This window comes from Actinoplanes sp. NPDC049598, from assembly GCF_040675435.1.
In the GTDB taxonomy this organism is placed as follows: Bacteria; Actinomycetota; Actinomycetes; order Mycobacteriales; family Micromonosporaceae; genus Actinoplanes.
Window position 1 is genome coordinate 165,730 of record NZ_JBFAOX010000009.1, and the last position, 57,321, is coordinate 223,050.

Genomic DNA, 57,321 nt, shown 5'->3' on the forward strand with positions numbered 1-57,321 from the left:
GGGACTTCATCGCCGCCCTGCCCGAACGGGTGCCGCACACGGTCCTCAAGCTCGCCCCCGGCATCGACCACGATCTGCTGCCGCCCGGTGCCGAGGCCGAGTGGGTGAGCGTCGACGGCGACCTGGTCGAGGCCGCTTTCTGGTGCGGCCCCCTGGCCGAAGTGCCCCGCCGAGCCACCCTTCTGCGTGAGGGCACGCGGTGGGAGCTGAGCGGGACGGGCGGTGAGAAGGCGCCGGTGGGCAGGCCGGGGGCGTTTCTCTACGACCCTGACCCGGCGGTGGTGCGGGCGCATCTGGTGGCTGAGCTGGCGGAGGTCGTTGGTGGGCGGTTGGGGGATCCCGAGATCGCCTATCTGTACACCGACGAGGCGGTCGATACGCCGTTTGCCCGGCGGCTGGAGGTGACCGATGTGGTGCCGTTCTCGCTCAAGCGGCTGCGGGCGCTGCTGCGCGAGCGCGGGGTCGGGCGGCTGGAGATTCGCAAGCGCGGGTCCGCGCTCGAGCCGGAGCAGCTTCGCAAGGATCTGCGGCTGGCCGGGCCGAACGGGGCCTCGCTCGTGCTGACCCGGGTCGCGGGGGCGCCGACTGCCCTCTTGTGCCGTCCGCTGTGACCCCATCGGGCACGAGTAGCGTTCGCGCCATGGCGAAGAAGGCCGCTGCCGGGACGCCGGCCACCGCGTTGCTCACCGCGCAGAAGGTCGAGCACACGCTGCATCCCTACGACGTTTCGCCGGATGCGCCCAACTATGGCGCGCTGGTCGCGCAGGCGCTGGGGATCGAGCCCGGGCGGGTCTTCAAGACGTTGATCGCCGAGGTGGACGGCGGCCTGGTGGTGGGGGTCGTGCCGGTCACCGGCGACCTCGATCTCAAGGCGCTCGCGCACGCCGCCGGCGGTAAGCGGGCCGTGCTGGCCGACCGGGCCGCGGCCGAGCGGAGCAGCGGTTACGTGCGCGGCGGGATCAGCCCGTTGGGGCAGCGTAAGAAGCTGCCGACCGTCGTTGACGACTCGGCGCCCGCGCTTGATCTGATGTTCATCTCCGCGGGCCGGCGGGGCCTGCAGGTGAGCCTCGCCCCGGGCGATCTCATTCGCCTCACCGACGCGATAACCGCCCATATCCGGACATAGCACGCACCATGCGCAGGCCGTTACGACAACGTTACGCGGCGGGTGGATCTTTCTCCCGAGAATGGTCCAGATCGGGCATCGTACTGACTTAGCGTCACGTGGTGAGCGTCGTAAGCGATCATGACGGATCGGCCCCCGGGGCTTCACCAGGGCCGAAATCCCTGTATCACCGCCGTGTTGCCGGATTGTTATGCCAGGTTACGAGATCGGCTGGCGTCACCGCTTGTGCTACCGGCCGCAACGGGAATACGTTGCCGGACACAACAAACTAGATCCTGATCACACGGCGTCTCGGGGAGCGACACTCCCGACAGCGCAGAACATCGAATCCGATCGAAGGCCCGGATTTACCCGAAAGGACACAAGGAATGCGTAAGGGACTGTTCGCCCTTGCCGCGGTTGGCCTGCTGGCCACCGGCAGCGTTGCCGCTTGCGGCGACGACAAAGGCAGCGACTCCGGTAGCGGCAGCGGCTCGAGCTCGGTGGGCAAGGTCGGCGTGATCCTGCCCGACACCAAGAGCTCGCAGCGGTGGTCCACGGACGACCCGAAGTACCTCAAGGCGGCGTTCGAGGCGGCCGGCGTTCAGGTGGACATCCAGAACGCGCAGAACGACAAGACCGCGTTCCAGACCATCGCCGACGGCATGATCTCCAGCGGTGTCAAGGTTCTGATGATCGCCAACCTCGACTCCGGCACCGGTGCGGCCGTTCTCGCGAAGGCCAAGAAGGCCGGTATCGCGACGATCGACTACGACCGCCTCACGCTGAAGGGCGGCGCGGACTACTACGTGTCGTTCGACAACGTCAAGGTCGGCGAGCTGCAGGGCCAGGGCCTGGTCGACTGCCTGACCGAGAAGAAGTACACCAAGCCGGTCGTCGCCGAGCTCAACGGCTCCCCGACCGACAACAACGCGACCCTGTTCGCCCAGGGTTACGACTCGGTCCTGAACCCGAAGTACGCGGACGGCACCTTCACCAAGGGCCCGAACCAGTCGGTTCCGGAGTGGGACAACGCCCAGGCCGGCACGATCTTCGAGCAGATGCTGACCTCGAACAAGCAGATCAAGGGCGTCCTCGCGGCGAACGACGGTCTCGGCAACGCGGCCATCGCGGTGCTGAAGAAGAACAAGCTCAACGGCCAGGTCCCGGTCACCGGCCAGGACGCCACCGTTCAGGGCCTGCAGAACATCCTCGCCGGCGACCAGTGCATGACGGTCTACAAGGCGATCAAGAAGGAGGCCGACGCGGCTTCCGAGCTGGCGATCGCCCTGGCCAAGGGCCAGAAGCCGACCACGGCCACCGGCACGACCAAGGACCCGGAGTCGGGCGCCTCGGTTCCGTCGGTGCTGCTGACCCCGCAGGCCATCACCAAGGCCAACGTCAAGGACGTCATCGCGGACGGCTTCGTCACCAAGGACCAGATCTGCACCGCGGCCTTCGCCAAGGCCTGCACCGACGCGGGCATCAGCTGACCCCAGCTTGATGTCGGGCTTTGCCCGAAATCCTGACGACGGCGCCGTTCGCTTCCGATAAAGGAAGCGGGCGGCGCCGGACTCAGGTGCCCCCACCCCTGCCGCCCCGGCCACCCCCGCCGTGGGCGGCAAACCGGTCACTCAGCGAAGGAGAAACACCGTGGCCGCGACACCCCTCTTGGAGCTCAGCGGGATCAACAAAGGCTTCGGTCCCGTTCAGGTCCTGCACGACGTCGGCCTGAGCGTCTACCCCGGCGAGGTCACCGCCCTCGTCGGCGACAACGGCGCCGGCAAGTCGACGCTCGTCAAATGCATCAGTGGCATCTACCAGATCGACTCCGGCACGGTGACCTTCGAAGGTAACCCGGTCTCGATCAGCGGCCCGAGCGACGCCTCGGGTCTCGGTATCGAGGTCGTCTACCAGGACCTCGCGCTCTGCGACAACCTGGACGTGGTCCAGAACATGTTCCTCGGCCGGGAGAAGAAGCGCGGCATCGTCCTCGACGAGCCCACCATGGAGCAGATGGCCGGCGACGCGCTCGCCAGTCTGTCGGTGCGCACCCTGAAGTCGCTGCGGCAGCTGGTCGCCAGCCTCTCCGGTGGGCAGCGGCAGACCGTGGCGATCGCCAAGGCCGTGCTCTGGAACTCCAAGGTCGTCATCCTGGACGAGCCGACCGCCGCTCTCGGCGTGGCGCAGACCGCCCAGGTGCTCGAACTGGTCCGCCGCCTGGCCGACAACGGCCTCGGCGTCGTGCTGATCTCGCACAACATGAACGACGTGTTCGCGGTCTCCGACCGGATCGCCGCCCTCTACCTCGGCCGCATGGCGGCCCAGGTCAAGACGACCGACGTGACGCACTCGCAGGTCGTCGAGCTGATCACTGCCGGTCGCAGTGGCAACATCGGACTGCCTCCCGAGAAGCCCGCGGACTTCAACGGCGACGCCGTCGACATCACGCCGGGAGGCGACAAGTGAGCACCACCACGACCACCACGGCCGGCGGCGTCAAGGTCGTCAAGCCGACCGTGAACAGCTTCGTCCGGGACTACTGGGGCCGCGTACGCGGCGGTGACCTGGGCGCCCTGCCGGCCATTCTCGGCCTGATCGTGTTGAGCCTGATCTTCGGCATCTCGACCGACACGTTCTTCAGCGGCCTGAACTTCGCGAACCTGTTCAACCAGAGCGCGCAGGTCGTCTTCATCGCCATGGGCCTGGTCTTCGTCCTGCTGCTGGGCGAGATCGACCTGTCGGCCGGTTTCGCCTCCGGCGTCTGCGGCGCGGTCGTCGCCATCCTGCTGACCAACCACGGCTGGGAGTGGTACACGGCCATCCCGGCCGCGCTGGTCACCGGTCTGGTGATCGGCTTCGTGCTCGGCTTCCTGGTCGCGAAGATCGGCATCCCGTCGTTCGTCGTCACGCTGGCCGCGTTCCTCGGCTTCCAGGGCCTGCTGCTCGTGCTCCTCGGTGGCGGCACCAACATCTCGACGAGCAACGAGTTCTTCAACTCCCTCAACAACGACAACCTGTCTGTTGCCTGGAGCTGGATCCTCACCGTCGTCGCGATCGTCGGCTACGCCGCGGTGCAGCTGCTCAACCTGCGCAGCCGGGCCAAGCGCGGCCTGGTCACCGACCCGATCGGCATCGTTGCGGCCCGCGTCGGCGGTCTGGCCGTCCTGCTGATCGTGGCGACCGCGATCCTCAGCCAGGAACGCGCGATCAACCCGGCGATCAACTCGCTCAAGGGCGTGCCGATCGTCGTCCCGATCCTGGGCGTCTTCCTGGTCCTGTGGACGTTCGTCCTGGGCCGTACGGCCTACGGCCGGCACGTCTACGCGGTCGGTGGCAACACCGAGGCCGCCCGCCGGGCCGGCATCAAGGTCGACCGGATCCGCATCTCGGTCTTCGTGATCGGTTCGTTCATGGCGTCCATCGGCGGCATCATGGCGGTCAGCCGGGCCAGCTCGGTCGACCCGAACACCGGTGGCAGCAACATCCTGCTCTACTCGGTGGGCGCGGCCGTCATCGGCGGCACCAGCCTCTTCGGCGGCAAGGGAAAGATCATCAACGCCGTCATCGGTGGTGCGGTGATCGCCGTGATCGACAACGGCATGGGCCTGCTGGGCTTCAGCTCGGGCACGAAGTACATCTTCACCGGTCTGATCCTGCTCGTCGCCGCCAGCGTCGACGCCCTCGCCCGGCGCAGAGCGGCCGCTACCGGCAACCGATGAGCCGGACCATCCTGGGTACGGGGACGGCACGCTGATGCGGGCCGGCCCCAGCCAGGAGGAGGTGCGCCGGCACAACCTCGGCACGCTGCTGCGGTACGTGCACGTGCACGGCGCGACATCCCGGGCGGAGCTCACGAGCCTGCTCGGCCTCAACCGGAGCACCATCGGGGCACTGACCGCCGAGCTGACCACCGCCGGGTTGGTCAGCGAGGCGGCACCACGCGAGACCGGCCGGGCCGGGCGACCGTCGCTGGTCGTCCGGCCCGAGTCGTCCAAGGTCTACGCGTACGCCCTCAGCATCGAGGTGGACCGGCTGCGCGCGGCCCGGGTCGGCCTCGGCGGCCGCATCCTGGACCGCCGTGAGACCGACCGGCCACGCGGCATGCAGGTGCTCGACGCGGTGCAGCCGCTCGCCGGTTTCGTCCACGACATGCGCAAGGACGTGCCCGGTGACGCCCGCTACGTGGGCACCGGGGTCGCGGTGGCCGGCATGGTCCGCCGCGCCGACGGCGTGGTCCGCCTGGCCCCGACCATCGGCTGGGTCGAGGAACCGGTCGGCGAGGCGCTCGGGGCCGAGCTCGGCGACGCCGGCAAGCTCACCGTGGGCAACCACGCCGACGTCTCGGCCCTGGTCGAGCACAGCCGCGGCGCCGCCGTGGGCTGTGACAACGTCATCTACCTGTACGGCGACGTCGGGGTCGGGGCCGGCATCATCGCCGACGGTCACCGGGTGGCCGGGCACGGTGGGTACGGCGGCGAGGTCGGCCACATGGTCGTCAACCCGTACGGCCGGGAGTGCAGTTGCGGCTCGCGCGGCTGCTGGGAGACTGAGATCGGCGAGTACGCGTTGCTCAAGCACGCCGGCCGGGGTGACCGGACGGGGCGCGAGGCGGTGCTGGGCGTGGTCGACGCGGCCATGCGCGGCGACAGCCAGGCGCAGTTCGCGGTCCGTCAGGTCGGCGACTGGATCGGCTTCGGCGTGGGCAACCTGGTCAACATCTTCAACCCCGAGGCCGTGATCTTCGGCGGCACCCTGCGCGACGTCTACCTGGTCGCCGCGGCCCAGATCCGCAGCCGCCTCACCTCGATCGCCCTGCCCGCCTGCCGCGAGCACATCCGGCTGCGCACCCCCGAGCTGGGCGACGACGCGGCCCTCATCGGCGCGGCCGAGCTCGCCTTCGAACACCTGCTCCGCGACCCGGTCGGATAGGCCCCGGCGGCCCTCCGGCCGGGTGCGTGGTGAAGATCAAAATCATCTATGCTGCGCGCCATGCCAGCCGATGTGCTGTTCGATGTGGCCTCCCACTACCCCGAGGCCGGCGTCGTCCGGACGGCCATGACCGCCCGCGACTGGAGCAAGGTCCGCACCACCGTCGACGCGGCGCCGCCGGCCGGCCGGTCGATGCTCCTCGGGGTCGCGGCCGACGTCCCGGGGGCCGAGGAGACCTTGCAGGAGGTCCTCGCCGCCGACCCGGGTGACAGCGCGGCCGCCGCCACGCTGGGGCAGCGGTGGACCGCGATCGGCTGGAAGATCCGGAGCGCGGCCCGGGCCGAGTACGTCACCGCCGAGCAGTTCGCCGCCTTTCACGAGCGGCTCCGCCGGGCCGAGGCCGTGCTGATCGAGGGCGTCGCCCGGAACCCGGGCGACCCGGCGCTGTGGGCGGCCCGGCTGACCTCCGGGCGCGGGCTCGAGGTGGGCCTGGCCGAGATCCGCCGCCGCTACGACAAGGCCATCGCCCTCGACCCGGGCCACCTGCCGGCGCAGTGGGCCTTCCTGCAGTCGCTCTGCCCGAAATGGAGCGGGAGCTGGGAGTTGCTGCACCCGTGGGCCCGGGAGACGGCGCTGGCCGCCCCGCCCGGATCTACGCAGGGCGCGCTGGTCGTCGACGCGCATCTCGAGCACTGGCTCGATCTGCCGGGCGGCGAAGGGGACCGCTATCTGACCTCGGCGCCGGTCCGGGACGAGATCTACGAGGCGGCCCGGCACAGCGTGCTGCACCCCGGCTTCGGCCGCGACTACGGCTGGGTGCACGCTGCGAGCAGCTTCGCCCTGGCTTTCAGCATGCTCGGGGACGAGGAGGCCGCCGGCGCGATGTTCAAGCAGCTCGGCGATCTCGCCGACGACTACCCGTGGAGCTACCTCGGTGACCCCGCGGCCCAGATCCGTACCCGTCGCGCGCGGGCCCTCGGGGGTGCCCGGTGATCGAACAGCTCGACGTCGACGGCGTACCGGCGCTGCTCACCCCGACCACCGGCCCGGCCCACGCCGGCCTCGCGTTCCGGGTCGGCTTCGCCGACGAGCCGCTGCCCCGCCGCGGCATCACCCACCTGGTCGAGCACCTGGCGCTGCACTCGACCGGCGTCGCCGACTACCACTACAACGGCGCCACCGGCGTCGAGTACACGTTCTTCCACATGCAGGGCTCCGAGCAGGACCTGGCCGCGTTCCTGACCGGGGTCTGCTCGTCGCTGCGCGACCTGCCCATGCATCGCCTCGCCGTCGAGAAGGACCTGCTCCAGGCCGAGGCCAACGGCCGCAGCCAGGGGGCCGCCGACAACATGTCGCTCTGGCGGCACGGCGCCCGCGACTACGGGATGCCGAGCTACCCCGAATGGGGCCTGCCCGCCATCGGCGAGGACGATCTGCGGGCCTGGGTGGCCCGCTACTTCACCAAAGAGAACGCGGTGTTGTGGCTGGCCGGCGACGGCGTGCCCGACGGACTGCGGCTCGATCTGCCCAGTGGCACCCGCCAGCCGGCGCCCACGCCGTCGTCGGCGTTGCCGGTGACGCCCGCGTACTTCCCGGCCGACTCGGGAGTCCTCGTCTGGGACGCCGAGGTGCCGCGAGCTGCCCGGTCGTCGGTCTTCGCCGGCGTGCTCGAACGGGCCATGCGGCGCGAGCTGCGCCAGGAGGCCGGTCTCTCGTACACCGCGCAGGCCGCCTACGAGCCCCTCGGCGCGGACCGGGCGCTGGTCACCGCCGTCGCCGACTCGCTGCCGGACAAGCAGGCCGCCCTTCTCGGCGGCTTCGTCGACGTGCTGGCCGCGCTGCGCGTCGGCCGCATCGACGAGGCCGACGTGGCGGCCGTGGTGAAACAGCGGGCCGAGGCTCTGCGGCACGCCGAGGAGCAGGGGGCCCGCCTTCCGGGGCAGGCCCTCAACCTGCTCGCCGGCCGCCCGGTGCAGAGCGCCGACGAGGCGATCGCCGAGATGCGGGCCGTCGGCCCGGCCGAGGTGGCCGAGGTGGCGGTCGCGGCCTCGGGCAACGGCCTGCTGATGGCCCCGCGGGCCCGGGCCGACTGGGCCGGCTTCACCGCGGCGCCCAACCATTCCGAGACGACGGTTCACGGCACCGCCTACGCGTCCCTGGAAGGCCCCGGCGAAAGCCTGATCATCGGCCCCGAGGGGGTCACTCTGGTCCGTGAGGGCACCCCGGCGACCGTACGCTTCGACGCCTGCGCCATCGTCCGGGCGTGGCCCGACGGCGCACGGTACTTCGTCGGCCACGACGGCATCGTGGTGGCGATCGAGCCGACACTGTGGTCGGGTGTCACCGGCGCGCTGCCCTGGCTCGACTCGCACATCCCGGCCGGGCTCCGCGTCGATCAGCCGCCCCGGGACCCGGCCCGTATCCCGCAGCCGGTCGCCCCCGAACAGCCCGCCCCGCTGCCGGTGGCGCCGCTGACCCGCCGGGCGCGCGCCCTCACCGTGGCCGGGCTGATCGGCACGGTCCTGGGCACGCTGTTCTTCGTCGCCGTCGCGCTCATCGGCCTCGTCCTGCTCACCGAGGACACCTCGGCCCTGTTCGGATCCATCGTGATCATCGGCTTCAGCATCCTGGTGGCCGTCCTCGGCGGCTTCGGCATCCATCACCTGCTCGGCCGGCTCTACCGCAGGTGACGTTCGCCCGCGGCCAGTGGCAATTCTTACGGGGTGCTGACGGACATCGCCGCCGGGGCTGACGGGGAGCAGGATGGTGGAGTGAATCTTTCAGTGCGCGCCGGCCTGTCCGGGGTGGCGGCGGCCGCGGTGGCGGTGGGGGCGGCCGAGATCGTCGCCGTGGCGACCGGGCCGCTGTCGGCGCCGCTGCTCGCGGTGGGCGGCGTGGTGGTGGACAACGTGCCGGGGCCGGTCAAGGACTTCGGCGTCCAGGTGTTCGGGGTGCACGACAAGACGGCGCTCATCGTGGGGACGGCGGTTCTGCTGGCGGCCTACGCGTACGGGCTCGGGCTGGTGGCGGCGCGGCGCTGGCGGGCCGGGGTGGCCGGGATCGCGCTGTTCGCGGTGATCGGCGTCGCGGCGGCCATGACCCGACACGACGCGGGGGTCTTCGCCTGGCTGCCGACGGTGGCGGGGGCGGGGCTGGCCGTGTGGGTGCTGCGGGCGCTGCTGGGGCTGGCCGGGGCGCCGTCGATCGCCACCGCCGGTGCGGCGCGACCCACCCGGGCCCGGGTCGGGGCCGGGGTGGGGGTGAGCGCGAGTGGGCAGGACAACCCGCAGCCGGCGGACGGCCTCGAGCCCGGCGGACCCGGCCCGGAGAAAGCGGGTTCTGGGGACGACGCGTACTTCAAAGGCCCGGAGAGGCTCACCGAGAGCGAGCGACGCCGGTTTTTGAAGATGCTCGGGCTGGCCGGTGGTCTTGCGGTCGTCGGCGGGGTGGCCGGGCGGCTGCTGACCGGACGGCAGGCGGTCCAGCAGGCGCGCAGTGAGGTTGTGCTGCCGCCGCCGCGGCAGACGCCGCCGACGGTGCCGGCCGGAGCGCAGGTGCCCGGCGTGACGCCGTATGTGTCGCCGAATGCGGATTTCTACCGGATCGACACGGCCCTCTATCCGCCGCAGGTGGATCCGTCGACGTGGCAGCTGCGGATTCACGGGATGGTGCGTAACCCGATCACGTTGACCTGGGAGCAGCTGCTGCAGCGGCCGATGATCGAGCGGTATGTGACGCTCGCCTGCGTGTCGAACGAGGTCGGCGGGGATTTGATCGGTAACGCGCTGTGGCTCGGCACGCCGATCAAGGAGCTGCTCGACGAGGCGGACCCGCTGCCGGAAGCCGATCAGGTGGTGCAGCGGTCGGTGGACGGGTGGACCTGCGGCACACCGACGGCCGTGCTCCGGGACGGGCGGGACGCGCTGCTCACGGTGGGGATGAACGGTGAGCCGCTGCCGGTCGACCACGGCTTTCCGGTGCGCATGGTCGTGCCGGGACTGTACGGATATGTCAGCGCCTGCAAGTGGATCACCGAGATCGAGTTGACCCGGTTCGCCGACTTCGACGCCTACTGGGTGCCGCGCGGCTGGTCGGCCCAGGGCCCGATCAAGACGGAGTCGCGGATCGACACGCCGCGGGACGGGGCCAAGCGGGCGCCGGGCACAGTGGTCGTGGGCGGGGTCGCCTGGGCCCAGCACACCGGCATCGCCAAGGTCGAGGTGCAGGTGGACGACGGGCCGTGGGCGGAGGCGACCCTCGCGGCGACGGTCTCGGCGGACACCTGGCGGCAGTGGAGTTACCAGTGGCAGGCCACGGAGGGTGAGCATCGGCTGCGGGTGCGGGCCACCGACCTCAAGGGGGAGACCCAGACGAGCACCCCGGCCCCGCCCGACCCGGACGGCGCGACCGGCTGGCACGCGGTGAAGGTCGCCATCAAATAAGGAAGGCACAGCAGCTGACGAGAACGCCGGTGTGCCACTTGCTTGAAGGCCGCACTAACGGTCCGTCTCGGAAAGGCAAGTCGCTCATACGGTGGGTTGCATGTCCACCGATGCGGTTGAACAAGAGCCGTCGAACAACGCGACCCGGCCCCCGGAAGGGGACCGGATCGTCATGGTCATGCCGGGTGTGGTTCAGCGTCAGGCCGCCGGCGCCTGCCGTTGTGCCGGCACCGCCGACTTGTGGGGCCGGCCCAGGCGGGCCTCGAGACGAGCAAGGTCGACACGTCCGTGATGGCGGTCGGCGGTGTCCTCCCAACCGACGGCGAGCAGCCGCAGCCGCTCCGCCTCGGTGAGGCCACCCCAGACCCCGTACGGCTCACGTACCGCGAGGGCGTGGGCGGCGCACTCGGCCCGAACCGGGCACGCGCCGCACATCGCCTTGGCTTTGGCCTCCCGGCGGTTGCGGGACGACCCGCGCTCACCGTCCGGGTGGAAGAACTGCGCACTGTCCCGGCCCCGGCAGAGCCCGAGGCGCTGCCAATCCCAGAGATCAGCGATGGGCCCGGGCAATCTGCGAACGTTCGACATGAAAAACCCTCCTCCCGCGTGGCCACGCGGAGTGTGGTCATGAGGGCCCTTGCTCAGGCCTGCCGCCGTGTTACCCCGGTGATCCCCGGCTCACACGCACCATGTCGATGTCTTCACCAGCCGTATGGCACCGGCCAAGCAACTCATACCGATCTTTCCCATTTTTTCCATCTAAAGCGCGTAATGCTGCGGCCCTCGCGTGATCTCCTCTGAGAGAGAAGGAGGATCACTGTGCGTACCGTCCTCGTGTGCGTCCGTACCCCGCTGGCGGCCCAGACCGTCGCGTCCACCGCGGCCCGGCTCGGCATGACCGGCGTCGTCCGGACCGCGGTCAGCGAGACCGAGGCCATGATCCGCCTGGCTGAACGGCCGGCTGAAGTGGTCCTGGCTGACACCGCTGTGACCCGTCCCGACAGCGTCGGCTTCACCCGGCGCGTCCTCGCCCGTGCCCCTCAGGCACAGGTCGTTCTCTTCGGTGCCGAGGACCCGCGCGTCGCCGCCGCGGCCGTGGCCGCCGGCGCCCGCGGAGTCATCCGCGGCGTGGAACACGATCTGGTCAGCGTGGTGGCCAAGGCGCTGCTGCTGCTCCTGCTGCCGGTACGCCCCCAGGGCATGCCGATCAACGGGGCGAACGCCCAGCCGGCCGCCGTCGCCGGTGGGGCCCGCAACAGCAACTCGACCGCGGCCCGGGCCGCCTATCAGAACGGTCTGGCGGTGGGCTCGCCCAACGCCGGGGCCGTGCCGGCCATGCTGCCCAACTCGCCGATGGTGCCGGCCCAGCGTGGCGATGCCCCGATCGATCCCGCCACCGGCCGGCCCATGGTGGCCTGGCCGGGCAACGAGGCCCAGGTCGGCGTGGCCGATCCGGCGCCGGCCGGGCGGCGGCTCACGCTCACCGAGCGCGAGCTGCAGGTGCTGCGGGGGATGGCCGACGGCAAGAGCAACGCCGAGATCGGGCGGGAGCTCTTCGTCTCGGAGGACACCGTCAAGACCCACGCGCGGCGGCTCTTCCGCAAATTAGGGGCTCGCGACCGAGCCCACGCGGTGGCCGCCGGCTTCCGAGCCGGATTAGTCGCTTAAATCGGACGTAAGGGGGGTCGCGCTCAGCGCGACTCCCCTTCTTCTGTGCCCTCGGTCAAAGTGTCGTGTACGCCGTCGGCGTAACCGCGGGCGTACTCCCACGTGACGTAGTGATCCGGATCCGGGTCGTAGGCCGGCTCGTGCACGCGCGGCTGCCCGCTGGTCAGCAGATGGCGCAGATTGCCGCGCAGCAGATCCCAGTCGAAGTAGTGCGGCTCGTGGCAGTCCTCACACTCGATGACCAGGCCCCGGATGCCCGTCGGGCTGAGCAGCGCCTGGTAGATCTCCAGGTCGGAGAGGTCCTCGAGCACGTCCTGCCGTTCGGCCTCGGTCAGCGGCTCGGACTCGGCGTCCTCGGTGAGGTCGTCGAGCTCGGCGGCCGGGTCGCTCGGGTCGCCGTTGAACGGGTCGATCGGCTCTTCTTGCACCCCCATACCGTACTCACCTTCGGTAGATGTGTGCTGGCCCGCACGGCCGGTCCGTCCGCCCGGGTGTCCCGAGGTGGATAGGTACGATGAACCATCCGACCTCTTGCAGTTAGGGATGCTCCGTGGAGACTGATTCCGCTCGTACGGTTCCGCTCGGTCTGACCTTCGACGACGTGCTGCTACAGCCCGGTGAGTCGGACATCGTGCCCAGCCGGGTCAATACGAGGACCCGCCTCACCCGGAACATCGAGTTGACCATCCCGCTGCTCTCGGCCGCGATGGACACGGTCACCGAGGCGCGCATGGCGATCGCGATGGCCCGCCAGGGCGGCATCGGCGTGCTGCACCGCAATCTCTCCGCCGAGGACCAGGCGGCCCAGGTCGACCTGGTCAAGCGGTCCGAGTCCGGCATGATCACCAACCCGGTCACCTGCAGCCCCGAGGCCACGCTGCGCGAGGTCGACCAGCTCTGCGGCCGCTACCGCATCTCCGGCGTGCCGGTCACCGACGCCGACGGCACCCTGGTCGGCATCGTCACCAACCGCGACATGCGCTTCGTCACGGACCAGGACGCGAAGGTCCGCGACGTGATGACCAAGCTGCCGCTGATCACGGCGCCGGTCGGCGTGAGCAAGGACGAGGCGCTCGGCCTGCTGCAGAAGCACAAGATCGAGAAGCTGCCGCTGGTCGACGGCGCCGGTCGCCTGCGCGGCCTGATCACGGTGAAGGACTTCACCAAGAGCGAGCAGTTCCCCGACGCGACCAAGGACGACCAGGGCCGCCTGCGGGTGGCCGCGGCCGTCGGGGTCGGCGACGACTCGTACAAGCGGGCCCGGGGCCTGATCGACGCCGGCGTCGACGTGATCATCGTGGACACCTCGCACGGTCACCAGCGCCAGGTGCTCGACATGATCGCCCGTCTCAAGCGCGACACCGCGACCGACATCGTCGGCGGCAACGTGGCGACCTTCGCCGGGGCCAAGGCGATGGCCGAGGCGGGGGCCGACGCGGTCAAGGTGGGCGTGGGCCCGGGCGCGATCTGCACCACGCGGATCGTCGCCGGTGTCGGCGTCCCGCAGATCACCGCCGTGATGGAGGCGGCCCGGGCCTGCCGTCCGGCCGGCGTCCCGGTGATCGCCGACGGCGGCATCCAGTACAGCGGCGACATCGCCAAGGCGCTGGTGGCCGGGGCCGAGACGGTCATGCTGGGTGGCCTGCTGGCCGGCTCCGAGGAGAGCCCGGGCGACCTGATCTTCGTGAACGGCAAGCAGTACAAGTCCTACCGGGGGATGGGCTCGCTGGGCGCCATGCAGTCGCGTGGCCAGGCCAAGTCGTACTCGAAGGACCGCTACTTCCAGCACGACGTGCCCGAGGAGAAGCTGGTTCCCGAGGGCGTCGAGGGCCAGGTGCCCTATCGTGGTCCTCTGTCGCGCGTCGTCGGTCAGCTCGTCGGCGGCGTTCGCCTGGCCATGGGCTACGCGGGCGCCGAGACGATCCCTGACCTTCAGGAGCGCGGCCAGCTCATCCGGATCACCGCCGCGGGTCTCAAGGAGAGCCACCCGCACGACATCCAGATGACGGTGGAAGCCCCTAACTACCACTCCCGGTAGCCCGTCCAACCACCCCACCACCACCCTTAAAAGGAATTGAAGGCATCTTGATATGCGCGACGTAGTGGAGATCGGACTGGGCAAGACCGCCCAGCGGGGGTATCACCTGGACGACATCGCGATCGTCCCGAGCCGGCGCACCCGCGACGTGGACGACGTGTCCACCGAGTGGCGCCTCGACGCGTACCCCTTCAAGATCCCCTGCGTCGCGCATCCGTCCGACGCCACCATGAGCCCGGAGTCCGCGGTCGCCCTGGGCCGCCTCGGCGGCCTGGGCGTGCTCAACGCCGAGGGCCTCTGGACCAGGTACGAGGACCCGACCAAGGTCCTGGAGGAGCTGGCCGCGCTCGACGAGGACGCCGACGCGACCAAGCGCCTGCAGGAGGTCTACTCCGAGCCGATCAAGCCGGAGCTGATCGCCGAGCGGGTGCGGGTCATGCGTGAGGGCGGCGTCACCGTCGCCGTGCGGGTGTCGCCGCAGCACACGCTGGCGCTGGCCCCGGTCGTGCTCGACGCCGGCGTCGACCTGCTGGTCATCCAGGGCACCCTGGTCAGCGCCGAGCACGTCTCGACCACGGACGAGCCGCTGAACCTCAAGGAGTTCATCGCCGACCTCGACCTGCCGGTGATCGTCGGCGGCTGTACGGACTACAAGACCGCCCTGCACCTGATGCGCACCGGCGCCGCCGGCGTCATCGTCGGGGTCGGCGCCGACGAGTGGTCCACGACCGACACCGTCCTCGGCATCCGGGTGCCGATGGCGTCCGCGATCGCCGACGCCGCGGCCGCCCGCCGCGACTACCTGGACGAGACCGGTGGCCGTTACGTTCACCTGATCGCGGACGGTGGCATCTCCACTTCGGGTGATATCGCCAAGGCGATCGGGTGCGGCGCCGACGCCGTGATGCTCGGCGAGCCCCTCTCGCTGGCCGAGGGCGCGCCCGCCGGCGGGGCCTGGTGGCACTCCTCGGCGAGCCACCCGCAGCTGCCCCGGGGTGGCTTCTGCATCGCCGGTGAGCCCGACGGCACCCTCGATGAGCTGCTGTTCGGCCCGGCCGACCGGGCCGATGGCCAGCTCAACCTCTTCGGTGGACTCAAGCGCGCGATGGCCAAGTGCGGCTACAGCGACGTCAAGGAGTTCCAAAAAGTCGCGTTGGTCCTCGACCGCTAACCTCTCGCCATGAGGCGTGCAGGGGTGGTGCTCGCGGTCGTGTTGCTGGCCGCGAGCGGGTGTTCGGGAGACGACGGCAAACCGGCGCCGGCGGCGAGTTCCTTCGCCGCCGGAGCCGACGGGGCCGGAGATCCGTATTTCCCGAAGTACGGCAACGGCGGGTACGACGTCGCCGGGTACGACCTGAAGGTGAAGTTCGACCCGAAGACGGACGAGCTCACCGGCACGGCCACGATCACCGCGACCGCCACCCAGGACCTGTCGGCCTTCAACCTGGACCTCTCGAAGCTCGCCGTGAGCGACGTGACGGTCGACGGGGAGAAGGCCACCTCGTCGGCCGCGGGCGCCGAGCTGACCATCAAGCCGGCCGACGGCATCGCCCGGGGCCGCGAGTTCACCACGGTCATCCGGTACGGCGGCAAGCCGTCCCGGCTCGCCAACGCCACTCTCGGCGACGGCGGGTGGCTGGAGACGCCCACCGGGGCCATCGCGCTGGGCCAGCCCGAGTCGGCCAGCACGTGGTATCCCGTGAACGACCACCCGTCGGACAAGGCGACGTGGCGCCTGGAGATGACCGTGCCGTCCGGTCTCGAGGCGATCAGCAACGGCGTCCAGGGCGCGACGAAGGACGCCGGCGGCTGGACCACCTGGACCTGGAGCGAGAGCTCGCCGATGGCCAGCTACCTGTCGTACGTGGTGATCGGCCAGTACCGGATCACCAAGGGCACGCACGGCGGCAAGCCGATGATCACCGCGATCGCCGACTCGCTGCCCGCGAACGGCCCGGCCGCCGAGTCGATCGCGAAGACCGGCGAGATCACCGACTTTCTGGCCACCAAGTTCGGGCCGTACCCGTTCGACGCCAACGGCGGCGTGGTCGTGGACGAGCAGCGCATCGGCTACGCCCTGGAAACGCAGACCCGCCCGGTCTACGGCCCGTCGTTCTTCGCCGGCGGCGAGAACGACACCGTCGTCGCCCACGAGCTGGCGCATCAGTGGTTCGGCGACAGCGTGGCCCTCGACCGCTGGCAGGACATCTGGCTCAACGAGGGCTTCGCCACGTACGCCGAGTGGCTGTGGGACGAGCACGAGCAGGTGCAGACCGTCGAGCAGGCCTTCGACGACACGTACGAGAACTACGGCTGGACCCAGACGCCGGAGACCACCGGCGACCCCGGGGCCAACCGGATCTTCGGCGACGCCGTCTACCAGCGCGGCGGCATGACCGTCTACGCGCTGCGCAAGACCATCGGCGACGCCGCCTTCGACAAATTGCTCAAGCAGTGGACCAGCCTGCACCGCGACGGCAACGCCACCACCGACGACATGATCGCCCTGGCCGAGCAGGTCTCCGGGAAGCAGCTCGACGATTTCTTCCAGAAGTGGCTCTTCGACAAGGCCAAGCCGGCCAAGCCTTAACCCTTGTCCACGAGCTTGGGGTGGCCGGCCAGGTAGCCGGCCGCCTTGCCCTGGGCGACCGCGGTGACGAAGCCCTTGCCCTCGGCGGTCAGCCGTTCGCCGAGGTAGCCGCCGCCGCCGAGGACGCTGTCGCCGGGCAGGCTGACCCGGGTGATGTTCTGCGGGGTGAGGTCGCGCAGGGCGTACGCGTACTCGATCGGCGTGCGCCCGCCCAGGTAGACGAGGGTGTCGCCGAGCGCCTTGAGCACGCCCTCCAGGGCGGCCGGGTCGTCGGCCAGGTTGCGGTCGAGCGCCTTGCCGAACAGGGCGGAGACGAGCTGCCGCTGGTGGCGCTGCCGGTCGTAGTCGCCGTTGGGCAGGCCGTAGCGCTGGCGGGCGTAGTCGATCGCCTGCCAGCCGGCCAGGTGACGCCGGCCGGCCTGGTAGACCGCCTGTGGCCCGACGTAGTCGCCGCCGACCAGCGGCCGCAGCGTGCCGTCGGGCTTGCGGTGCCGCGACTTCACCGTCTGGTCGATCACCAGGTCGACCCCGCCGAGCTGGGCGGTGAGCCGCTCCAGGCCGCCGAAGTTGAGGATCGCGCCGGCCTGGAACTGCTTGATCCCGGTGTACTGGCTGATCGTCCGGGAGAGCAGCTCGTAGCCCTTCTTGACGTCGCGCCGGTCGCCGGCGCCGCGGCTCATCGCCTCGGTGAGCTTGTGGGTGCCGCCGTCGTAGCTCACCCGCAGGTCGCGGGGCAGCGAGTAGAGGTACGCCTTCTTCAGGCCCCGCTCGACGTGCAGGAGCATGACGGCGTCGGCGTGCGGCTGCCAGTCGGGGATGCTGACCCGGGTGTCCACGCCGATGAGGAGAAGGTCGAGCGGGCCGGTGATGTCGGCCCCGGGCGACGGGGCGGGGGACGTCGTGGCCGGCGCCGGCGTCGTAGGCTCGGCCGAGACGGAGATCGACGGGGCCGGGGCCGCCGCGGGCTCGTCCGATCCGGAGCGGAGCGCCCAGGCGATCCCCCCGCCGGCCAGCAGCACCAGGACGATCGCCGCGCCGATCCAGAGACCAAGCCTGCTGTTCCGCATGGCGGAACACTAATTCACGGTGATCACCAGCTCAATGCCCCGTCATCCCGCCTTGTGAAACGGGTCATTGCTTTTCACGTTCGGGGCCGTACGCTGACCGCCGCTTATCAACGGGGGAGGCAAGCTTCGATGAAGCTCACCAAACGACGGGTCGCCGTCGGCTCGATCTCCACCGCCGTCGTCCTGGCGATGACGAGCGTGACCACCTGGGCCCTGGCCGACACCAAGCCGTCGACTCCGCAGTCGACGTCGCCGGTGCGCCTGATCGTCGGCTACAAGGACGGCGCGAACCGCACCGCGGCCGCCAACACTCTTTCCGCCGCGGGCGCGAACAAGCTCGACGCGGCCACCGACGCCAAGGCGCTCGAGGAGCTGCACGCCGCGGCGGTGCAGGTGCCGGGCGCGCGCAGCGCCGCGACGATCGCCGCCCTGCGCAGCGACCCCAACGTCGCCTACGTCGAGGTCGACCAGCAGCGCAAGGCGTCCCTGGTGCCCAACGACGAGGCCTACCGGCAGGGTGAGCAGCCCGAGATCGACGAGGTCCGGGCGCCGCAGGCGTGGGACTCGACGACCGGCGGCTCGTCGCCCATCAAGATCGCTGTCGTGGACACCGGCGTGAACGGCGTCGGCGACCTGTCCGGCGCGGTGCTGGGCGGCTACGACTTCGTCAACAAGGACACCTCCCCGGCCGACGACGCCGGTCACGGCACCGCGGTGGCCGCCCTGATCGCGGCCCGCGGCAACAACACCAACGGCATGGCCGGCCTCTGCTGGACCTGCCGGATCATCCCGGTCAAGGTCCTCGACAGCCAGGGCAGCGGCTGGGACAGCGACGTGGCGGCCGGCATCACCTACGCCGTCAAGCAGGGCGCGAAGATCATCAACCTGTCGCTCGGCGGCCCCGGCGCCTCCAAGGTGCTCTCCGACGCCGTGGCCTACGCCAACACGGCCGGGGTCCTGGTCGTCGCCGCGGCCGGCAACAAGTCGTACCCGACCGACCCGCTGACCACGAAGTCGTACCCGGCGGCCTACACCGACGTGGTGGCCGTGGCCGCCACCGCCCAGCGGTCCACGACCCTGGCGTCGTACTCGTACCGCAACAAGTCGGGCGACGGCTGGGTCGACCTGGCGGCGCCGGGCACCGTGACGAGCATGGACCGGTTCGGCAACTACGAGACCGGCCTCAACGGCACCTCGTTCGCGGCGCCGATCGTGTCCGGCATCGCCGGCCTGATCAAGGCGAAGAACCCGAACTTCACCGGCTGGTCGCTGATGCAGGCGCTGCAGCGCTCCGCGGCCAAGCACCCGCTGCCGGCCAAGGGCGTCGTCAACTACGGCAAGATCGACGCCAAGGACGCGCTGACCTTCGCCACCGACACCACCGCGGCCTCGCTGAGCACCATCAGCCCGCCGCAGAACGCCCTGGTCCGCGGCACGACCACGATCACCCCGGTCGGCATCGGCGACAACTGGTCGGGCATCCGCAACGTCAACCTGTACGTCAACGGCGTCGCCAAGGGCGTGGCCACCAAGGCCCCGTTCGGGGTGCCGTGGGCGACCAACGCCTACAACGGCGCCACCAAGGTCGAGCTGCGCATCTGGGACAAGGCCGGCAACCAGCGGATCGTCTCCGGCCGCGTCCTGATCGTGGACAACGTCAAGCCGGTCGTGAAGATCACCTCGGCCCCGAAGAGCGGCTCCAAGATCTCCGGGAACATCACGGTCAAGTTCGCCGTCTCCGACAACCGCGGCGTCAAGGTGACCCAGCTGCTGATCAACGGCAAGGTCTCCCAGCAGCGCTCCACCACCACGCCGTTCACGATCAAGGCGACCTCGGTGCCGAACAACGGGTCGGTGCAGCTGCGGACCTACGACAAGGCGGGCAACGTCCAGCTGTCGGCCAAGTACACGTACAAGAGGTAACAACCCGACCGCAACCGGCTTGGACCGGAACGGTCAGTGAGCGAACCGAAGTGAAGGGAGCCGGCCACTCTGGCCGGCTCCTTTTCGCTTTGGGGGTCTGCACGTGCTCGGTCGTGTCGGGAAGCTGTTCGCCGGTCTGCTCGCGGGTGCCGCGCTGTTCGTCGCGCCGGCCTCGGACGCCGCGGTGGCCTCGGCCGACGGCTGGTCGAAGCCGAACGACCCGGGCTTCTCGACCCAGTGGGGCCTCAAGCAGACCCGGGTCGACCAGGTCTGGAACACCGTCCGCGGCAACAACCGGGTGATCGTGGCGGTGCTCGACACCGGCGTGAACCCGCTGCCCGACCTGCGCACCCGCATGCTGCCCGGCTACGACTTCGTCAACGGCGACAGCAACCCGGCCGACGACAACGGCCACGGCACGATGGCCGCGGGCGTGGTCGCCGCGGGCGGCCAGAACCGCACCGGCATCGCCGGCATCTGCTGGAACTGCCGCATCCTGCCGGTCAAGGTGCTCAACGCCAAGGGCAGCGGCAGCTACACCGCCATCGCCGACGGCATCCGCTTCGCCGCCGACCGCGGCGCGAGCATCATCAGCCTGTCGCTGGGCGGCTCGGCCGACAGCAGCATCCTGCGCGACGCCGTCACCTACGCCGAGGCCAAGGGCGCCCTGATCGTCGCCGCGGCGGGCAACAAGGGCGTCTCGGCCCCGCACTACCCGGCGGCCATCCCGTCGGTGCTGGCCGTCGGCGGCGTCACCTCGACCGGCGCCCGCTACAGCTGGTCCAACTACGGCTCGTGGGTCGACGTGACCGCGCCCGGCTGCAACCCGGCCCAGGGCCCGTCCGGCGCGATCGGGCAGTACTGCGGCACCTCGTCGGCCGCCCCGTTCATCGCCGGCGTGGCCGGCCTGCTCGCCTCGTCGGCGAAGAAGCCGACCGCGGCCCAGATCCGCTCGGCCATCGTCGCCACCAGGACCGTGCCGTCGGGCCGGGTCGACGCTCTCCGGGCGCTCCAGGCGCTCTAGGTAAACTCTCGGGGTGAGTACACCCCGCCCCGTTCTCGTCGTCGATTTCGGCGCCCAGTACGCCCAGCTGATCGCCCGCCGCGTCCGCGAGGCGCGGGTCTACTCGGAGATCGTCCCGCATTCGATGCCGGTGGCCGAGATGCTGGCCAAGAACCCCGCCGCGATCATCCTGTCCGGCGGCCCGTCCAGCGTCTACGAGCCGGGCGCGCCCGTCCTCGACCCGGGCCTGTTCGACAACGACGTGCCCGTCTTCGGCATCTGCTACGGCTTCCAGGCCATGGCCCAGGCGCTGGGCGGCACGGTCGCGCACACCGGCTCCCGGGAGTACGGGCGCACCCTGCTCAGCGCGCAGGGCGGCACCCTGCTGCGCGAGCTCCCGGACGACCTGCCGGTGTGGATGAGCCACGGCGACAGCGTGGCCGTCGCGCCCCAGGGCTTCGCGGTCACCGCGTCGACCCCGGGGGCCCCGGTGGCCGCGTTCGAGGACCTGACGGCCAAGCGGGCCGGTGTGCAGTTCCACCCCGAGGTGGCGCACACCGAGCAGGGCCAGGAGATGCTCAAGCGCTTCCTGTACGACATCGCCGGCATCGAGCCGACCTGGACGTCGTCCAACATCATCGACGAGCAGGTGGCCGCGATCCGCGAGCAGGTGGGCGACAAGCAGGTGATCTGCGGCCTCTCCGGCGGTGTCGACTCGGCGGTCGCCGCCGCGCTCGTCCACAAGGCCATCGGTGACCAGCTGACCTGCATCTTCGTCGACCACGGCCTGCTGCGGGCGGGCGAGGCGGAGCAGGTCGAGAAGGACTACGTGGCCGCCACCGGCATCCGGCTCAAGGTGGTCGACGCGGCCGAGTCGTTCCTGGGCCACCTGGCCGGGGTCACCGACCCCGAGCAGAAGCGCAAGATCATCGGCCGCGAGTTCATCCGGACGTTCGAGGCCGCGGCCCGCGAGCTCGACGCCGAGCGGCACATCGAGTTCCTCGTGCAGGGCACCCTCTACCCCGACGTGGTCGAGTCGGGCGGCGGCACCGGCACGGCCAACATCAAGTCGCACCACAACGTGGGCGGCCTGCCCGACGACCTCCAGTTCGCGCTCATCGAGCCGCTGCGCACCCTGTTCAAGGATGAGGTGCGCGCGCTCGGCACCGAGCTCGGCCTGCCCGACGAGATGGTGCAGCGCCACCCGTTCCCCGGCCCGGGCCTGGCCATCCGCATCATCGGCGCGGTCGACCGGGAGCGGCTCGACCTGCTGCGCGCGGCCGACCTGATCGCCCGCGAGGAGCTGACCGCGGCCGGCCTCGACCGCGACGTCTGGCAGTTCCCGGTGGTGCTGCTGGCCGACGTGCGCAGCGTCGGCGTGCAGGGCGACGGCCGTACGTACGGTCACCCCGTGGTGCTGCGGCCGGTCTCCAGCGAGGACGCGATGACGGCCGACTGGTCGCGTCTGCCCTACGACGTGATCGCCAAGATCTCGACCCGGATCACGAACGAGGTTCGCGAGGTCAACCGGGTCGTGCTCGACGTGACCAGCAAGCCGCCGGGCACCATCGAGTGGGAGTGAGCCGTCACCACTCCTCGGGCATGAGGAACCACATCAGGGGATAGGCCAGCAGGGCCGCGCCCCAGGTGGCGGCGGCGAGCACGACGAAGGCGACCCGGACCAGCACCGGGTCGACGCCGAAGTAGCGGCCCAGGCCGCTGCAGACGCCGGCCCCGACGCGGTCGTCCGTGGGGCGGCGGAGAAGCTTGTAGGGTGCCTCGTTCATGCCCCAATAGTGGGGTCGGGCGAGGCCCTACGACCTCAGGTGTGGCCCGGATACGTACCCTGAAATGATGGTTACGGTTCGTGGTCGATCTAGTGCACGTTGTCCGGGGCAACGCTCTGATCAGGGATTACTCTGCGCGAGCACCCTGTCAGGAATCCGACAGATGTTTTCTGCAGTTCACATAATCCGGGCAGAATGCCGCCCGTGACCCCCGCACTCGAACCGCTCCGCCGGATCGCCGCCTACGCCGTCGCCCGCGACGACGAGGGCCGCGTCCTGCTGGTCCGGGCCTCCACCAGCTCCGGCACGCCCGGCGTCTGGTCCCTGCCCGGTGGCGCCGTCGACCACGGCGAAGATCCCAACCACACCGTCGTCCGCGAGACGGCAGCCGAGACCGGCCTCTCGGTCGCCGTCACCGGCCTCCGCGACGTCCTGGCCGACATGCGCGCGCTGCCGCACCGCGGCGTCACGATCCACACCGACCGCCTCATCTACTCGGTCTCCATCCGGGGCGGCACGCTGGTGGACCGCATCGGTCATCCCACCGACCTGGCCCGCTGGCACACGCTGGAGGAGGCCGAGCGCCTCAAACTCCGCCAGTTCACCGCGAACGCGCTCGGGCTGGGCAGCGCCTCGGCCGACCTGCGGCCCGAGCCGGCGCCCACCTTCCCGTCGTTCTACGCCTATCCCGGGCCGGACGGGCTGCACCGGGCGCAGCGCTTCGCGGCCTACGCGATCGCCACCGACCCGCAGGACACCAGCCTGCTGCTCACCCGCATCGCCCCCGGCTACCCGGGCGAGGGCCGCTGGCACCTGCCCGGCGGCGGCACCGACTACGGCGAGCAGCCCGGCACGGCCCTGATCCGCGAGCTGGTCGAGGAGACCGGCCAGGAGGGCCGGCTGGTCGAGCTGCTCGGCGTGGCCAGCCACCGCGACGCGGCGTCGCTCGGCCCCGAGGGCTACCCGATCGACTGGCACGGCGTGCGCGCCTTCTACCGCGTGGTCGTCGACGCGCCCTCGGAGGTCGCGGTCAAGGACGTCGGCGGCTCCACCTCCGAGGCCCGCTGGATGCCGGTCAAGCAGGTCGCCGACCTCGACGAGGACCAGCTGACCGAAGTGACGGCCGAGGCATTGAAGAAAGCGCGGCTAATCTGATCATGTGAGGATCAGACGCGTCGGAGCCTACGGAATCTGTCGCGACGATTCCGGGCGGGTGCTGCTCGCCCGGAACTCGCCGCTCAGCGAGTTCCCCGGCCTCTGGACCCTGCCCGGCGGCGGCGTCGAGCAGGGCGAGCACCCGGACGACGCGGTCGTGCGCGAGTTCGGCGAGGAGACCGGCCTGGCCGTACGCATCGACGGGCTCAACACCGTCACCGCGGACCTGGCCCGGCTGTCCGGCGGCGACCTCGAGCACACCGACCGGATCATCTACGACGTCTCGGTGACCGGCGGGACGCTGCGTAACGAGGCCGAGGGCACCACCGAGCTCGTCGAGTGGGTCGCCGACCCGGCCGCCCTCCCGCTGATGCCGTTCACCGCAGCGGCCCTCCTGCCCTCCGCCGGGGCGGCCTCGCCGCCTCCGCCCGGCGCCACCCCGTCCCCTCCGCCCGACGAGGAGTTGGCGCGGCCGGCCCGCGTCCAGCGGTTCGGGGCGTATGCGGCGGCGTCGGATCCGGAGGGACGCATCCTGCTTACTCGGATCGCCACGGGGTATCCAGGAGCCGGGCGCTGGCACGTTCCGGGCGGCGGGACCGATCACGGCGAGACGCCCGAAGCCGCCCTGGCCCGGGAGGTCTTCGAGGAGACCGGGCAGCACGGCCGGGTGACCGGTCTGGTGGAGATCTCACACCGTTACGACCCGGCCGCGGTCGGTCCGGAAGGCGTGCCGATCGACTGGCACGTCATCCGCGTCCTGTTCCGATTCGAGGTCGACACGCCGACGGAACCGCAGGTCAAGGAGGTGGACGGTTCCACCGCGGAGGCCCGCTGGTTCACGCCGGCGCAGGCTCGCCGGCTCGACCTGACCGAGCCGGCCGCCGTCGCCGTAGCCCGAATCGGGGCGGAACGGGCGAGTTAGAATCGTTATCCGGGATGGGAGATCGTGGCCCGTTCCGACCCGCCCGGCCAAGGAAAGAAACGGGAGACGCACCTGCCAACGACGGCCGTTCGACTTCTCGCCAACGTCGTCCGGCTGTGCGATGGTGTACACCGCGAATTTCCCCGGTCCGCGTGTGCGGCGGGCTACCGGGCCTCAACCCACCGCAAACGTGCAGGTGGGCCACCTATCTCATGGAGGAAGCACGTGCCGAGATCCCCTTGGCGCCGGCGTCGATCGACGGATAGCCCCCGTCCCGCCGGTCGTCGTTGGGCAGGCCGTCTGCGCCGCGGAGGAACCATCGCGCGGCAGGCCCTGATGGTGCGGGTCGTTCGCCGGAACGCTGAGTCCGGCCGGGCCGCCACCGCCACCAGGGCAGAAGTCATCTACACGGGTGCCGAGCATGTACGGGCCATCGGCCCGGCGGCGCCGCACCTGGCAACTCCGGCGGTCGCGCCCGACGAGATCCCGGCCTCCCTGCTGCCCGGTGAGCACACCGCGGCCCGCAAGGTGCGCTTCGCGATCGTCAACGGCTGCACGATCGCCAGCCTGGCCCTCGGGCTGACCGCGATCTTCCTGGCGATGCACGGCGACGTCCGCCTCGCGGCCGCCTGTCTGGTCGCCTGCGTGGCGTTCGACGGCCTCGACGGCGCGCTGGCCCGCAAGCTCGGCGTCTCCAGCCCGTTCGGCGCCCAGATGGACTCGCTGGCCGACATGTGCTCGTTCGGCCTGGCCGCGCCCGTCGTGGTCTACGCCTCGCTGGCCCACAGCGTGCCCACGCCGGCCGCCGCGGTGGCCTGCGTGCTCGTCGCGGCCTGCGCCGCGATCCGCCTGGCCCGCTTCAACGTCTCGCCCAAGGACGGCAAGTTCTTCTGCGGCGTGCCGACCACCATGGTGGCCGCGGTGCTCGCGGTGTCGGTGCTCATCGGCCTGCCGCTGCCCGGCCTGGCCCTGCTCGGCGGCGTGGCGCTGCTGGCCTTCGCGATGGTCTCCAGCTTCCCGTACGCGAAGCTGGCCCGGCTCCTGCGGCTGCCGGCCTGGCTCTGGCTGCTGCCGATCGTCGGCGCCCTGATCGACGCGCGCCTGACGTTCGTCATGATCGTGGCGGCGTACCTGGTCAGTGGCCCGGTGCTCTGGATGCGGGAGAGAAGGACCGCTTAAGAGTTCGGCTTAAGAAATCGGCCGCCCCGAGGGGCGGCCGATTTTGTCTCTAGAGCCAGCGCGCGATGACGGAGGAACCGCCGACGACCTTGTCGTTGACGGCGACCAGCGGCTCGGCCGCCCCGGCGGGCAGGTAGACGTCGGTGCGCGAGCCGAACCGGATCAGGCCCATCCGCTCGCCCTTGGCCACCAGCGTGCCCACCGGCGCCCGCTGCACGATCCGGCGGGCGATCAGGCCGGTGCGCTGGGCGACCACGACCGTGCCGTGCTCGGTGTCGAGCACCGTGTAGGCCGCGACGTTGTGCTCGGCGGCGGCGGTCATCGCGTTCGCGTAGCCGCCCTCCTCGACGAAGTAGTCGGACACCCGGCCCGCCACCGGCACCCGGTTGACGTGCACGTCGAGGACGGACAGGAAGACCGCGATCCGCAGGAACTCGCCGGGGCCGAAGCGCTCGTCGGTCATCCGCTCGATCGACAGCACCCGGCCGTCGGCCGCGGCGACCACGGCCGACGCGTCCTGCGGCACCTCACGCTCGGGGTCGCGGAAGAACGCGGCCACCGGCGCCGCGGCCAGCGCCGGCAGCAGCCACAGCTTCGACTTGGGCCGGGCCCGGCGGGCCAGCGCGGCCAGGCCGAGCGCGATGCCGGCGGCGGCCACGCCGTTCGAGTCGACGTGCATCGTGCGGGTCACCGGGACGCTGGACGGCCGGTAGGCCGGGGCCAGGGTGGCCGCCACCCGCGGGTCGGCCGCGGTGAACCGCAGCTTGTGCACCCGCAGCGGCGGCTGGTTGCGCAGCACGAGATCGGAGCCGACCCCGAACAGCGCGCCCTGGCGGAACAGCTCGGCCGCCGCGCCGCCGGTGCGCCCCGGCGTAGCCGGGGTGGCCACGGTGAGCACGGCGCCCTCGTTCAGGTATTTCCCGAGACGGTCGAGCAGGACCCGGACCTCGTCGGCGGTGCCGGTCAGCGGCTCGCCGACGATCACCACGTCGGCCGGCTCCGCGTCCTCCAGGGCGTCGACCACCCGGACCCGGTCGGCGATCCAGCTGCCGAGCCCGGTGATGTGGTCGCGCAGCAGGTCGGCCGTGCTGCGCTCGCCGGCCACCAGGGTCAGCTGGTCGGCCGGGAGCAGCGCCTCGACCGCGGCCGCCACCACCTCGGTGGCGTGGTCGGCGGCGAACACCAGGGCGGTGGTGGGCGCGTTGTGCCGGGCGAACTCGGCGGTCAGGGCCCGGGCGGCGACGGGGCCGACCCCGGCGATCGGAGCGTTGGACACCACGGGGTACGTCATGGCAACGAGCATATGGTGGGCTACTTCTCGGGCGGCGTGGGGTGTTGCTTGGTGAACCGCTCCGACGGCTCCTCGAGCAGCTCGCGGACGATCGAGGCGTGCATCTCCGGCGGGAGGTCACCGGGGATCTGCGGCTCCGGGGCCGGGGCCGGCACAGCGGTCGCCAGGGCCGGCTCGGGCGGGCCGCCCCGGGCCGAGCGGAGGGCGCCGAGCAGGCCGATCACGCCGAAGACGATCAGGCCGCCGGCCACCAGCCAGCCCACCGCGGGCAGGTGGACGGTGACCACCGCCGAGGCCGCCCACCACGCGACGACCAGCAGGAACAGGATGCCGAAGCTGAGCGAGACGCCGTCCGTGCGATGCGGTCTCATCGGTGCACCTCCAGGTTGCCCGCGTCCAGCCGCAGGTCGAGCTTGAGCGTGCCGCCCCCGGCGCCGTCCGGGCCGAGGTCGGTCAGGGCCTCGTCGTTGAGCGACTCGCCCTCGTAAGTCTTGCCGAAGATCTCGGCCCGGCCGTTCGCCACCTGCAGCGAGGCGGTCGTGTCGACGGTCGGCGGGAGGATCACCCGCACCTGGCCGAACTTCATGGTCACGGTGATCGTCTGCTGCTGCCCGGCGAAGTCCACCTGGCGCAGGTCGAGCGTGGCGTCGCCAAGCGTGAAGTCGTACCGGTCGGCGATCTGGGCCGGGCTGGTCGGCCGGTAGACGCTGTTGGCGACGTCGTCGCCCCAGCGCTCGGAGCCCGTCGCGGCCAACAGGCCGAGCGACGTCACCAGGCCCAGCGCGATCAGGCCGCGGGCCCGGCCGAGCCAGGCGCCGACGATCAGGCCGGCCCCGATCGTGGCCAGCGCCGCCGCGAAGTACGCGGAGACCGCGATGTTCGCCCCAGCCGTGTCGATCAGGGCCATCACGCCCATCACCACGATCAGCGCGAAGAAGGTGAGGCGGCCCAGCTTGGAGCGCTCCTTGGGCTTCTTCGGCTTCTTGGCCGCGGGCGGCGCCGGGGGCGCGGGCGGGTAGGTGGCCGGGGTGGGCCGGGCGAACGGGCCGTGCGGGGCGAACGGCGGCCGATAGGCCCCGGACGGCGGCGCGAACGGCGGCGCCGGCGCGGCCGCCGGCTCGAACGGCGGCATCGGCGCGGTGACCGGCTCGACCGGGGGCTCGGGAGCGTCCGCGGCCGGCGGCGGCATGGTGGCCGTCGGCCCGGTCGGCGGCGGCGTGGGCGCCGTGGCGAACTCGGCGGTCGGGAACGGGTCCGAAGCGGGCGGGAACGGGTCCGCGGCGGTTGGGAACGGGTCCGAAGCGGGCGGGAACGGGTCCGCGGCGGGCGGTGGCGGAGGCGCGGTGGCCGACGGATGACCCCCGTGTGAGCTCGACCGCTTGATCAGGATGATCGCGCCGAAGATGACCGCGCAGGCGAGCAGGCTGGCCCGGACACCGTCCTGCACGATGAAGGCGAACGACAGCACCGCGGCGCCGCCGAGGACCACCACCGAGACCGGCGTCATGCCCGAGCGGCCCTTGCCGAGCAGCGACTCGATCGGCGAGGCGGTGTCGCCCTCGGCCGGGATGATCAGCCAGCCGATGAGGTAAAGCAGCACGCCGACGCCGCTGATCACACCGAGCACGGCGAACAGCACGCGCCACAGCACCGGGTCGGTGTTGGTGGCCCGGGCCAGGGCGCCGGAGACACCCGCCAGGTAGCGGGGCTTGCGCGGCCGGACGAGCTTGTCCCGGGAGAAGGCCGGGCCGCCGGCCCACGGCGGCGCGTTCCAATCCGCGGCGGGAGGCGCCGGGGGCGCCTGAGTGCCCTGCGCCTGAGCGCCCTGGGACTGAGCGCCCGGCGTGGGGGCGCCCGGGGTTGGGGCGCCCTGTGTCTCCCGAGTGCCCTGCGGTTCGGCAGCTTGCTCGTTCATGGCATCGATCCTCGCCCGCCGGGCACCCGAGGCGCTTCCGGCGCCGACCCTGAGGCCACCCTGAGATCCGGGCCGCCGGATACCAGGGGAAGTTCCCCGTGGTCCTCCAGCGCGGGACGTGTGACGATCGGAGGACACAACCGAGGAGGAGCCATCAGCACCGCCGCCGCACCGCCCACCCGCCGCCTGTACAGGCCGCGCGACCACCGCATCATCGCGGGTGTCGCGTCCGGGCTCGCGCAGCACCTGGGCGTGCCCGTGCTGGCCGTGCGCGTCGCCCTGGTCGTCCTGCTCGGTTTCAACGGCCTCGGCCTCCTGCTCTACGCGGCCTTCTGGGCCGTGCTGCCGCAACAGATCGTGGCCACCGGCGAGCCGCCGGCCAAACGGCGCGACCTCGCGATGCTGCTGCCCTTCGGGGCCATCGGTCTCGGTGTCATCCTCCTGCAGGCGCTGGTCTTCGAGGACAACGTGGCCGGCACGGTGGGCTGGCTGATCGCCGTGGTCGCGGTCGGCGCCGGCATCATCTGGCATCAGGCCGACCCGACGCGCCGCGGCCAGTGGGGCTCCAACATGCCGCAGACGCCCTGGCTGGCGGCCGTGGTGGCGGAGAGCGACCGCCGGTTCTTCCTGCTCCGCTTCATCGGCGGCGGCGTGCTGGTCGCGACGGGCGTGATCGGCGTGGTCGCCGTCTACGCGCCGGCCGGCAGCCTCACGTCAGTGATCAACGGCGTGATCTTCGCGCTGGTCGGGCTGCTCGGCGTCGGGGTGGTCGCCGCCCCGCTGATCTGGCGCATGTTCAACCAGCTGCGCAGCGAGCGCGAGGGCCGCATCCGCGAGCAGGAGCGGGCCGAGGTGGCCGCCATGATCCACGACCAGGTGCTGCACACGCTGGCGCTGATCCAGCGCAACTCGGCCGACATCAAAGAGGTGCAGCGGCTGGCCCGGGGCCAGGAGCGCAGCCTGCGCAACTGGCTCTACAAGCCGACCGCCTCGCCCACCGAGCGGTTCGCGGCCGCCCTCGAGCAGGCCGCCGCCGAGGTCGAGGACACCTATGCGATCAGTGTCGAGACCGTCGTGGTGGGTGACACCGAGTGCGACGAGCGGGTGGCGGCCCTGGTCGCCGCGGCCCGCGAGGCCATGGTCAACGCGGCCCGGCACGCCGGTGTGCAGACGGTCTCGCTCTACGCCGAGGTCGAGCCGGACGAGTTGAGCGTCTTCGTCCGCGACCGTGGCGCCGGATTCGAGCTCAACGGCGTGCAGGAGTCCCGGCACGGCGTGCGAGGCTCGATCATCGGACGGATGCAGCGTCACGGCGGCAAGGCGGAGATCCGCAGCGCCGTCGGCGACGGAACAGAGGTCCGGCTGACCCTGCCCGTCTCGCGGGACAGTGTGACGGCCGGTAAGGAGGCAACACGATGACCGAGCCCGAGAACCGGCGGCTCACCGTCTTCCTGGTCGACGACCACGCGATGTTCCGCGCGGGCGTGCGGGCCGAGCTGGGCGCGCACGTCGACGTCATCGGCGAGGCGAGCACGGTGGCCGAGGCGGTCAGCAGGATCGCGGCGGCCGAGCCGGACGTGGTCCTGCTCGACGTGCACATGCCCGACGGCGGCGGCCGCGCGGTGCTCGACGCGATGCGGCGCACCCATCCGCACGTGCGCTTCCTGGCCCTTTCCGTCTCCGACGCGGCCGAGGACGTGATCGGCCTGATCCGGGCCGGCGCCCGCGGTTACGTGACCAAGACGATCTCGCCGGACGAGCTGGCCGCCGCGATCCGCCGGGTGGCCGACGGCGACGCCGTGTTCAGCCCGCGGCTGGCCGGCTTCGTGCTGGACGCCTTCGCCTCCCGGCCCGACGTGCCGGTCGCCGACCCCGAGCTCGACCAGCTCACCAACCGGGAGCGCGAGGTGCTGCGGCTGCTGGCCCGGGGTTATGCCTACAAGGAGATCGCCAAGGAGCTGTTCATCTCGATCAAGACGGTCGAGACCCACGTGTCGAACGTGCTGCGCAAGCTCCAAATGAGCAACCGTTACGAATTGTCACGTTGGGCGGCCGATCGGCGACTCGTCTGATTGATCTTCAATCGCGCGCTGCGGTGGGTTGCCGTTCGCGTACCGAACGGCGTTTTCCCAGGTAAACCGGGTTGCTCATATCGAAGAACCGGTCGAGGGGCAAGCGTGACGCCGGGCCTGTCTAGTATCGGCTTGGTAACGGGTTCTTGGCTGTCGTTGGCTCTGTGTCACAGTTGCTGGCGACTCACACGACCCCCGTGAGCGCCCCTTGAAGGAGGCACCCACCCCATGCCTGGGAAAAGCCCGTGGAAGATGGCGGCCGCAGCGGCCGCCATCGTCTTGTTGGCGTCGGGCTGCAGCGGTAGTTCCTCGGACGATGCCGAAGCCCTGCCGAACAGCATCAGCATCGGAATCGTCGAGCCGACGAGCCTGATCCCGTCCAATGTGGTGGAAACGGGTGGCTCGCAGGTGCTTTCGTCGCTGTTCTACCCGCTTGTGCGCTTCACCGACAAGAGCGTGCCGTACGCGGTCGCCGCTCAGTCGATCACGCACGATGCTTCCAACCGGGTCTGGACCATCAGGCTCAAGCCGGGCTTCACCTTCAGCAACGGCGAACCGGTCACCTCGGACAACTACATCAACGCCTGGAACTACGGGGCGTACGGCCCGAACGGTCAGCTCGCGTCGTACTTCTTCAGCCGGATCCAGGGCTTCGCCGACCTGCAGTCGGAGGACCCGGACGGCAAGGACGGCCCGCTCGAGGCGCCCGAGCCCAAGGCCAAGACGCTCAGCGGGCTTCGCAAGATCAATAACACGACCTTCACGGTCACCCTCTCCGCGGGCTTCGCCGGCTGGGAGACGGTGATGGGCTACACCGCGTTCTACCCGCTGCCCAAGGCGGCGTTCGAGAGCGAGGGCGTGCTCAAGAAGGACTTCGGCGAGGCGCCGATCGGCAACGGGCCCTTCAAGATCAAGGGTAAGTGGCAGCACGACCAGCAGGTCCAGGTCGAGAAGGTCGCCGACTTCAAGGGCACCGTGCCCAAGGTCAACGGCATCACGTGGAAGATCTACCAGGATCTCACCACGCAGTACAACGACCTGGTCGCGGGCAACCTCGACGTCGAGACCCAGATCCCCGTCGAGAGCCTGCCGCAGGCCTCCAGCGACCTGGGCGACCGGCTGCTCAAGAGCCCGAGCTCGAGTTTCGACTTCGTCGGCTTCCCGCTCTACGACGACAAGTACAAGAGCCCGCAGGTGCGCCGGGCCATCTCGATGGCGATCAACCGCCAGGAGATGACCGAGCAGATCTTCCTCGGCTCGGTGAGCCCCGCGACGGCGTTCGTCTCGCCGGTCCTGCAGGGCGCCCGCAAGGACACCTGCAAGCAGAACTGTGAGTACAACCCGGTGAAGGCCCGGCAGATGTACAACGCGGCCGGCGGCCCCCGGGAAATCAAGATCACGTACAACGCCGACGGCGGGCACAAGCCCTGGATCGACGCGATGTGCAACCAGATCAAGTCGTCGCTCGGCGTCAACTGCGTCGGCGCCACCGTGCCCAAGCTGACCGACCTGCTGGCCAAGGTGCGCGCCCACGAGGACGTCGGCATGTACCGGCTCGCCTGGTCGATGGACTACCCGCTGATGGAGAACTACCTCGGCCCGCTCTACACCAGCGACGGCTCCTCGAACTACGGCGGCTACAAGAACACGACGTTCGACAGCCTGGTCCGGCAGGGCTCGGAGGCGGCGACCGTGCAGCAGGCCACGAAACTCTGGCAGAACGCCGAGGACATCCTGGCCCAGGACATGCCGGTGCTGCCGCTGCGGTTCGGCCAGAACGTCTATGGCCACTCGGAGCGGGTCATCGACGTGTCCATGGACCTGTTCGCCATCGTGGACATCTACAAGATCGATATCGCCAGTTAGTCTGACCGTTCTGATGGTGGTGGCGCCGCGGTTGAGGTGAAACCGTGGCGCCACCGCTGTGTTCCACCCCTTCGGCCCAAGAGGCTTCAGCCACATGTTCCGCTACATCGTGCGGCGCCTGCTCCAGATGGTGCTCACCTTCTTCGGGGCGACCTTCCTCGTCTACGCCCTGATGTTCGCCAACCAGGACGACCCGTACCAGGCCCTGGCCGGCGAGCGCCCGCTCAGCGAGAGCCAGCGCGCGGCCCTGGACGCGAAGTTCCACTTCGACGATCCGTTCCTCGTGCAGTACTGGCACTACGTGAAGGGCCTGCTCACCGGCGACCTCGGGATGTCGCTGACCCAGCGCCCGATCAGCGCGATGCTGGCCGACGCCTGGCCCATCACGATCAAGCTGGCGCTGCTCTCGGTCCTGATCGCGGCCGTGATCGCGATCTCGGCCGGCGTGCTCTCCGGCGTCCGCCGCGGCGGCGTCTTCGACAACGTCACGCTGGTGGTCACGCTGATCGTGCTGGCCCTGCCGATCGTGGTGCTGGCCCCGCTGGCCCAGGTGATCTTCGGTGTCCAGCTGGGCTGGTTCCCGGTGACCGTCACCCGCGACGCCGGCCTGTGGGATCTGCTGCTGCCGGCGCTGGTGCTGGGCACCCTGGTGATCGCCACCGAGCTGCGGGTGACCCGCTCCTCGGTGGCCGAGAACATGCGGGCCGACTACGTGCGTACCGCCCGGGCCAAGGGGCTGACCGGCAAGCGGGTGATCGGCGTGCACGTGCTGCGCAACTCGCTGATCCCGGTGATCACGCTGATCGGTGTGGACATCGGCGCGCTGATGTCGGGCGCGATCGTCACCGAGGGCGTCTTCAACATCCCCGGCGTCGGCTACAACCTGTTCCGCGGCATCCGGACCGAGGACGGCCCGCTGGTGGTCGGCTTCGTGAGCGTTCTGGTGATCGTCTTCCTGGTGATCAACCTGATCGTCGACCTGCTGTACGCCGCCCTCGACCCCAGGATCCGCTATGAGTGACCTCAACGCCGTGACCGCGGCCGAGGCGCCCGGCCCGGCCGCGAACCGGCCCCGCCACGGCGGCTCGCCGGCCAAGCCGCGCAGCCTGGCCGGGGACGCCTGGCTCGACCTGCGCGCCAGCAAGATCTTCTGGGTCGCGGCCGTGCTCGTCGTGGTGATCCTGCTGATGGCTCTCTGGCCGTCGCTGTTCACCTCGGCCGACCCGCGCGCGTGCGACCTCGCCGACAAGAACGCGGGCGCGGCCGACGGGGCGCCCTTCGGGTTCGACTTCCAGGGCTGCAACGTCTATGCCAGGACCGTCTACGGCGCGCGGGACTCACTGATCGTCGGCCTCAGCGCGACCGTGATCGCCGGTGTGATCGGCCTGCTGGTCGGGCTGGCCGCCGGTTACTTCGGCGGCTGGCTGGACGCGCTGCTGTCCCGCTTCGTCGACGTGGTGCTCGGCGTCCCGTTCCTGCTCGCGGCGATCGTGCTGGCCAACCGGCTGTCGAACGGTCAGCAGGACAACGGTGTCCTGGCCGTGACCCTGACCCTCGGGCTGCTCGGCTGGACGACGTCGGCCCGGGTGATGCGCTCGGCGGTCATCGCGGCCAAGGGGCAGGACTACGTGGCGGCCGCGCGCATGCTCGGCGCAAGCCCGGCCCGCCAGATGTTCCGGCACGTTCTGCCCAACTCGATCGGCCCGTTCCTAGTGGTGCTGACGCTGCTGCTCGGTATCAACATCGCCAGCGAGTCCACGCTGTCGTACCTCGGTGTCGGCCTCAAGGGCGATGCGATCAGCTGGGGCACCGCGATCGCCGAGGCCGGGCCGTACGTGCGTACCGTGGCCGGCCCGGTGGTGTGGCCCTCGGTCTTCCTGGCCGTCACCGTGCTGGCCTTCATCATGCTGGGCGACGCGATCCGCGACGCCTTCGACCCGAAGCTGCGGTGACCGAGATGGACTTCAACCCACAGGCTCCGCTGCTGCAGGTCAACGACATGCACGTGGAGTTCCGGACCCGCGACGGGGTGGCCCGCGCGGTCAACGGCGTCAACCTGATCCTGCGGCCCGGCGAGACCCTGGCCGTGCTGGGCGAGTCGGGCTGCGGCAAGTCGGTCACCGCGCAGGCGATCATGGGCATCCTGGACAGCCCGCCGGCCTTCGTGACCAAGGGCGAGGTGCTCTACCGGGGTGTCGACCTGCTGCGCCTGCCTGAGAACGAGCGCCGCCAGGTCCGGGCCAACCGCATCGCGATGATCTTCCAGGACGCGCTGAGCGCCCTGAACCCGGTCTACAGCGTCGGATTTCAGATCGGCGAGCTGTTCCGTACGCATCGTGGCCTGTCCCGGTCGGAGGCCAAGCGCCGCGCGATCGAGCTGCTCGACCAGGTCCGCATCCCGGACGCGAAGAACCGGGTCGACGACTACCCGCACCAGTTCTCCGGGGGCATGCGCCAGCGCGTCATGATCGCGATGGCGCTCGCCCTCGACCCGGACGTGCTGATCGCCGACGAGCCAACCACGGCCCTCGACGTGACGGTCCAGGCGCAGATCATGGGCCTGCTGGCCGAGCTCCAGCGCGAGCGCACCATGGGCCTGGTGCTGATCACCCACGACATGGGAGTGGTGGCCGACGTCGCCGACACCATCGCGGTGATGTACGCGGGCAAGGTCGTCGAGTACGCCCCCGTCCACGACATCTACGCCCACCCGGCCCACCCGTACACGAAGGCGCTGCTCGAGTCGATCCCGCGGCTCGACTTCAAGGGGCGCGGGCTCAACGTGATCCGCGGGCTGCCGCCGGCGCTGACCGACATCCCGCACGGCTGCCCGTTCCACCCGCGGTGCGCCTACGCCCGCGACGTCTGCCGGCAGGATCCGCCGCCGCCGGCGTACCAGATCGCGCGGAACCGCATCGCCAGCTGCCACTTCATCCGGGAGGTCCTCGGTGTCTGACGTCGTTCTCGAGGCGCGGGGGCTGGTCAAGCACTTCCCGATCACCAAGGGCATCGTGGTCAGGACCAGGGCCGGTGCCGTTCGCGCGGTCGACGGCGTCGACCTGCACCTGCGCCGCGGCGAGACCCTCGGCATCGTCGGCGAGTCCGGCTGCGGCAAGTCCACCCTGGCCAAGATGCTGGTCGGTCTGGAGAAGCCGACGAGCGGAGACCTGCGGGTACGCGGTGACGACATGCTCCGCCTGCGCGGCCCGGCGCTGCGGCACGCCCGCCGCAACATCCAGATGGTGATGCAGGACCCGTACACGTCCCTGAATCCCCGGATGACCGTCGGCGACATCATCGGCGAGCCGTTCGAGATCCACCCCGACGCGGTGCCCCGGCCGGGCCGCGAGCGCGCGGTGCGGGACCTGCTGGACACGGTCGGCCTCAATCCCGACCACATCAACCGCTACCCGCACCAGTTCTCCGGCGGTCAGCGCCAGCGCATCGGCATCGCCCGCGCACTGGCCCTGCGCCCCGAGATCCTCGTCTGCGACGAGCCGGTCTCCGCCCTCGACGTGTCGATCCAGGCCCAGGTGATCAACCTGCTGGAGCGGCTGCAGCGGGACTTCGGGCTGTCGTACGTCTTCATCGCCCACGACCTGTCCGTGGTCCGGCACATCTCCGACCGGATCGCCGTGATGTATCTCGGCAAGGTGGTCGAGACGGGCAGCCACGTGGCGATCTACGACCAGCCGACGCATCCGTACACGCAGGCGCTGCTCTCGGCGGTCCCGGTGCCGGACCCGCGCCTGCGCGGGCACCGGCGGCACATCATGCTGGAGGGCGACGTGCCCTCACCGGCCGATCCGCCGTCCGGGTGCCGCTTCCGGACGCGCTGCTGGAAAGCCCAGCCCGGCTGCGCCGAGCACGAGCCCACCCTCGAGGTGCGCCAGCGCTCGGCCCACCCCAGCGCCTGCCACTTCGCCGAGACGCTGGACCTGGCCCGCCGTTACTAGCCGGGTCAGAGAGGACCGCGGCCGGCGCGCAGGATCATCAGGGCGACCTGGGCGCCGTCGGCGCCGAGGGCCTCGCGGAAGCGCTCGACGATCTCCCGCTCGCGGGAGAGGACGAGGCGGGTGCCGCCGCTGGCCATGCGGGTGCGGCCGACCTCCTGGGATAGGCGGGCCCGTTCCAGCCACAGGTCGATGATGGCCTGGTCGATCTCGTCGATCCGCTCGCGCATCGCGCGGATCTCGTGGGCGGCCAGCGGCTCGGCGGCGCCGGTCTTGAGGTCCATGCCGGCCGCGTCGCCGGTCTTGTTGTCCACCACGTCGGCGGTCATGTCGTGCTCCTCGGGTGCTGGCGCCCCGGTCGGCCCGGCCCGGGCAGCATCAAGCCCCGGGCGGTGAGGCCCGGGGCTTGATGGAAGTCTGTTTTTCAGACGCTTTCCATGGCGACCAGGTCTCTGGTGCCATAAAAAAATCGCGTCTGCTGGATCACGCAGCCGAGTATGCCCCCGCCGGGAAGGACTCCGCAAGGAAAGCGCCCGATCCGTGGGACGGTCACCCGGCCGCACAAACGTCGCCATTTCGGACAAGCGCTGCTTCGCCGCACCTTAATTTGAGGTGGTGAAGCTCGGATGGTTGAGGGAGCCGGGGCGGCTGCGGATCCTGTCCCTGCTCGCGGCGGTGCTCGTGGTGCTGCTGGGGCCGCTGTGGGTGATCACTCTGCGCGCGTTCAACGGCGTCGAGCAGGAGCTCCTGGTCAAGGAGGCCGAGGAGTTGCGGGTCGCGCTGAGCGAGCGGGCCCGGAGCATCGTCGACTTCGGCATCACCAACTCGATCCGGACCAGCGCCTATCGCGACGTGGCGCAGGGCGACCAGACGAGTTTCGGCGCCGACTTCCCGGCGGCCCAGCTTCGTGACCTCTACCGGCTCTCCGGCGTCGTCGGGGTGGGCGCCGACGGGCAGCAGAAGGTCGGCGGCCTGCTGGGCCCGGACGGCTACACGGCCCTGCCGGCCGAGCTGCGCGACCCGGCCGTGCTGACCACGATGATCACGCCGGGGGCCCGCGCCGGCTCGGCCACCTGCGGCGTCACCTCGGCCACCGGCACTCCGGCGATCTTCTGCAGCCTGCCCGTCTTCCGCCGCGACGATGGCGGCGCGTCGGCCGGCTCGCTGATCTTCCTGCGCGCGCTCGACGCCGAGGGCCTCGAGCTGATCACCGGGAGCACCGAGGACGAGACCCGGCTGCTCGCCACGCCGCTCGAGGGCCGGGTGCGCCACGACGACCTGTCCAGCCTGCTCGGGCCGCTGCGGGTGGACACGGCAGTGGTCGACGACCGGGTGGCGGTGCAGACCACGGTCACCGGCGTCGACGGCGTCCCGGTCACCTTCGAGATCCTCGAGGAACGGCCGGTGCACGACGCGGCGGTACGCATGCTGATCGCGGTCGCCGTGGTGGTCGGGCTGACAACGATCTTCCTTTGGGTGGCTCTCGGCCGACTGGTGCGCGGCACCGTGCACGAGCACGCGAGGCCCCTGCGTCAGGCTGCCGAGCACATCATGGCCACCCGTGACCTCCGCGAACGGCTCCCCGAGTCGTCGCACCCCGATCTCCACGCGCTCAGCTCGTCGGTCAACGGCATGCTGGCTGCCTTCGAGGCGCAGGACGCCGAGATCACCGAGGAGCGGGAACGCGCCGAGGTGCAGCGGCGCGACCGGGAGGCGGCCGAGGAACACACCCGCGGCGAGACCCTGCGCCGGGTCGAGGCGGAGTCCGAGCAGATCATCGGTGGGATTGCCTACCAGCTCGGCGACGCCGTCCAGGAGGTCGACACGGTCCGCGAGTCGGTGCACAACATCAACGCCGGGGCAGCCGCGGCGCACGCGGCGACCGAGCAGATGGGTGCTCACGCGGCCCAGGCCGACCGGGCGGCCGAGGCCCTCAGCGTGAGCCTGCCCCAGGCGTCCGAGCTGGTCGCGGTGATCGCGCAGATCGCCGGCCAGACCCGGATGCTCGCGCTGAACGCCACCATCGAGGCGGCCCGGGCCGGACAGGCGGGGGAGGGCTTCGCGGTCGTCGCCGACGAGGTACGCAAGCTGGCCGACGACACCTCCAGCTCGGCCGAGCGGATCACCACCACGCTGGGCGCCCTCACCTCGACCGCCACCGACGTGTCGAACGCGGTGGCCACCATGACCGACGGCATCGCCAGCGTGCGCGCGGCCATCGACCAGGTCCGGGCGGTCGCTGACGACCAGCAGCACAGCATCAGCGGGCTGATCTCCCAGGTCCAGGCGGCCATCGCCCAGATCGACCAGCTCACCCCCGATGGGGCGGCCGCGCAGCAGTCGGGCGCGGCCGCCCCATCGGGCGGACTGGAGCTCTTCTAGGCCGTGGTGCTGATCCGGTTGACCGGGCCGGGGGCGACCGGGGCCGCGCCCAGATAGGCGACCAGGGCGTCGATGTCGAAGCCGGGCGCGGTCGTGCGGCCGGTGCCGGCGGTCAGCGCGCTGAAGCCGTCGCCGCCGTTGGCCAGGAAGTCGTTCGTCGTGACCTGGTACGAGGCGGCGGGGTCGATCGGCGTGCCGTTGAACGCCAGGTTCGAGATCTTCGAACCGAGCGCGGCCGAGGCGCTCCACGTGTACGTGAAGCCGGCCGAGACCTGCAGGATCTTGGTCGTGGTCTGGCCCTGGTACCCGGCGAACTGCTGCTCCAGCACCGTCTTGATCTGGGCCCCGGTGAAGGTCTGGGTCACCACGAGGTTGTTGAACGGCTGGACGGTGAACGCCTCGCCATAGGTGACCTGGCCGTTGGCCTCGCCGCCGGCCGACGCCTCGGCGTCGAAGTCGGCCCGGATGCCGCCCGGGTTCATCAGCGCGATCTGCGCACCGGCGCCCTTGGTGTAGGCCAGCTGCGCGTCCGCGATGACGTCACCGAGCGGGCTCTCGCCGGCCGGCGTCGCGGCGCGGGTGATGTCGCCGGTGATCGAGCCGACGACGCGGTTGGCGATCGGCGCCACCGCCGTCCGGTACTTGTCGGCGATCTTCTTGGCGCCCGGGTCGACCGTGTCCGGGTTCTTCAGGTAGACGCCGTTCGCGTCCTTCTTCCAGCCGCCGGCGCCGTCGGCCACGCCGTTCTCGACGATCACGTTCTTGGCGGTGATCTCGGCGAACCGGCCGCTGCGCTTGTCGATCGCGTAGTCGATGTCGGTGATCAGCTGGCCGTTGGTGCCGGCGCTGGTCACGACCGAGGTGCCCTTGGAGTTGGGCAGCTTGCACGAATAGAAGCGGTGGGTGTGGCCGGAGACGACGACCCCGAACTCCGGGTTGAGCCCGGCCACGATCGGCACGATGGGCCCGGAGAAGTTCGTGCAGTCGGAGACGCCCGGTGTCGGGGTGGCCGTGCCCTGCGAGCCGCCCTCGTGCACCAGGAGCACCTGGGCCTTGACGCCGAACAGCTTGAGGATGTTGCCCCACTTGTTGGCGGTTTTGATCTCGTCTTCGAAGTGCACGTTCTTGATGCCGGCGGGGTTGACGATGCCGGCCGTGCCCTCCAGCGTGAGGCCGACGAAGCCGACCGGCACGCCGTTGACGAACTTGATGTCGATCGGCGGGAGGATCGGAAGGCCGGTCTTGTTGTCGATCGTGTTGGCCGCGAGGTAGGTGAATTTCGCCCCGCCGAAGCCGTCGCCGTCCTGACAGCCGTCGACCGGGTGGCAGCCGCCGCGCTGCAGGCGGATCAGCTCGGCCACACCCTCGTCGAACTCGTGGTTGCCGACCGAGCTCACCTGCAGGCCGACCTGGTTCATCAGCTCGATCGTCGGCTCGTCGTGGAAGGCCGCGCTGACCAGCGGGGAGGCGCCGATCAGGTCGCCCGCGCCGACGGTCAGCGTCGAGCGGCCCTCGGCCTTGGCCTCGGCCCGCAGCTTCTTCAGATAGGTGGCGAGGTATTCCACGCCGCCGGCCGGCGTGCTCGTGCCGGACGCGTTGACCACGGCGCCGCTCCCGCTGGGCGGGTCGATCGCGCCGTGGAAGTCGTTGTAGCTCAGGAACTGGCCCTTGACGGTCGTGCCGCCCTTGGGCAGGCCGGCGGAAACGCTCACCGGCGCGAACTCCGGCGGCGCGGCGGCGCCGGCAGTGGGGTGGGCCAGCGGCAGGGCGGCGGCAAGGGTTACTGCCAGGCCCAGCGCGGCTAGACGTCGACGATCCATAGTGCTCGACTCTGGCCCATCGATCGGTGTCGCGCTACCGGTTCGACGGAAACTGTGGATAACTTCGAGGCCTGTGGACGGCGGCGATTCTTGTCGGGGGGTCGGCATAGACTTGCCCCCGCGATGCGACCTTCCTCAGAAAACCCCGATGGCGCCCTGTTCGCGATGCCCCCTGTCCGGGCTACAACCGGGCGCGAGGCCGAGGCGCCGAGACCGCCGCGCCCCAAGCCGCGCGGGCTCGACCCCGAGTCGCTGCTGACCGGCCTCAACGGCCCGCAGCGCGACGCCGTGACCCATGCCGGGTCGCCGCTGCTCATCGTGGCCGGCGCCGGCTCGGGCAAGACCCGGGTGCTGACCCATCGCATCGCCTACCTGCTGGCCGCGCGCGACGTGCACCCCGGCGAGATCATCGCGATCACCTTCACCAACAAGGCCGCCGGCGAGATGAAGGAGCGGGTGGCCCACCTGGTCGGCCCGCGCGCCCGCTTGATGTGGGTCTCGACCTTCCACTCGGCCTGCGTCCGCATCCTGCGGGCCGAGCACGAGCACGCCGGGCTCAAGAGCACCTTCTCCATCTACGACGCCGACGACTCGCGCCGGCTCATGCAGCTGGTCATCCGCGAGCTCGACCTCGACCCGAAGAGATACACCGCCCGCGGCATCGCGGCCCAGGTGTCCAACCTGAAGAACGAGCTGATCGAGCCGGCCGACTTCAAGGAGAAGGCCAAGGGGCCGAACGAGCGGGCCATCGCCGAGGCGTACGAGCTCTATCAGCGCCGCCTGCGCGAGGCGCACGCGCTCGACTTCGACGACATCATCATGGCCACGGTGCACCTGTTCCAGTCGCACCCGCACGTCGTCGAGACCTACCGCCGCCGCTTCCGCCACGTGCTTGTGGACGAGTACCAGGACACCAACCACGCGCAGTACACGCTGGTCAAGGAGCTTGTGGGGGAGAAGGACGGAGAGGTTCCGCCTGGGGAGCTGTGCGTGGTCGGTGACGCCGACCAGTCGATCTACGCGTTCCGCGGGGCCACGATCCGCAACATCCTCGAGTTCGAGCGGGACTACCCCGACGCCCGCACGATCCTGCTCGAGCAGAACTACCGCTCCACCCAGACCATCCTGTCCGCGGCCAACGCGGTGATCGACCGGAACACGTCCCGCAAGCCCAAGCGGCTCTGGAGCGACCAGGGCGCCGGCGAGCAGATCGTCGGCTACGTGGCCGACACCGAGCACGCCGAGGCCGACTGGGTGGCCCGCGAGATCGACCGCCTCACCGACCGGGGCGACGCCCGCCCGGGCGACGTGGCCGTCTTCTACCGCACCAACGCCCAGTCCCGCGTGTTCGAGGAGGTGTTCATCCGCGTCGGCCTGCCCTACAAGGTGGTCGGCGGGGTGCGCTTCTACGAGCGCAAGGAGGTCCGTGACGCGCTGGGCTACCTGCGGGCGGTGGTCAACGACGACGACACGGTGAGCATCCGCCGCGTCCTCAACACCCCCAAGCGCGGCATCGGCGACCGGGCCGAGGCCTGCGTCGAGGCGCTCTCCGCGCGCGACCGCATCTCGTTCGGCCAGGCCCTGCGTCACGCGAAGGACGCGCCCGGCATCTCGACCCGGGCCGCCAACAGCATCCTCGACTTCGTCCAGCTCCTCGACGACCTGCGCGAGCTGTCCCGGACGGCGCCGCCCGAGGAGGTGCTCGAGTCGGTCCTGCAGCGCTCCGGCCTGCTCTCCGAGCTCGAGGAGAGCCTCGACCCGCAGGACCAGGGCCGCGTGGAGAACCTGCAGGAGCTCGTCAGCGTCGCCCGCGAGTACACCGAGCGGGTGGAGGCCCAGGCCGAGGATGCGGAAGAGGGGGAGGCGCCGGCCGCGACGCTGGCCGGCTTCCTCGAGCAGGTCGCGCTGGTGGCCGACGCCGACCAGATCCCCAGCGACGACCCCGACCACCAGGGCGTGGTCACCCTGATGACGTTGCACACGGCCAAGGGTCTCGAGTTCCCGGTGGTCTTCCTGACCGGCCTGGAGGACGGCGTCTTCCCGCACACCCGCGCGCTCGGTGACAACAACGAGCTCGAGGAGGAGCGCCGCCTGGCGTACGTCGGGATCACCCGGGCCCGGCAGCGGCTCTACCTCTCCCGCGCGGTCACCCGGGGCGCGTGGGGCCAGCCGCAGTACAACCCGCCGTCGCGCTTCACGGCCGAGCTGCCGTCCGAGCTGATCCGGTGGGAGCGCACGGCCGGCAACTACACGTCGTGGTCCGGCACGGGCGGCGGCGTGGGCGGCCGGGCCGGGGGCGACCGGTCCCGCGGGGGCGGCTTCGCCGGCGGCACCCCGAAGGCTCAGCAGCTGGCCAGCCGTCTCGGCATCGACGGCAGCAAGCTCGCCACGGCGAGCGAGCTGCCCCAGGCGCCCAAGGTGTCCGCCGGCGACCGGGTCAACCACCAGCGCTACGGCCTGGGCCGGGTCGTCACCGTCGAGGGGCAGGGCCCGGGAGCCCGGGCCCAGATCGACTTCGGCGACCAGGTGATGTGGCTCGTGCTCCGGCACGCCCCCATCGAGAAGATCTAGCAGCCGCGCAGCGCGACGCCGTGCTCGTGCAGCCAGCGGGTGGGCTCGACCGGGTTCTTGTAGTGGCCGGCGTGCACCTCGAAATGCAGGTGCGGGCCGGTGGAGTGCCCGGTGGAGCCCTCGTCGCCGATCCGCTGGCCGACGGCGACGTGCTCGCCGTCGCGCACGGCGATGGCCGACATGTGCCCGTAATGGGTGAGGTAGCCGTTGCCGTGGTCGATGAGCACAGCGTTGCCGTAACCGGCGGCCTCGCCCGCGCGGACGACCACACCCGCGCCGGCGGCGAGGATGGGTGAGCCGTTCGGGCCGGCGATGTCGACGCCTGCGTGCAGCCGGCCCCAGCGCTGGCCGTAGCAGGAGGTCACCCGGCCCGCCGGGTTCGGGTTGACCCAGGCCGCGCCGGCCGCGGCGGCCGACGGGACGGCGGGCTGGGCGGCCACGACGACCGGCTTGGGGCGGGTCTTCAGCCCGGCCGCCTGCAGGGAGAGGTCACCCACGGGCGGCGCCGGAGCATCGGCGGCCCCCAGCGAGTCGACTGGCGCGAATTCGTCGCCGCTGCCGAAGTCGTCGGTGCCGAGGTCGGCGGCGGCGGAGACGGCCACGTCGGCCGGCTCGTTCTGCCACGACTCGGCCGCGGCGGCCACGCCCCCGGTGATGCCGGTGACGAGGGCGGCGCCGAAGGCCGCGGCCATCACGACGTGGCGGGTGCGGCGGCCGGCGAGGGCGAAGGGCAGGGCCACGTGCCGGCCGACCGTCTCCCGGCGGTGACGCCCGCCTGCACGGGACTCGGTTCGTTGCGACACGGTGAGGACCTCCCCAGTTGGTGACCGACATCTGCCTGTCGGCCCCGGGGAGCGGGCACTGAGCCACCTGGGATTTTGGGAACGCAACACACACCGGCCGGCAACCAGCCGGCACCGTACGGGGTGGGTGTTGTCAGGAGGCGGCGGCCATGCCGGCGTACACCGACTCGACCTGGAGCTTGATGTCGACGCCGCGCTCGCGCAGGAACGGGATCGGGTCGGTCGGCGAGCCGTTCACGTGGATCTCGAGGTGCAGGTGCGTGCCGTACGAGGCGCCGGTGTTGCCGACCTCGCCGAGCACCTGACCGGCCTTGACCTTGTCGCCGACCTTGACCAGCACGCGCCGCGAGTGGGCGTAGATGACCTCGGTGCCGTCGGCGTTCTTGACGGTGACCGCGTAGCCGTAGCCGCCGTTGTAACCGGCCTGGGTGACCTCGCCGGCGTGGATCGACTTGTACGGCAGCCCCTCGGGGGCGGTCAGGTCGATGCCGGCGTGCAGCTTGCCCCACCGGACGCCGTAGGGCGAGGAGAAGATGTAGTCGTCGAGCGGCAGCAGCCAGACGTCGGCCGTGGCCTCCTCGGCGCTGACCTTGGTCTTGGCGGCCGAGTCGCGGCTGTCGCTCCGGGAGGCGGCGCTGTCGTCGGCGGCGCGGTCGGCGACGGCGTCGGAGGCGACCTGGGCGCTCTGGAGGCTCTTCAGGACCTCGGTGTCGACCTGCTTGGCGTCCGGCATGTTGGCCGCGGCGCCGAGGGCGACGACTCCGGCCCCGACGAAGGCCGAGGTGACGGCGACGGCGTAGCGGCTGCGGGGAGGGGTGGGAACGCGGCGACGGCCGCGATAGCGATCGGGCTCAGACGACAAGCGCTGGCGCACGAACAACCCTCCGTCAGATGGCAAAACGTCGGCCGACCGAGGCCCACCGAATTTCCGGTGAACCGTGACTTCCGTGCTGTCGGATCGGCGTTAACCGGTTGACAGCCGGGAGCCACGGTAACGAAACGGCAGCCGCCTCACAAGTCGCAGCGCCAATTCGCTGACAGTTCCCGGTCCGCATTGCGCAGCGAATGTCCGAATTCGTGGACTTTCCCTGGTGAACCGTTCGCACACGCGGTGTGATTGTTCGAGAAGCGCTAAGTAAGGTGACGCAGAATACATTTCCGGTCACGTGGGGTGATCACAAGTATGTGACCGCCGCTACCCCGTGGCCGCCGCTCGGGTTACCGTTCGTTCAGGTGACAACGCGGTCAGTGGCACGGAGGGTCAGGATGCAAGCACGGATCAGGGTCGTCGTCGCGAAGCCCGGTTTGGACGGGCACGACCGCGGCGCCAAGGTGGTGGCTCGCGCGCTGCGTGACGCCGGCATGGAAGTGGTCTACACCGGCCTGCATCAGACGCCGGAGCAGATCGTCGAGACCGCCATTCAGGAGGACGCCGACGCGATCGGTTTGTCCGTTCTGTCCGGCGCCCACATGACATTGTTTCGCCGCGTAATCGAACTGCTGGCGGAGCGTGATGCCGCCGATGTCGTCGTATTCGGCGGGGGCATCATTCCGGCCGACGACATCACCGAATTGGAAAAGCTCGGGGTGGCCCACATTTTCACTCCGGGCGCGACGACCGCGTCCATCGTCGAATGGGTACGCGCCAATGTCTCATCACCGGTGGCCTGACCAGCGGGAAGCTTAGCGCAGGGGTCTCGGCGGCTACCGGCCGGGGCAAGGGGAGAGGCCGGACGCACCCCTCACACGTCCGGCCTCTCTATGCACGATGCCCCGCCGCCACCCCTCGACCGACAGGGCATCGGCCGCCTTCGCGCCGGGCGCCGCAGCGCTCCGACATCACACTCAACGACGCCTGGCGAAGGCGGGTTACGCGATGTGTCGGGGGAAGTTCCGGGGGTACCTCTGGTGTGGCCCCATAACACGGGCCCCTCCCGCCCCGGGTGTGCGGTCTTGCACACCGCGCACCCGCGCCTTCGGAGCACCCGCTCAAGTCGCTAGTCTGCGAATGAAGGCCCACAGGGCCGGACATTCCTCACGCCGGCGACGCCGAACTACAGGCCGCCGCGCGCACACAGGTCGGGACGCAACGGTGCGGCTTGCCGGCGCTTGGCGTCGCGAGCGAAAGGAGACACGTGGACCTGTTCGAGTATCAGGGGCGTGACCTGTTCGAACGGCACGGTTTGCCCGTGCTGGGCGGCGGCGTCGCCGAGACCCCGCAGGAGGCCCGGGCGATCGCCGAGCGGCTCGGCGGCAAGGTCGTCGTCAAGGCGCAGGTCAAGGTCGGCGGCCGCGGCAAGGCGGGCGGCGTCAAGCTGGCCGACGGGGCCGACGAGGCGCAGGCCCGCGCCACCGACATCCTGGGCATGGACATCAAGGGCCACACGGTCGGAAAGGTGATGCTGGCCGAGACGGCCGACATCAAGGAGGAGTACTACTTCTCCTACCTGCTCGACCGCGCGAACCGCACCTTCCTCTGCATCGCCAGCGTGGCCGGTGGCATGGAGATCGAGACGGTGGCCGAGGAGCAGCCCGAGCGGGTTGCCAAGATCGCGATCGACGCCAGCAAGGGCGTCGACGAGGCCAAGGCCCGCGAGATCGTCGCCGCCGCGCAGTACCCGGCCGAGGTCGCCGACCAGATCGTCGACATCGCAGTGAAGCTCTGGCAGGCCTTCGTGGCCGAGGACGCCACCCTGGTCGAGGTGAACCCGCTGGCCAAGGTGGGCGACGGCCGGGTGCTCCTGCTCGACGCCAAGATCACGCTGGACGAGAACGCGGCGTTCCGCCACCCCGACCACGAGGCCCTGGTCGACCAGTCCGCGGTGGACCCGCTGGAGCAGGCGGCCAAGGCCAAGAACCTCAACTACGTCAAGCTGGACGGCGAGGTCGGCATCATCGGCAACGGCGCCGGCCTGGTCATGTCCACCCTCGACGTGGTGGCCTACGCGGGTGAGAAGCACGGCAACGTGAAGCCGGCCAACTTCCTCGACATCGGCGGTGGCGCCAGCGCCCAGGTGATGGCCAACGGCCTCGAGGTCGTCCTGGGCGACCCGGCCGTGAAGTCGGTCTTCGTGAACGTCTTCGGCGGCATCACCGCCTGCGACGCGGTCGCGAACGGCATCATCCAGGCCCTCGCCCTGCTCGCCGAGCGCGGCGAGACCGTCACCAAGCCGCTCGTGGTGCGCCTCGACGGCAACAACGCCGAGGAAGGCCGGGCCATCCTCGACGGCGCCAACAACCCGCTGGTCGAGCGGGTGGACACGATGGACGGAGCGGCCGAGCGGGCCGCCGAGCTCGCGGCTGCGGGGAAGTGACGTAATGGCGATCTGGCTCACCAAGGACTCGAAGGTCATCGTCCAGGGCATCACCGGCTCGGAGGGCTCCAAGCACACCAAGCGGATGCTCGCCGCCGGCACCAACGTCGTGGGTGGCGTGAACCCGCGCAAGGCCGGCACGAAGGTCGACTTCGACGGCACGGAGCTTCCGGTCTTCGCGACCGTGGCCGAGGCCATCAAGGAGACCGGCGCCGACGTGTCGGTCATCTTCGTCCCGCCGGCGTTCACCAAGTCGGCCGTGATCGAGGCGATCGACGCCGAGATCCCGCTGGCCGTGGTGATCACCGAGGGCGTGCCGGTGCAGGACTCGGCGAACTTCTGGGCGTACAACATCGACCGTGGGCAGAAGACCCGGATCATCGGGCCGAACTGCCCCGGCATCGCCTCGCCGGGCGCCTCGAACGCCGGCATCATCCCGGCCGACATCACCCCGGGCGGCCGCATCGGCCTGGTCAGCAAGAGCGGCACGCTGACCTACCAGCTCATGTACGAGCTGCGGGACTTCGGCTTCTCGACCGCCGTCGGCATCGGGGGCGACCCGATCATCGGGACCACGCACATCGACGCGCTCAAGGCGTTCCAGGACGACCCGGAGACCGACGCGATCGTCATGATCGGTGAGATCGGTGGCGACGCCGAGGAGCGGGCCGCCGAGTTCATCAAGGCGAACGTGACCAAGCCGGTGGTCGGCTACATCGCCGGCTTCACGGCGCCTCCCGGCAAGACCATGGGTCACGCCGGCGCGATCATCTCCGGCTCGGCCGGCACGGCCGACGCCAAGAAGGCGGCGCTCGAGGCCGCGGGCGTCAAGGTCGGCAAGACGCCGAGCGAGACCGCCCGGCTCATGCGCGAGATCATGAGCTGACACCCGTACGCACGCCGGCGCGCCGTCAATTGATTGGCGGCGCGCCGTCGTATCTGCAGCGCCGGTCCGCCCCCGGCGTGGAAAAGTAGTTCACGATGTCGACGCCACCCGACCGCCCGGACAACTCGGACGACCCGCTCGCGGTCGCCGAGGCGGTTCAAGACGCGCCGGTCATGCGAAAGACCGAGCCGATCGAACGCCACACCGAGGCTTTCGACCCGGCGCGGGACGACGAGCCGGAGACCGAGCGGAAGACCGTCCTCGTCGACGACAAGGAGCTCGGCAACCGCCCGACCGTCAAGCTGCCCAGCCAGCGCCGCCCCCCGCCCGAGCGGACCCGGCGCGCGCCGCTGCCGGTGGCCGCGGGCTTCGCCACGATCTGGGCCGCGCTGATCTCGTACCTGCCGGTCGCCGCCGTGATCGGGCTCGCCCGCACGCTGGAGGGCGCGGGTGGCCTCGGTGGCGCCGCGCACGCCGGGCTGGCCGGCTGGATGCTCGGGCACGGCGTGCCCATCGGCACTTCGATCGGCTCCCTCGGCCTGGCCCCGTTGCTGCTCACCGCGCTGATCGTGTGGCGGGTGGAGCGGGCCGGCCTGCACGTCACCCGCGCCGTCGGCGCCCGCCGCTCCGGCTCGACGGCCGGCGCTTTCTCCGTCGCCTTCGCCATCGGGCTGACCTATTCGCTGCTCGGCTCGCTGGCCGCCCTCGCCGTCGACGGCCGCGGCACGGAGGTCACGCCGGGGCGGGCCGCGGTCAACTTCTTCGTCCTCGGCGGCGTGGCCGCGCTGGCCGGCTCGCTGCGGGGCACCGGCGCGCTGACCCGCTGGGCGGAGCGGATGCCGGCCGCGCTTCGGCACGGTCTGCGCACGGGCGTGCTCGCGGCGCTGCTGATCCTCGCGGCCGGGGCCGCGGTGACCGGGCTGTCGGTGGCGGTCGGCGGCGGTCAGGCGGCCGACATGATCTCCGCCTACCGCACCGGTGTGGCCGGGCAGGCCGGCATCACCCTGGTCAGCCTGGCCTACGGGGTGAACGGCGTCATCTGGGCGGCCGCGTACCTGCTGGGGCCCGGCTTCGCGCTCGGCACCGGGTCGGTGGTGCGGCTGACCGAGGTCACCGTCGGGCCGCTGCCCACCGTGCCGCTGCTGGCCGGGCTGCCCAACGGCCCGATGGGCGCGGTCGGCGCGCTGCTGCTGTCGATCCCGGTCCTGGCCGGCCTGGCCGCCGGCTGGATGCTGACGCTGCGCGCGGTCGGCGAGGCCGAGCAGGCGCCGGACGGGGCCCGCCGCCGTCCCGGCGCCACCCGTCCCGCGCCGGCCCCGAAGGCGCCGGCCACGCCCTGGTCGCTGGTGATCGGCGGCGGCCTGATCGCCGGGCCGGCGGCCGGCGTGGTGCTGGGCGTGCTCGCCGCGCTCTCCGGCGGCCCGCTGGGCGACGGCCGGCTGGCCACTGTCGGCCCCGACGCCGGGCAGGTCGGCCTGGTCGCCACCGCCGTGGTCGGCGTCTCGGCGGCGATCGGCGCGGCCGCGGCCCGCCGGTTCAAGACCAAAGCGTGAAAAGGGGGCGCCGGATCGGCGCCCCCTTCACGGATGAGATGTCAGCTGTTGCGGTTCCGCAGCTCGTCCCAGTTGATGTTCTGGCCGGCGGTGAGCCACCAGATGACCAGCGCGATGCCCAGCACCGCGCCCACCACGCCACAGATCAGGCCGGCCAGGGCCTGGCTCCGGTTAGTGGCCCGGCCCGCGTTGACCTTCTTGAGGCCCAGCCAGCCGAGGACGGCCGCGGCGATGCCGAGCGGAATGCCGACGTAGAAGAAGCAGCAGCCGAGCGGGATCGCGAGGATCCCCAGAATCATCGAGAGCAGGCCCTGAGTGTTCTCGGTGCCGGCGGGCGGGCCGACCGGGTCACCGGCCGGGGGGCCGTAATAGGGGGGTGGGTTTGTCACGCGTCCTCCAGTGTCAAAGATGGCGCTGGCGTAGCGAAATATCGACATTCCTGAGAACCGGCAGCGTAGCCGATGGGTTCCGCGGCCACTACCCGTTGTCGGCGGTCGCGAGCCGCGGAGATAGGGTGCTCAGGTGACCGACCCCGCGCCCGCCCGCCTGGTCGTCCTCGTCTCCGGCTCGGGCAGCAACCTGCAGGCCCTGCTCGACGCCTCGGCCGATCCCGCCTACGGCGCGCAGGTCGTCGCCGTCGGCGCCGACCGCGACGGCATCGCCGGTCTCGACCGGGCCGCCGCCGCCGGTGTGCCGACCTTCGTCGACTCGGTGAAGGCGTACGAGACGCGCGACGACTGGGACGCGGCCCTCGCCCGCCACGTCGCCGAGTACAAGCCCGACCTGGTCGTCTCGGCCGGCTTCCTCAAGCTGGTCGGCCCGGCCTTCCTGGCCGCCTTCGGCGACCGCTACATCAACACGCACAACGCGCTGCTGCCGTCGTTCCCCGGCATCCACGGCCCGCGCGACGCGCTCGCCTACGGCGTCAAGATCGCCGGGGCGACCCTCTTCTTCGTCGACGCCGGCGTCGACACCGGCCCGATCATCGCCCAGGTCGCGGTGCCCGTCCTCGACGGTGACACCGAAGAGGCGCTGACCGAGCGCATCAAGGTGGCCGAGCGCGCCCAGCTCGTCGAGTGGGTGGGCCGCCTGGTCCGCGAGGGCTGGACCATCCAGGACAGGAAGGTACGCATTCCATGAGTTCGGACGCCGAGGGGCGCCGCCCGATCCGTCGCGCGCTGCTGAGCGTGTACGACAAGAACGGCCTGGTCGAGCTGGCCCAGGCGCTGCACGCGGCCGGGGTGCAGATCGTCTCCACCGGTTCGACCGCGTCGAGGGTCGAGGGCGCCGGTGTGCCGGTGACCCGGGTCGAGGAGCTGACCGGATTCCCCGAGACGCTGGACGGCCGGGTCAAGACGCTGCACCCGCGGGTGCACGCGGGCCTGCTGGCCGACCTGCGCCTGCCCGCCCATGAGCAGCAGCTGACCGAGCTCGAGATCGAGCCGTTCGACCTGCTCGTGAGCAACCTGTACCCGTTCACCGAGACGGTGGCCTCGGGCGCGAGCGTCGACGAGTGCGTCGAGCAGATCGACATCGGCGGCCCGGCCATGGTCCGCGCGGCGGCCAAGAACCACCCCTCCGTCGCCGTGGTCACCGCCGTCGAGGCGTACCCCCTGGTCCTCGAGGCTCTGAAAGCCGGCGGCTTCACGCTGGCCCAGCGCCGGGTGCTGGCCGCCCGGGCCTTCGCCGACATCGCCGAGTACGACGTGGCCGTGGCCAACTGGACCGCGCGGGCCCTGGCCGCCGAGCCCGGCTGGCCGGAGTTCGCCGGCATCGCGATGAAGAAGAAGAACAACCTGCGGTACGGCGAGAACCCGCACCAGCAGGCCGCCCTCTACGTCGACGCGGGCGCGCCGGTCGGGCTGGCCCAGGCCGAGCTCGTGCACGGCGGCGAGCTGTCGTTCAACAACTACGTCGACGCGGACGCCGCCTGGCGCAGCGCCAACGACTTCACCGAGCCCTGCGTGGCCATCATCAAGCACGCCAACCCGTGCGGCATCGCGGTCGGGGCCGACGTGGCCGAGGCCCACCGCAAGGCCAACGACTGCGACCCGGTCTCGGCCTTCGGCGGCGTCATCGCGGTCAACCGCGAGGTCACCGAGGCGATGGCCAAGCAGCTCGACGGCATCTTCACCGAGGTGATCGTCGCCCCGTCGTACGAGGCGGGCGCGCTCGAGATCTTCCGCGGCAAGAAGAAGCTGCGCGTGCTCGTCGCGCCGGCCTGGAACCCGTCGCCGGCCGAGGTCAAGCAGATCGGCGGCGGCGCGCTCGTGCAGATCGCCGACCGCATCGACGCGCCCGGCGACGACCCGGCCCACTGGGAGCTGGCCACCGGTCCGGCCCTGGGCGCCGACGAGCTGGCCGACCTCGCGTTCGCCTGGCGGGCGATCCGCAGCGTCAAGAGCAACGCGATCCTGCTGGCCAAGGACGGCGCCACCGTCGGTGTCGGGATGGGCCAGGTCAACCGGGTCGACTCGGCCCACCTGGCGGTCAACCGGGCCGGCGCCGACCGGGCCAAGGGCAGCCTGGCCGCCTCGGACGCGTTCTTCCCGTTCCCCGACGGGCTCGAGGTGCTGATCGCGGCCGGGGTGAAAGCGGTCGTGCAGCCGGGTGGCTCGATCCGCGACAACCTCGTCATCGAGGCCGCCGAAAAGGCCGGGATGACCGTCTACCTCACCGGGACGCGGCACTTCTACCACGGCTGATGTCCGATCTTCTCGTCCAGGACAAGACCTTCTCGGGCGCCGACTGGGCGCTCGAGGAGGTCACCGGCGTCCGGTACGAGGACTGCGCGTTCCACAACGTCGACTGGTCGGAGGCGCGCCTGGCGGGCTGCGTCTTCACCAACTGCACCTTCGGCAACGTCCGCTTCAACGCGGCCGTGCTGTCCAGCGTGGCCGTCATGCAGTCGACCATGCAGCGCTGCTCGTTCTTCGACGCGACGCTGGCCGGCTGCAAGCTGACCGGCACCCAGTTCACCGACTGCGGCCTGCGGCCGATCACCGTCGAGGGCGGCGACTGGGGTTTCGTCAACCTGCGCGGGCAGAACCTCACCGGGGCTGGGCTGTCCGGCCTACGGTTGCGGGAGGCCGACCTGATGGGGGCCGACCTGACCCGGGTCGACCTGCGCGGCGCCGACCTCTCCAACGCGCGGCTGACCGGCGCCGTGCTCAAGGGGGCCGACCTGCGCGGCGCCGACCTCGACGGCGTGCAGTTGCGCGACGTCGACCTGACCGGCGCCAAGATCGACATAGCGCAGGCGGTGCAGTTCGCCGCCGCGTACGGCGCGGTGGTCGGGGAATAGAGGGAGTGGCTTACTTCGCGTTCAGCCGACCAGGCCGAAACGTGGCGTTAACCGACTGATACGTTCGCAAAAAGTGTCCCGGAGACTGGGAGTGGTTGAGCTATGGGTAAGAAGGTAACCGTCGTAGGTGCCGGCTTCTACGGGTCCACGACTGCACAGCGTCTGGCCGAGTACGACATCTTCGACACCGTGGTGCTCACCGACATCATCGACGGCAAGCCGGCCGGCCTCGCCCTCGACATGAACCAGTCCCGGCCGATCGAGGGCTTCGAGACCAAGGTCGTCGGCGTCACCACCGGCCCCAACGGCGAGGGTTACGAGGCCATCGAGGGCTCCGACGTCGTCGTGGTCACCGCCGGCCTGGCCCGCAAGCCGGGCATGAGCCGCATGGACCTGCTCGAGGTCAACGCCAAGATCGTGCGCCAGGTGGCCGAGAACATCGCCAAGTACGCGCCGAACGCCGTCGTCATCGTGGTCTCGAACCCGGTCGACGAGATGACCGCGCTGGCCCAGCTCGCCACCCAGTTCCCCAAGAACCGGGTCTTCGGCCAGGCCGGCGTGCTCGACACCGCCCGCTTCACCAACTCGATCGCCGAGACGCTGGCCGTGCCGGTCAAGAGCGTCAAGGCGCTCACCCTCGGCTCGCACGGCGACACCATGGTCCCGGTCCCGTCGCGCTGCACCGTCGACGGCAAGCCGCTCTCCGACCTGCTCCCGGCCGACAAGATCGAGGAGCTCGTCGTCCGCACCCGCAACGGCGGGGCCGAGGTGGTCGCCCTGCTCAAGACCGGCTCCGCCTACTACGCCCCGTCGGCCGCGGCCGCCCGCATGGCCAAGGCCGTCGTCGAGGACTCGGGCGAGGTCCTGCCGGTCTGCGCCTGGGTCGACGGCGAGTACGGCATCTCCGGCGTCTACCTGGGCGTCGAGGCCCAGATCGGCGCCGAGGGCATCAAGAAGGTCGTCGAGGACAAGCTCACCGACACCGAGGTCGCCGGTCTCAAGGAGGCCGCCGAGGCCGTCCGCGCCAAGCAGGCGGACGTCGCCAACCTCTGATCCGTTTCTGAAAAAGGCCGGGACCGTTTGGTTCCGGCCTTTTTCACGTCCTCTTTCACGCCCGCCGGAACGCCGTCCCCAGATGGGACACGGCCAGCGTCGTTCCGCGCGCTGTCGCCTCGCGCAGAGCTCGCTCGCGGGTCGCCCGCGCCCGGACCGGGTCGTTGTCGCTGGCGTAGGCCAGCCCGGGATGCAGCAGCTGGATCGCGTGGACCAGCATGTCGCCCGCCACCAGCAGGCTGTCGTCGCCGTCCTCGACGAGGACGGACTGATGGCCGGGAGTGTGGCCCGGCGTGGCGACCACGCGGACGCCGGCGCCGAGGGCCAGGTCGCCGTCGACCTCCTGAAGGCGGCCCTCGGCCCGCAATGGCGCGACGAGCAGGTCGAACTGGCCGGCCTGGTCGCGGTTGGCCTCGTAGAGCTCGACGTCGGCCCGCTGCGTGATCACCCGGGCCGCGGTGAACGGCGAGTCGCGCGGGACGGCCCAGCCCATGTGGTCGTTGTGCAGGTGGGTCAGCACGATCGCCTCGACGTCGGACGCGGCGATCCCGGCCTCGGCCAGCGCCGCCGGCAACCGGCCGGGCACCGGCGCCCAGTCGGCCGCCAGCGACCCGGCCGGCCCGATGCCCGCGTCGACCAGCGTGACCGGCCCGTCGCCGCGGCGGATCGCATAACTCCGGAAGCGCAGCAGCCACTCGCCGTCGGCGGCCAGCGCAGCCGGATCGGCCTCGTCGGCCGCCGCCCACTGCTCGCCCGTGGCGTCGGGGAACGCCTCGGCCCGCGGCAGGAAGAAGGGCCCCTCGGCATCCTCGAGGGCGGTGACGGTGAGCCGACCGACGGCCTGGGTGACTGGCATGCCCGCGATTCTGTCGGGGGTGTGGGTCGTCCGCACCCCCGAATCCCGAATCTGTGGACAGCCGGCGTACCTGTGGACAACTAGCGGCCGAGGCCCTGGTCGTCGGTAGCGTCGAACCCGCGCGCGGTCCCACCCTGGGTGGGGGTGGAGGCGGCCCCCGAAAGAGAGGTCGCCGAGTCGATCACCTCGGCGATGCCCGGGCGGCCCGACTCCACGACGAAATCGGCCGCCGTGCGCACCGACGCCGTCGGGGCCCAGACCGTGTCGACGAGACGGAGGCTGCTCACCATGCGCTCACGAGTGATGTCGCAGACCACGTATCCGCGCTGGTTGTCGATGTACCGCCAGTGCGGGCTCTCCGCCATGATCGGGTCGTAGGTGGCGTGGAAGGATGCCGTGTTCGCGTTCCCGCCGGAGGTGATCGAGGTGCCGGTGATCTCGGCGCCGACGACCGGCGCCGACGGGTCGTCGAAGTTCGGGCGCAGGTCGCTCACCCAGGTGCAGTGCCGGTCGCCGGTCAGCACCACCGGGTTGTCGACCCGGCGGAAGAGTTTGAGCAGCCGCGTGCGCTGAGCGCGGTAACCGTCCCAGTTGTCGAAGTCGAAGACCTGCTCGGGGCCGGCCTTGCGGTCGTTCTGGGCCCACATGACCTGGTTGGCCAGCAGGTTCCAGTCCGCGCCGGAGTGGCGCAGGCCGTTGACCAGCCAGCTCTCCTGCTCGGCCCCGGTCATGGTCAGCGCCGGGTTCTGAGCCGCCTCGAGCGTGGCCGGCTGGTCGCTGCGGTACTGCCGGGTGTCGAGCACGTGCACGCCGGCCAGCGACCCGAAACGGAAGCGGCGGTAGAGCTGCATGTCGAGCCCGTGCGGCAGCGACGAGCGGCGCAGCGGCATGTGCTCGTAATAGGCCTGGAAGGCGGCGATCCGCCGAGCGCGGAAAGACGAAGGAGTTTGCAGCTCGGGGTCCTGCGGGATCTCGTCGGCCCAGTTGTTGTCGATCTCGTGGTCGTCCAGCGTGACGATCCACGGGAAGGCGGCATGGGCCGCCTGCAGGTCGGGGTCGGCCTTGTAGGTGGCGTGCCGATCGCGATATTGCGCCAGTGTGTACGGCTCGTCGGCGCCCTCGTGCTGGCGGACCGCGCCGGCGTTGCGCGGGCCCTCGTAGATGTAGTCGCCGAGGAACGCGACGAAGGCGAGGTCCTCCTGGGCGAGATGCTGGTAGGCGGTGTAGAAGCCGGCCTGGTAATCCTGGCAGCTGGCGAAGGCGAACCGCAGGTGCCGCGGGTGCGAGCCGGCCGCGGGTGCCGTCCGGGTGCGGCCGACCGGCGAGATCTGCCCGGCGACCCGGAAGCGGTAGTGGTACTCCGCGTCGGGCCGCAGGCCGCGCACGTCCACGTGCACCGAGTGGCCGAGCGAGGGCAGGGCGGCGGTGACGCCGTGGCGGCGCTGCCGGCGGAAGAGCGGGTCGGCGGCGATCTCCCACTCGACCGGCAGGGCCCGGTCGGGCAGGGCGCCGACGAGGCGCGTCCACAGCACCACCGCGTCGGGCAGCGGGTCGCCCGAGGCCACCCCGAGCCGGAAGACGTCCGACGGCAGCCGGGTGCTGCTCCGGGCGTACGCCTCGGTGGGGTTGATCAGTAGTGGCCCGGCGGCGACGGCACCCGCGCCGGAGATGAGCAGTCGACGTCCGATCGGCTGGTTCAGCTTCTCTTGCAGTGACATTGCTCGATGCCATCGGGTTTGCGATACAAGGTGCCCGCCAGCGGGCAAACTGATTGAGGCCATCCGGGTAAATCCCTTCGACGGGCCTGCAGTACGCTCGTACTGCTAAAAACATGGGAGAGGAGCGCCGGCCGAATGGCGAAAATCAAGGTC

At 70.9% G+C, this 57,321-nt stretch carries 50 protein-coding genes and 1 pseudogene (2 of these 51 cut by a window edge); 37 read left to right on the forward strand and 14 right to left on the reverse strand.

The genetic code is table 11. The annotated features are described in order from the left end of the window. The 9 genes from AB0J66_RS21945 to AB0J66_RS21985 form a co-directional block, all read left to right on the forward strand. On the forward strand, positions 1 to 611 hold the 3' portion of the coding sequence (locus AB0J66_RS21945; RefSeq protein ID WP_364663403.1) for a methyltransferase domain-containing protein. The gene continues 562 nt to the left of window position 1, outside the view; only the last 611 of its 1,173 coding nucleotides appear in the window; the start codon falls outside the window, past its left edge; the stop codon is at positions 609 to 611. Positions 612 to 640: 29 nt separating this feature from the next. Continuing rightward, entirely contained in the window at positions 641 to 1,126 is a 486-nt protein-coding gene (gene ybaK / locus AB0J66_RS21950; RefSeq protein WP_364663405.1) for a Cys-tRNA(Pro) deacylase, read from the forward strand. Positions 1,127 to 1,494: 368 nt separating this feature from the next. After that, positions 1,495 to 2,598, forward strand: a complete 1,104-nt coding sequence (locus AB0J66_RS21955; protein ID WP_364663408.1) for a substrate-binding domain-containing protein — start codon at positions 1,495 to 1,497, stop codon at positions 2,596 to 2,598. Between the two features lie 160 nt (positions 2,599 to 2,758). Beyond that, positions 2,759 to 3,574, forward strand: a complete 816-nt coding sequence (locus AB0J66_RS21960; protein ID WP_360245400.1) for an ATP-binding cassette domain-containing protein — start codon at positions 2,759 to 2,761, stop codon at positions 3,572 to 3,574. After that, positions 3,571 to 4,827 carry an ABC transporter permease gene (locus tag AB0J66_RS21965; protein ID WP_364663411.1) on the forward strand — a complete coding sequence of 419 codons (1,257 nt, stop codon included), beginning with the start codon at positions 3,571 to 3,573 and terminating at the stop codon, positions 4,825 to 4,827. Before AB0J66_RS21960 ends, AB0J66_RS21965 begins: the two co-directional genes overlap by 4 nt. 34 nt (positions 4,828 to 4,861) lie before the next feature. Continuing rightward, entirely contained in the window at positions 4,862 to 6,037 is a 1,176-nt protein-coding gene (locus tag AB0J66_RS21970; protein WP_364663413.1) for an ROK family transcriptional regulator, read from the forward strand. 60 nt (positions 6,038 to 6,097) lie between these two features. Beyond that, positions 6,098 to 7,030: a hypothetical protein gene (locus tag AB0J66_RS21975; RefSeq protein ID WP_364663416.1), complete on the forward strand. Its 933-nt coding sequence runs from the start codon at positions 6,098 to 6,100 to the stop codon at positions 7,028 to 7,030. Then, positions 7,027 to 8,727 (forward strand): insulinase family protein, encoded by a 1,701-nt coding sequence (locus AB0J66_RS21980; protein ID WP_364663418.1) that lies wholly within the window; start codon positions 7,027 to 7,029, stop codon positions 8,725 to 8,727. Before AB0J66_RS21975 ends, AB0J66_RS21980 begins: the two co-directional genes overlap by 4 nt. An 81-nt stretch (positions 8,728 to 8,808) precedes the next feature. Then, a complete protein-coding gene (locus AB0J66_RS21985) occupies positions 8,809 to 10,479 on the forward strand; it encodes a molybdopterin-dependent oxidoreductase (RefSeq protein ID WP_364663421.1) in 1,671 nt (556 codons plus the stop codon). A 198-nt stretch (positions 10,480 to 10,677) separates the two neighbouring features. Here the strand turns inward: AB0J66_RS21985 and AB0J66_RS21990 are convergent, their stop codons facing one another. Beyond that, positions 10,678 to 11,067: a WhiB family transcriptional regulator gene (locus tag AB0J66_RS21990; RefSeq protein ID WP_364663424.1), complete on the reverse strand. Its 390-nt coding sequence runs from the start codon at positions 11,065 to 11,067 to the stop codon at positions 10,678 to 10,680. Positions 11,068 to 11,298: 231 nt separating this feature from the next. Between AB0J66_RS21990 and AB0J66_RS21995 the strand changes: the two genes are divergently transcribed. After that, positions 11,299 to 12,147: a helix-turn-helix transcriptional regulator gene (locus AB0J66_RS21995; RefSeq protein ID WP_364663426.1), complete on the forward strand. Its 849-nt coding sequence runs from the start codon at positions 11,299 to 11,301 to the stop codon at positions 12,145 to 12,147. Positions 12,148 to 12,170: 23 nt separating this feature from the next. Here AB0J66_RS21995 and AB0J66_RS22000 read toward each other — a convergent pair whose 3' ends face one another. Further along, positions 12,171 to 12,575, reverse strand: a complete 405-nt coding sequence (locus AB0J66_RS22000; protein WP_364663931.1) for a DUF5319 domain-containing protein — start codon at positions 12,573 to 12,575, stop codon at positions 12,171 to 12,173. A gap of 122 nt (positions 12,576 to 12,697) precedes the next feature. On the opposite strand from AB0J66_RS22000, the gene guaB reads away from it, so the two are divergent. Genes guaB through AB0J66_RS22015 form a run of 3 tightly spaced genes read left to right on the forward strand, consistent with a single transcriptional unit; the run spans position 12,698 to position 16,775 of the window. Then, positions 12,698 to 14,185, forward strand: a complete 1,488-nt coding sequence (guaB, locus tag AB0J66_RS22005; protein ID WP_364663428.1) for an IMP dehydrogenase — start codon at positions 12,698 to 12,700, stop codon at positions 14,183 to 14,185. A gap of 52 nt (positions 14,186 to 14,237) precedes the next feature. Then, complete coding sequence (locus AB0J66_RS22010; protein ID WP_364663431.1) at positions 14,238 to 15,356, forward strand: GuaB3 family IMP dehydrogenase-related protein; 1,119 nt, start codon at positions 14,238 to 14,240, stop codon at positions 15,354 to 15,356. 9 nt (positions 15,357 to 15,365) lie between these two features. After that, complete coding sequence (locus AB0J66_RS22015) at positions 15,366 to 16,775, forward strand: M1 family metallopeptidase (protein ID WP_364663434.1); 1,410 nt, start codon at positions 15,366 to 15,368, stop codon at positions 16,773 to 16,775. Here the strand turns inward: AB0J66_RS22015 and AB0J66_RS22020 are convergent. Then, positions 16,772 to 17,842: an LCP family protein gene (locus AB0J66_RS22020; protein WP_364663437.1), complete on the reverse strand. Its 1,071-nt coding sequence runs from the start codon at positions 17,840 to 17,842 to the stop codon at positions 16,772 to 16,774. The genes AB0J66_RS22015 and AB0J66_RS22020 overlap by 4 nt on opposite strands. A 129-nt stretch (positions 17,843 to 17,971) precedes the next feature. Between AB0J66_RS22020 and AB0J66_RS22025 the strand changes: the two genes are divergently transcribed. From AB0J66_RS22025 to guaA, 3 genes are all read left to right on the forward strand, one after another. Continuing rightward, on the forward strand, positions 17,972 to 19,765 hold the full coding sequence (locus tag AB0J66_RS22025) for a S8 family serine peptidase (RefSeq protein WP_364663440.1): 1,794 nt from the start codon (positions 17,972 to 17,974) through the stop codon (positions 19,763 to 19,765). A gap of 103 nt (positions 19,766 to 19,868) precedes the next feature. Further along, positions 19,869 to 20,789, forward strand: coding sequence for a S8 family peptidase (locus AB0J66_RS22030; RefSeq protein WP_364663443.1), 921 nt, complete (start codon positions 19,869 to 19,871; stop codon positions 20,787 to 20,789). 13 nt (positions 20,790 to 20,802) lie between these two features. Then, entirely contained in the window at positions 20,803 to 22,350 is a 1,548-nt protein-coding gene (gene guaA, locus AB0J66_RS22035) for a glutamine-hydrolyzing GMP synthase (RefSeq protein WP_364663445.1), read from the forward strand. A 4-nt stretch (positions 22,351 to 22,354) separates the two neighbouring features. On the opposite strand, the gene AB0J66_RS22040 is transcribed toward guaA, so the two are convergent. Continuing rightward, a complete protein-coding gene (locus tag AB0J66_RS22040; protein ID WP_364663447.1) occupies positions 22,355 to 22,555 on the reverse strand; it encodes a PspC domain-containing protein in 201 nt (66 codons plus the stop codon). 204 nt (positions 22,556 to 22,759) lie between these two features. Here AB0J66_RS22040 and AB0J66_RS22045 point away from each other — a divergent pair, with 204 nt between their 5' ends. From AB0J66_RS22045 to AB0J66_RS22055, 3 genes are all read left to right on the forward strand, one after another. Next, positions 22,760 to 23,710 (forward strand): NUDIX hydrolase, encoded by a 951-nt coding sequence (locus tag AB0J66_RS22045; protein WP_364663449.1) that lies wholly within the window; start codon positions 22,760 to 22,762, stop codon positions 23,708 to 23,710. A 4-nt stretch (positions 23,711 to 23,714) separates the two neighbouring features. Beyond that, positions 23,715 to 24,632, forward strand: coding sequence for an NUDIX domain-containing protein (locus AB0J66_RS22050; RefSeq protein ID WP_364663451.1), 918 nt, complete (start codon positions 23,715 to 23,717; stop codon positions 24,630 to 24,632). Between the two features lie 300 nt (positions 24,633 to 24,932). Then, positions 24,933 to 25,811, forward strand: coding sequence for a CDP-alcohol phosphatidyltransferase family protein (locus AB0J66_RS22055; protein WP_364663934.1), 879 nt, complete (start codon positions 24,933 to 24,935; stop codon positions 25,809 to 25,811). Between the two features lie 49 nt (positions 25,812 to 25,860). Here the strand turns inward: AB0J66_RS22055 and AB0J66_RS22060 are convergent, their stop codons facing one another. The 3 genes from AB0J66_RS22060 to AB0J66_RS22070 are packed head-to-tail and all read right to left on the reverse strand — an operon-like array spanning position 25,861 to position 29,017. Beyond that, a complete protein-coding gene (locus AB0J66_RS22060; RefSeq protein ID WP_364663453.1) occupies positions 25,861 to 27,102 on the reverse strand; it encodes a phosphatidylserine decarboxylase in 1,242 nt (413 codons plus the stop codon). 20 nt (positions 27,103 to 27,122) lie between these two features. Then, complete coding sequence (locus tag AB0J66_RS22065; RefSeq protein ID WP_364663455.1) at positions 27,123 to 27,473, reverse strand: hypothetical protein; 351 nt, start codon at positions 27,471 to 27,473, stop codon at positions 27,123 to 27,125. Further along, positions 27,470 to 29,017: a PspC domain-containing protein gene (locus AB0J66_RS22070; protein WP_364663457.1), complete on the reverse strand. Its 1,548-nt coding sequence runs from the start codon at positions 29,015 to 29,017 to the stop codon at positions 27,470 to 27,472. Before AB0J66_RS22070 ends, AB0J66_RS22065 begins: the two co-directional genes overlap by 4 nt. A gap of 153 nt (positions 29,018 to 29,170) precedes the next feature. Between AB0J66_RS22070 and AB0J66_RS22075 the strand changes: the two genes are divergently transcribed. The 7 genes from AB0J66_RS22075 (at position 29,171) to AB0J66_RS22105 (ending at position 36,911) form a co-directional block, all read left to right on the forward strand. After that, a complete protein-coding gene (locus AB0J66_RS22075) occupies positions 29,171 to 30,436 on the forward strand; it encodes a PspC domain-containing protein (protein ID WP_364663937.1) in 1,266 nt (421 codons plus the stop codon). Next, a complete protein-coding gene (locus AB0J66_RS22080) occupies positions 30,433 to 31,089 on the forward strand; it encodes a response regulator transcription factor (protein WP_364663459.1) in 657 nt (218 codons plus the stop codon). Before AB0J66_RS22075 ends, AB0J66_RS22080 begins: the two co-directional genes overlap by 4 nt. A 228-nt stretch (positions 31,090 to 31,317) precedes the next feature. Beyond that, entirely contained in the window at positions 31,318 to 32,955 is a 1,638-nt protein-coding gene (locus AB0J66_RS22085; RefSeq protein WP_364663461.1) for an ABC transporter substrate-binding protein, read from the forward strand. A 94-nt stretch (positions 32,956 to 33,049) separates the two neighbouring features. After that, entirely contained in the window at positions 33,050 to 33,976 is a 927-nt protein-coding gene (locus AB0J66_RS22090; protein WP_364663464.1) for an ABC transporter permease, read from the forward strand. After that, on the forward strand, positions 33,969 to 34,907 hold the full coding sequence (locus tag AB0J66_RS22095; protein WP_364663467.1) for an ABC transporter permease: 939 nt from the start codon (positions 33,969 to 33,971) through the stop codon (positions 34,905 to 34,907). Before AB0J66_RS22090 ends, AB0J66_RS22095 begins: the two co-directional genes overlap by 8 nt. Positions 34,908 to 34,912: 5 nt before the next feature. Beyond that, complete coding sequence (locus AB0J66_RS22100) at positions 34,913 to 35,911, forward strand: ABC transporter ATP-binding protein (RefSeq protein ID WP_364663470.1); 999 nt, start codon at positions 34,913 to 34,915, stop codon at positions 35,909 to 35,911. Then, entirely contained in the window at positions 35,904 to 36,911 is a 1,008-nt protein-coding gene (locus AB0J66_RS22105; protein ID WP_364663472.1) for a dipeptide ABC transporter ATP-binding protein, read from the forward strand. The genes AB0J66_RS22100 and AB0J66_RS22105 overlap by 8 nt, the downstream gene beginning before the upstream one ends. A 5-nt stretch (positions 36,912 to 36,916) precedes the next feature. On the opposite strand, the gene AB0J66_RS22110 is transcribed toward AB0J66_RS22105, so the two are convergent. Continuing rightward, positions 36,917 to 37,237, reverse strand: a complete 321-nt coding sequence (locus AB0J66_RS22110) for a chorismate mutase (RefSeq protein ID WP_364663475.1) — start codon at positions 37,235 to 37,237, stop codon at positions 36,917 to 36,919. Positions 37,238 to 37,523: 286 nt separating this feature from the next. Between AB0J66_RS22110 and AB0J66_RS22115 the strand changes: the two genes are divergently transcribed. Beyond that, positions 37,524 to 39,290, forward strand: coding sequence for a methyl-accepting chemotaxis protein (locus tag AB0J66_RS22115; RefSeq protein WP_364663478.1), 1,767 nt, complete (start codon positions 37,524 to 37,526; stop codon positions 39,288 to 39,290). Here AB0J66_RS22115 and AB0J66_RS22120 read toward each other — a convergent pair. Further along, positions 39,287 to 41,110, reverse strand: a complete 1,824-nt coding sequence (locus AB0J66_RS22120; RefSeq protein WP_364663481.1) for a bifunctional metallophosphatase/5'-nucleotidase — start codon at positions 41,108 to 41,110, stop codon at positions 39,287 to 39,289. The genes AB0J66_RS22115 and AB0J66_RS22120 overlap by 4 nt on opposite strands. A 165-nt stretch (positions 41,111 to 41,275) precedes the next feature. Between AB0J66_RS22120 and pcrA the strand changes: the two genes are divergently transcribed. Beyond that, positions 41,276 to 43,681: a DNA helicase PcrA gene (pcrA, locus tag AB0J66_RS22125; RefSeq protein ID WP_364663483.1), complete on the forward strand. Its 2,406-nt coding sequence runs from the start codon at positions 41,276 to 41,278 to the stop codon at positions 43,679 to 43,681. On the opposite strand, the gene AB0J66_RS22130 is transcribed toward pcrA, so the two are convergent. Next, positions 43,678 to 44,484, reverse strand: a complete 807-nt coding sequence (locus AB0J66_RS22130; RefSeq protein WP_364663485.1) for a M23 family metallopeptidase — start codon at positions 44,482 to 44,484, stop codon at positions 43,678 to 43,680. The genes pcrA and AB0J66_RS22130 overlap by 4 nt on opposite strands. A 133-nt stretch (positions 44,485 to 44,617) precedes the next feature. Continuing rightward, complete coding sequence (locus AB0J66_RS22135; RefSeq protein WP_364663487.1) at positions 44,618 to 45,358, reverse strand: M23 family metallopeptidase; 741 nt, start codon at positions 45,356 to 45,358, stop codon at positions 44,618 to 44,620. A 392-nt stretch (positions 45,359 to 45,750) separates the two neighbouring features. Here AB0J66_RS22135 and AB0J66_RS22140 point away from each other — a divergent pair, with 392 nt between their 5' ends. From AB0J66_RS22140 to AB0J66_RS22155, 4 genes are all read left to right on the forward strand, one after another. After that, the gene (locus tag AB0J66_RS22140; protein WP_364663490.1) at positions 45,751 to 46,155 is read left to right on the forward strand and encodes a cobalamin B12-binding domain-containing protein; all 405 of its coding nucleotides are present in this window, start codon (positions 45,751 to 45,753) and stop codon (positions 46,153 to 46,155) included. 464 nt (positions 46,156 to 46,619) lie between these two features. Further along, on the forward strand, positions 46,620 to 47,798 hold the full coding sequence (gene sucC, locus AB0J66_RS22145; protein ID WP_364663493.1) for an ADP-forming succinate--CoA ligase subunit beta: 1,179 nt from the start codon (positions 46,620 to 46,622) through the stop codon (positions 47,796 to 47,798). A 4-nt stretch (positions 47,799 to 47,802) separates the two neighbouring features. Continuing rightward, a complete protein-coding gene (sucD, locus tag AB0J66_RS22150; protein WP_364663495.1) occupies positions 47,803 to 48,684 on the forward strand; it encodes a succinate--CoA ligase subunit alpha in 882 nt (293 codons plus the stop codon). Between the two features lie 95 nt (positions 48,685 to 48,779). Beyond that, positions 48,780 to 50,237 carry a DUF6350 family protein gene (locus AB0J66_RS22155; RefSeq protein ID WP_364663498.1) on the forward strand — a complete coding sequence of 486 codons (1,458 nt, stop codon included), beginning with the start codon at positions 48,780 to 48,782 and terminating at the stop codon, positions 50,235 to 50,237. Positions 50,238 to 50,278: 41 nt separating this feature from the next. Here the strand turns inward: AB0J66_RS22155 and AB0J66_RS22160 are convergent. Further along, positions 50,279 to 50,572, reverse strand: a pseudogene (locus AB0J66_RS22160) (DUF4190 domain-containing protein); the annotation flags it as partial. Between the two features lie 187 nt (positions 50,573 to 50,759). Here AB0J66_RS22160 and purN point away from each other — a divergent pair. The 4 genes from purN (at position 50,760) to mdh (ending at position 54,594) form a co-directional block, all read left to right on the forward strand. After that, on the forward strand, positions 50,760 to 51,377 hold the full coding sequence (purN, locus tag AB0J66_RS22165) for a phosphoribosylglycinamide formyltransferase (protein ID WP_364663500.1): 618 nt from the start codon (positions 50,760 to 50,762) through the stop codon (positions 51,375 to 51,377). Next, on the forward strand, positions 51,374 to 52,942 hold the full coding sequence (gene purH / locus AB0J66_RS22170; RefSeq protein ID WP_364663502.1) for a bifunctional phosphoribosylaminoimidazolecarboxamide formyltransferase/IMP cyclohydrolase: 1,569 nt from the start codon (positions 51,374 to 51,376) through the stop codon (positions 52,940 to 52,942). Before purN ends, purH begins: the two co-directional genes overlap by 4 nt. Continuing rightward, positions 52,942 to 53,541, forward strand: coding sequence for a pentapeptide repeat-containing protein (locus tag AB0J66_RS22175; RefSeq protein ID WP_364663504.1), 600 nt, complete (start codon positions 52,942 to 52,944; stop codon positions 53,539 to 53,541). Before purH ends, AB0J66_RS22175 begins: the two co-directional genes overlap by 1 nt. 102 nt (positions 53,542 to 53,643) lie before the next feature. Then, positions 53,644 to 54,594 carry a malate dehydrogenase gene (mdh, locus tag AB0J66_RS22180; protein ID WP_364663507.1) on the forward strand — a complete coding sequence of 317 codons (951 nt, stop codon included), beginning with the start codon at positions 53,644 to 53,646 and terminating at the stop codon, positions 54,592 to 54,594. Between the two features lie 55 nt (positions 54,595 to 54,649). Here the strand turns inward: mdh and AB0J66_RS22185 are convergent, their stop codons facing one another. Together AB0J66_RS22185 and AB0J66_RS22190 are read right to left on the reverse strand one after the other, a co-directional pair. Further along, positions 54,650 to 55,450 carry an MBL fold metallo-hydrolase gene (locus tag AB0J66_RS22185; protein WP_364663509.1) on the reverse strand — a complete coding sequence of 267 codons (801 nt, stop codon included), beginning with the start codon at positions 55,448 to 55,450 and terminating at the stop codon, positions 54,650 to 54,652. Positions 55,451 to 55,530: 80 nt separating this feature from the next. Further along, complete coding sequence (locus tag AB0J66_RS22190; protein ID WP_364663512.1) at positions 55,531 to 57,168, reverse strand: alkaline phosphatase D family protein; 1,638 nt, start codon at positions 57,166 to 57,168, stop codon at positions 55,531 to 55,533. A gap of 135 nt (positions 57,169 to 57,303) precedes the next feature. Between AB0J66_RS22190 and AB0J66_RS22195 the strand changes: the two genes are divergently transcribed. Next, positions 57,304 to 57,321, forward strand: partial view of an NADP-dependent isocitrate dehydrogenase gene (locus AB0J66_RS22195; protein ID WP_364663514.1) — the 5' end (the start) only. 1,197 nt of this gene lie beyond the right edge of the window; 18 of the gene's 1,215 nt are visible here — the first part of the coding sequence; the start codon lies at positions 57,304 to 57,306; its stop codon lies off the right edge, out of view.

Excerpts from the sequence above, each read along its gene's own strand:
- AB0J66_RS22190 (WP_364663512.1), bottom strand. The coding sequence starts at position 57,168 with ATGTCACTGCAAGAGAAGCTGAACCAGCCGATCGGACGTCGACTGCTC.
- AB0J66_RS22090 (WP_364663464.1), top strand. The coding sequence starts at position 33,050 with ATGTTCCGCTACATCGTGCGGCGCCTGCTCCAGATGGTGCTCACCTTC.
- AB0J66_RS22025 (WP_364663440.1), top strand. The coding sequence starts at position 17,972 with ATGAAGCTCACCAAACGACGGGTCGCCGTCGGCTCGATCTCCACCGCC.
- AB0J66_RS22020 (WP_364663437.1), bottom strand. The coding sequence starts at position 17,842 with ATGCGGAACAGCAGGCTTGGTCTCTGGATCGGCGCGGCGATCGTCCTG.
- AB0J66_RS21970 (WP_364663413.1), top strand. The coding sequence starts at position 4,862 with ATGCGGGCCGGCCCCAGCCAGGAGGAGGTGCGCCGGCACAACCTCGGC.
- AB0J66_RS22085 (WP_364663461.1), top strand. The coding sequence starts at position 31,318 with ATGCCTGGGAAAAGCCCGTGGAAGATGGCGGCCGCAGCGGCCGCCATC.
- AB0J66_RS22065 (WP_364663455.1), bottom strand. The coding sequence starts at position 27,473 with ATGAGACCGCATCGCACGGACGGCGTCTCGCTCAGCTTCGGCATCCTG.
- purH (WP_364663502.1), top strand. The coding sequence starts at position 51,374 with ATGAGTTCGGACGCCGAGGGGCGCCGCCCGATCCGTCGCGCGCTGCTG.
- AB0J66_RS22100 (WP_364663470.1), top strand. The coding sequence starts at position 34,913 with ATGGACTTCAACCCACAGGCTCCGCTGCTGCAGGTCAACGACATGCAC.
- AB0J66_RS21975 (WP_364663416.1), top strand. The coding sequence starts at position 6,098 with ATGCCAGCCGATGTGCTGTTCGATGTGGCCTCCCACTACCCCGAGGCC.
- sucD (WP_364663495.1), top strand. The coding sequence starts at position 47,803 with ATGGCGATCTGGCTCACCAAGGACTCGAAGGTCATCGTCCAGGGCATC.
- AB0J66_RS22185 (WP_364663509.1), bottom strand. The coding sequence starts at position 55,450 with ATGCCAGTCACCCAGGCCGTCGGTCGGCTCACCGTCACCGCCCTCGAG.
- AB0J66_RS21955 (WP_364663408.1), top strand. The coding sequence starts at position 1,495 with ATGCGTAAGGGACTGTTCGCCCTTGCCGCGGTTGGCCTGCTGGCCACC.
- mdh (WP_364663507.1), top strand. The coding sequence starts at position 53,644 with ATGGGTAAGAAGGTAACCGTCGTAGGTGCCGGCTTCTACGGGTCCACG.
- AB0J66_RS22080 (WP_364663459.1), top strand. The coding sequence starts at position 30,433 with ATGACCGAGCCCGAGAACCGGCGGCTCACCGTCTTCCTGGTCGACGAC.
- ybaK (WP_364663405.1), top strand. The coding sequence starts at position 641 with ATGGCGAAGAAGGCCGCTGCCGGGACGCCGGCCACCGCGTTGCTCACC.
- AB0J66_RS22010 (WP_364663431.1), top strand. The coding sequence starts at position 14,238 with ATGCGCGACGTAGTGGAGATCGGACTGGGCAAGACCGCCCAGCGGGGG.
- AB0J66_RS22015 (WP_364663434.1), top strand. The coding sequence starts at position 15,366 with ATGAGGCGTGCAGGGGTGGTGCTCGCGGTCGTGTTGCTGGCCGCGAGC.
- AB0J66_RS22140 (WP_364663490.1), top strand. The coding sequence starts at position 45,751 with ATGCAAGCACGGATCAGGGTCGTCGTCGCGAAGCCCGGTTTGGACGGG.
- AB0J66_RS22120 (WP_364663481.1), bottom strand. The coding sequence starts at position 41,110 with ATGGATCGTCGACGTCTAGCCGCGCTGGGCCTGGCAGTAACCCTTGCC.
- AB0J66_RS22175 (WP_364663504.1), top strand. The coding sequence starts at position 52,942 with ATGTCCGATCTTCTCGTCCAGGACAAGACCTTCTCGGGCGCCGACTGG.
- AB0J66_RS22060 (WP_364663453.1), bottom strand. The coding sequence starts at position 27,102 with ATGACGTACCCCGTGGTGTCCAACGCTCCGATCGCCGGGGTCGGCCCC.
- AB0J66_RS21990 (WP_364663424.1), bottom strand. The coding sequence starts at position 11,067 with ATGTCGAACGTTCGCAGATTGCCCGGGCCCATCGCTGATCTCTGGGAT.
- pcrA (WP_364663483.1), top strand. The coding sequence starts at position 41,276 with ATGCCCCCTGTCCGGGCTACAACCGGGCGCGAGGCCGAGGCGCCGAGA.
- AB0J66_RS22110 (WP_364663475.1), bottom strand. The coding sequence starts at position 37,237 with ATGACCGCCGACGTGGTGGACAACAAGACCGGCGACGCGGCCGGCATG.
- AB0J66_RS22095 (WP_364663467.1), top strand. The coding sequence starts at position 33,969 with ATGAGTGACCTCAACGCCGTGACCGCGGCCGAGGCGCCCGGCCCGGCC.
- AB0J66_RS22155 (WP_364663498.1), top strand. The coding sequence starts at position 48,780 with ATGTCGACGCCACCCGACCGCCCGGACAACTCGGACGACCCGCTCGCG.
- AB0J66_RS22070 (WP_364663457.1), bottom strand. The coding sequence starts at position 29,017 with ATGAACGAGCAAGCTGCCGAACCGCAGGGCACTCGGGAGACACAGGGC.
- AB0J66_RS22040 (WP_364663447.1), bottom strand. The coding sequence starts at position 22,555 with ATGAACGAGGCACCCTACAAGCTTCTCCGCCGCCCCACGGACGACCGC.